Raw genomic sequence first — 57,671 nt, 5'->3', positions numbered from 1 at the left:
CTCAGCCGTTCTATTTATATGATTGATACTCATAAGCCCCATATTTCCTATAAGCTCATCTGTCTCGGAATCTACTATTGCGTAATTATGCTCTTTTGAAATCCTATCGATTATAATGCGCTCGGCTTCAAGGCTTATAATCGAAGAAGCAAAGTTAAGATATTCAGACACTTCCTGATCGTTTGCCCAGACAGCATATTTTTCCGCATCTTCAATCCTCATTGGGGCAAGATAACATTTTTTTCCGATAAGTTTTTTGATGTACATAACTTTCCTCGTGTTTTTTTATTGAGAAAAATTATATTTAAAAAAACGGGAATCGTCAAGAGCTTGTTTGATGCTTATTATTATGTTTACCGGTCTTATGAGTACTACAAGGAAAACGCACTATTAAAGATTGGCTGATTGATAAATAAACCGCAGAGAGAGTTGAGCTTCCGCACAACTTGGTAAATAGTGCAAAGAAATTTGAGGATGCCGTAGTATTATTATCTTTAAATTTCTCTTGTGCTCTTTGCGTCCGCCGCGGTTTATTTAATTGACATTTGAATTTGGTGTTTGACCTTTGCCTTATTTTATTCCGGAATTTTTAAAATGTTTTCCTAATATTTTGGAGCCTATAAGAACTCCTGCAAAGCCCAAGACAAATGTCACAATCAGGATAATGACTCCGAGGTATCCTGCGCTTGCTGCAATGCTTTGTTCCACCTGAGCTTCATTCATCTGCATTCTTTCAAAGCAGAATTTTTTATAATGCTCTACAAAGAAGAGGACCGGAATAACGCCTCCTGAAGCACTTCCCAAGCATATAAAGCCGCTTGCAATGGCTATCGTATACTTGTTCTTATACTTTGAGGTATTGGCTGCTATGTCGCCCAGCAAGGCTCCGATAAACATACCTATCAGCCATGGAAGATATCCCATTCCCAAAATCAAAACAATCATAATGAGTAAAAGCTGGCTGATCGTAAAGACACCGAATTTGGGAACCTTGATAGCCAAAAACAAATAAATTGTTCCGACGACAAGCCCGGTGATAGCAGGCGAAAAGGCATGTAAAAAGGGATTTATTGCCGCAGTAACAAAACCTATGACCATAAAGACCGCAATATAAACTACGGTCATTATTCCGATAAAAACAAAATCCTTTGTTTTAAATTTGTTTGACTTTTCCATAAAGTCCTCCATAATTTATAAATATGTGGAAAAAATACTTTCCAGTTTTTTATCGTTTTTTTCAAGCCTTGAATCTAAGGCTATTTTTTTATTCTTTAGAAGAATTAACCTGTTGCATATCTTCGAGATAAATTCAAAATCATGAGTTATTATAAGCACTGCCGAAGTCTCGGCTATCTCTTCGATAAGTTCTCCCACCCTGACCATGTTTCCGTAATCCAAGCCGCTTGTCGGTTCATCAAGAATTGTAAGCGGGCAGCCTCTAACATAGGTCGCAGCAATTATAAGCCTCTGTTTTTGTCCCATCGAAAGAGAAAAGGGATGCTCATCTTTATAATCGTAAAGGTTGAGCTTCTTTAAAGCTTTTTCTATTTTTTCGTTTACGTTTTCAAGCTGTTTGTTTCCTATCAAAAGCTCTGAAAAAACATCGGCACCGAAAAGCTGATATTCAACATCTTGAAGAACAAAATTTGTGCGGCTCACTCTTTCCTTTTCGTTTAAAATTTTTTCTTCGAATTTAATGCTTCCGGCAGATTGGCGGTAAATACCCGATATGATTTTTGCGAGAGTTGTTTTTCCCGCTCCGTTTTTTCCGGTAAGGGCGGCAATGTCGTTTTTGTAAAGGTCTAAGTTAACCGAGTTTAAAATTTCGGTTCCGTCTTTAAACGAAAACGAAATATCCGAAAGGCTGCATATTTTTTCGGCTTCCGTATCGGAGTTAAATTTATTAGGTTCATGGCCGATGGGTTCCGCTTCATTTTCATTTGTAAAAAGATGTAAACTTCTTAAGCCTTTAGAATTTAACTCCGTATTTGTAAGGGCTAAAAATTCATCTCGGCTATATTCGCTTTGTATACTTCCTTCATTTATATAGATAACTCTGTCAAAAAGATCCTTTAGATAATGAAGGCGGTGCTCCGCTATGATTATGGTAAAGCCTCTTTGTTTTAAAATTTTTAAAATATCGGACAGGATAAGGATAGAGTTAAAATCCAGATTGGACGAGGGTTCATCAAGGACTATAATCTTAGGCCTTAAGGTTAAAATCGAGGCAATAGCTATTTTTTGTTTTTGCCCGTTCGAGAGACTCTCAAGTTTTTCGGTTAAAAGATTTTCGATATGTAAAATGGAACAAACTTCGGCAATCCTTTCTATAATTTCATCGCGGGAAATTCCGTAGTTTTCGCAAGGAAAACTGAGCTCCGAAATTACGTCATCTGTAAAAAACTGACTCTTAGGAGACTGAAAAACCGAGCCTATATCTTTTGAAATTTCATCTATGCTGAAATTCGAAATATCTTTTTCATTGATAAAAACGGAACCTGAAAATTCTCCTTCGTAAAACCGAGGAATAAGGCCGTTGATGCATTTTGTCAGCGTAGATTTTCCGCAGCCGCTTATGCCCGTAACAAGTAAGAATTCTCCTTTTTTGATATTAAGAGAAGTCTTTTTTAAATTTGCTCTTCCGTCTTTTGAGGATTCATATATAAAAGAAACATCTTTTAATTCTACTGCCGTATTCATTTTATCGTCCTTTAAAAGAGCCTCATAAATACGGAATCGAAGTCGAATATGATTGCGGCACCGACAACAAAAATGGATGATAGGGCAAAGACATAATCGATTATTCCGAATTTGATTTTAAAAAGCTCTGCTGAAGTTTTTGGGGATTCGGCTCCTTTTACGAGGGCTGCAGCAGTCATGTCGTCTGCAAGCGAGGTTGCTCTAAAAAGAACCGGAACGAGGGCGTACTCCAGACTTTGGATCGGATGAAAAAAGATATTTTTTGTTCCTATTTCGATTCCTCTCATTTTCATGCTGTTTGTGATTATGGTCATCTCTTTTTTTATGGTAGGCAAAAAACGTACAGCAACCGTAAAGCCGAGCATTATTCCCTTTGGGAGCTTCATTTTGTTTAGAGAGCTTACGAGGCTTTTTGTATCCACCTTGTTAAAAATTACCATTGCCGCCATAAGGAAGGGTAAAAATTTTTGCACACCCATGGCAATAAGAGAAACGGAGTTAATCAAAAACTGTATGGGAAAGCCGGACAGGGCTTTTATCGCAAAAGGAAGAGCGAGCGCTAAAAAGAATATGAAGATATATTTTACTGCCTTTTTGTACATCTTAAAAAGGCATACAATGCCCAAAGACACCAAAAAAATAAAAATATTTGCAGAAATAGACGAAGAAATCGTAGTTATGAGTGAAAGCATAATGTTCAAAAACACTATTGTTCTCGGATCCAAGATAGTCCGTTTTTTTGAAGTGTAGACTCTTATTTGCTCTGCCAGAGCTGTAAACTCGTTTGATTTTTCGGTATAAAAGATTCCGCTTTTTATTTCCGAATTTAAGCATATCATATTGTTAGACATGGGCGACATATTAACCGAAAATTACAACTTTGTCAATATAGTTTTTCGTCGTCCTAGCCTTGACTATTTTTTTTATTTTCGATATAATGAACCCTAAATTTTATTATATCGCACCGATAGGAAAGGGTGCAGAAGGAGAATCGTTGGCTGAAGTAAAAGGTTTGCGGATAAATGATCAAATCCGCGTGAGAGAGGTTAGGTTAATCGGGGTTAATGGAGAACAAGCGGGTATTGTTCCCACTATTGAGGCTGTAAAAATGGCCGCAGAAGCCGGACTTGACCTTGTTGAAGTTGCACCTACCGCGAAGCCTCCGGTTTGCAAAATAATAGATTACGGTAAATATCGATTTCAAATGGAGAAAAAGCTCCGTGACTCCAAGAAAAATCAAAAGCAGCAGATGATGAGAGAAATCAGAATGCAGCCTAAGATACACGACCATGATCTTGAGTTTAAATCCTCGCATATTAAAAAATTTCTTGACGGCGGCGATAAAGTAAAGGTAACCGTGCGTTTTTGGGGACGCGAACTTGCTCATACTGAGCTCGGTTATGAAGTTTTAAACAAGGTTTTGGAAAAACTGGGGGGTGAAGAAGCCTGTACCCTCGAGAAAAAACCTGCTATGGAAGGACGGACAATGTCTATGACATTGAGTCCAAAACAAAAAAAATAAGCTTATAATAAATTTTGGAGGTACTTATGCCTAAGATGAAGAGTAAAAGAGCTGCTAAAAAAAGATTTTCTCTTACTGCAAGCGGTAAGGTAAAATACAAGCAGATGAACAAGGGTCATATTATGACTAAAAAATCTCAAAAACGGGTACGCCGTCTTAAGAAATCGGCCATTCTTTCAGAGGCTGACAGCATGAAGATGCGCAAGCAGCTATTACCCTACGGTTAATTTATTTGAAATAGAAGTCAGGAGTTTATAATGTCAAGATCAACAAGTAGTGATAGAAGAATTACAAGAAGAAAAGCTATATTAAAGCAAGCCAAGGGCTTTAGAGGCCGCCGCGGTACCAATTTTAAGGCTGCCCGCGATGCAGTTCGAAAGGCCTTGCTTCACAGCTATGTAGGACGAAAAGATAAAAAAAGCGATATGAGGCAGATATGGATTACCCGTATCAATGCAGCCGTTAGAGCTGAGGGTATTACCTATTCTCGCTTTATTGCCGGAATGAACAAGGCCGGAATCCAATTAAACAGAAAGGCCCTTTCAAACATGGCTATCGAAGATCCTACCGCTTTTAAGGCTGTTGTGGAAGCTTCAAAAAAGGCCTTAGGAGTCTGATATGCTCAATCTCGATCAGGTAAGGCTCCTTGAAAACAAGGTAGAAAGAGCTGTACAGATGATAAAAAGCCTTCATACCGAAAAAGATGCTCTAAAAAAGGAAATTGAAGCTAGAGATAGACGAATTTCCGAATTGGAGAAGCTTATAATAGTTTTTAAGGATGACCAATCTAAGATCGAGGAAGGAATAATCAACGCACTTAACCAATTAAGTGCGTTTGAAGATGCCTCTTATACAAAAAAACATGAAACGAGGCCTTCGGCCTCTGAATTTGAAACCGCAGCCCCTGTTTCAGCCGGATCTAAACCGGAGCCTTTTTCTACGCCTTCTCCTAAAACCTCTTCACAACAAGCTCCCGCTGCAGATCCTGTTTCGGAAGAACCCGTTTCCGGTAATCTTCAAAAAGACCTTGATGATGTACTGGGACAATCCTCCGATGCAAGTAAACAGATGGATATATTTTAGGTAAAATGAGCAAAGGACAATTAAATATCGACGTATTGGGAACTTCCTTTGCCATTCAAGCCAATGAAACCGATGAATACCTAAGCCGAATTTACAATCACTATCTAAATGTTTTAGACCAAGTGAAGCAAACTTCTAAGGTTTCCGACCCTTTAAAACTTGCCATTCTTACAGGTATTTTGGTTACCGATGAGCTGTACAAGGAAGAATTTTCAGGGCAAAATTCACAAGAGCTTATCCAAAAGGCCTGTGACATGGAAAAATCCGCTATGAGGATGATCGAAAAAATCAATGAGGTAATATGAAAATCTGGGTAGATGCCGATTCATGCCCTGTAAGAATAAGACAAATTACGGCTAAGGCCGGAGAACGTCTAAAGCTGCCCGTAATCTTTGCGGCAAACAGGGAAATACCCATACCTAAGGGTGCAAGCATGGTTGTTACCGAAAACACCGAGCAGGCTGCCGACCTCTACATAACCGAAAACTCGGTTGAGGGCGATTTGGCTATAACGAGGGATATTCCCTTGGCGAAGCTTTTGGTAGATAAGGGGCTTTATGTGATAAATGACAGGGGGACGATTTTTACCCGCGACAACATAAATACCTATCTATCTGCACGGAATTTTATGTATGAGCTGCAGGCCAACGGCCTTGCTCCCGAAAAAACAAACTCTTTCGGAAAAAAAGAGATTCAAAAATTTTCAAATCTTTTGGACAGCCTTTTAGCTAAGGCCTTAAAACAAAGACCTCTTGATACAAGGTTTTAAGTCCTTATTGTACTTTTAGGGAGAAAATGATATTATAAGCAAATGAAAAATAAATTTATTTTGATGTTTATGCTTTGTCTTATTTTTATAAGCTGTAAACAAGATCCTGATCTTTACTTATATGATGACATGGATAACTTAAAAGACGAGCAAAAAACTCTTATTGAAGTATTAAAAAAGACGGAAAGCAAGGAAATGAGCTTTGCCGTTAAGGATAGAATAGCAAAAAATCTCAAGGTTAAAAAGAAAAATAAACTTTTGATTGTCTTTTTAAGTTCTCTTGTAGAAAACGATCCTGATGACACTTATAAAGGTTATTGGCTTTTAATGCTGGCAAACGAATATATGGAACAAAAAATGAATGAACCGGCTGCCTATTTTTTTGAAAGAGTTATAAAACTTGATAAGGATATGGAAATTTCGGGAAAGTCGATTCAATATTTAAGTTTAAAAAATTTGATAAATATAACGAATGATCCTAAACGCCTTGTAGAGTACTATTCTCTTTTGCTTTCCAACTTTTATGACAGCATTGATCCTGCTTATTCCTATTTTATGCTTGCACAAAATTACGAAAAGCTCGGAGAATGGAATTTGGCCATTCAAAGCTATTCAAAATTTATAGGCCTCGGCCGTTTTGATTTGATTATCCCGGGCATCCCGGATAATTACGGCTATGCCCGAAAAATCGTAGACTACAGCTCTTCAACAAAGAGCTGGACAATGGAAAGTCTTGATGAGCTTTTGTCCGTTATTAAGTCGGCAATTCAGAGGAAGGACTATGATACCTTGGAGCGTTACCGTTCAAAGGTAAACTTTTTTTCTATGGCGTGGAAACAGGAACTTTCAGACATTTACGGTTCTCAAGATTTTTCTTTAAGAAATTTTATGTACGGAACTTATATAAAAATAGAGCCTGAAATTGATCCTTCTTCTACACCCCACGAGGCCTATCTTAAAACTTCGGGCTGGAATCAATATTCAAGAATATGGTACCTGTACTTTAGAAAAGTAAACTTCCCGGCAGATCCTGAAATTCACGGAAGATGGGAATGGGCAGGTATTTACTACGGAGAAAAAATTTAGTGAAGACTCGGATTTTTTTTATAGTCTTTGTTTTTTTAGGTTTTGATTTAATTCACGCAGCCTCTTTAAATTTTACAAAGGACGAATCCGTAAAACTTAGGCAGCTTAATAAATCGAATCTCTCTTATAACCGCCAAAAATCGCTTCACGGTACGGTTATTGTGTCTTCAAAATATCCTCTAATTGAAAAGTTTAGAAATCAGTATCTGAATGAAAACGGTTTAAGGTATTTGGAAGCGATTATGAAAAGGTCGAGCCCTTACCGCAATTTTATTATTGAAGAATTGCGCAGAGAAAATCTCCCTCCCGAACTATTATTTTTACCGGTTATAGAGTCGGGGTTTTCGCCTAAGGCTGTGTCAAAATCGGGGGCCGTAGGTATTTGGCAATTTATGCGGAACAGTATAGGCGGCTATGATATTCATATCGATGAATGGATTGATGAAAGGCGGGATCCATGGAAGACCAGCACTGCAGCCGTAAAAAAACTTAGATGGAATTATAATTATTATAATGACTGGTATTTAGCTCTTGCGGCTTATAATTGCGGGGTAGGGGCTTTGGATAAGGCTATAAAGAAGGCTGGAAGCCGAAACTATTGGTATCTGGCCGAAAAAAAATTCTTAAAGACGGAAACCTCTCTCTATGTTGCTAAATTTTTAGCTATTGCGGAAATTCTTATGAATAGCGAAAAATACGGTATTGATTGGGGAGATGCTCTTGATTATGAAGCCACAGAGATTATTCCGATAAAACGCTCTATTGATGTTATTTTGCTTGCCGAAAAAGTTAAGGCTGATACGGACCTTTTTTCGGCTCTTAATCCTTCTTTGAAATTTAATATTACTCCGCCCAATCTAAAATATAATTTGCGCATTCCCTTGGAATATAAAGAGGCTGTTCAAGATTTGCTTGAAAAAAACACCCTTCTTATAAAATATTACAGTTATAAGATAAGATCCGGCGATACTCTTTATGCCTTGTCAAAACACTATGGCGTAAGCATCAAGTCGATTATGAACTATAATCCCGGCATTAATGCTTCTGCTCTTAAGATAGGGCAGGTACTTAAAATACCGGCTTTAAAAACCGTAAATTCGTATAGGCGTAAAAATGACGATCAAAATCTAGAATTTAAGGATACATATGTAATTAAAAAGGGTGACACCTTGTGGTCCATAGCCTTAAAATATGATGTCCAAGTTGAAACCCTCGCCGAAAAAAACGGCATAGAGGTAAATTCGGTGCTTTCCTTAGGTCAAAAACTAAAGGTGCCGATAATAAACTGATAAGCGGAGATAAAGCAAATGAATAAATTTTTAAATAAAAACACGGTTTTAAAAAATGCCAAAGGCTTAAGCAGCTTTTTTTTGTTTTTTTTTCTTTTTAGTTTTGCCTTAAATGCCTATGAGCCTGTCCTTCAATCCTCTTCCGTTCAAAATTGGGAAAAGGGCACAATCGAATCCTTAATAAAACTTGATATGAATAAAAGCGGTTTTTATCTTCCAAGTGATAGGGATGCGGCTTTTAACACAATAGAAAAATACATGCCTTCCCTTTTAAAGGATATTTATCTTTCCGTTATAGTTGACTCTTCCCACCGCTTGGGAAACTATCTTGCTGAAGAAAAAGTAAACTTAAACACCATAAATAAGATAATTGAAAAAGGGAATTATAAAAATCCTCATTTTTCAAATGATATGTCCAATGCCTTGATAAAAACAAGTACTGAACTGCATGAAATTGCAAAGCTGTTTATCAAGCACAATACGCCCTATGTTCCATCGATTCCTCCAAGCACGACTGTCAGCAAGGTGTATACGGGGATTTTAATAGATGCCAGAGGTTTGCTGCCTGTGCACGGAGAATATACAAAGGAAAAACTTCAGCCCTGTATTTTTCCGAAAGTTTGGAACACCGATATGTCTACCATATATGAAAAGAACATGGTAGATCCTAAAATAGCAAAAAAACTGGGGATAGTGTTATATTCTTCAAGCCTTAATGAAGCGCTGTATAGGGAATATGTAGGTACCGAGCCCTTGCGTATAATAGCGAGAGGCGTTTTCGGCCAAAACAGAACCGATCCGATTATTTCGATGGAGGATAGCAGCCGTATTTTGTCAAAGCCTGAAAATTTAAAACTTTTACAGGAAGGGCGGGTAGTCATAATCTGCGATGAAGATATGCTCCATGTTACCGAGCCCTTTACTCCGCCCGATGAAAACTATTACTTTGCATATCATGATATTGAACTCTTGCTTGAAAAGCATAAAGAAAAAGGAATTGAACTATCCAATCCCAAAAACATAGTTAAAATAATAATGTATGATATACGGTTTGTTGCGGATATGCCCGATGTTCTTCCTGAAGAGATGGGTAAAATAGACGTAATTGCCGAAGCTCTTTTGAAGCTTGGACCTTATACAAAATTTTTAATTGAAGGCCACACGGCTGACCTTAATAGGCCTGAGGACGAAAAAATTCTTTCGGTACAAAGGGCGGAAAGAATCGCAGACGAAATTTCAAAACGGGGAATTGACCGCTCAAGGATAATGACAGCCGGCTATGGAAGCACAAGGCCCGCGGCCCCCAGTAATAATGAGACAAATATGGCAAAAAACCGCCGTGTTGAGATTACGGTAATCCGTGAATAAACGCTTGCAGCAAGTTCATTTTAAATGATGATACTTTTTTTAATATTGTTTGTTTAGAATGTATTAAAAATACGGTTTAAATAAAATTTGGAGAATAAAATGACAAAAAAAATTAAGACAAAATCCTATGGCTTTAATTTACTAATTTTAACGGCTGCAATTTCTTTGTTTTTTTCTTGTTCCAGTCTTCCGACTGATGAAACTGTTCCTGCAAATCTTACCCCCATTGAATTAAACCAAAGGGCTCAAGCAGAACTTGATAACGGCTCTTTAAGAAATGCCCTTGAATATTATAAAATAGTAATAAAAAGATACGGAACTGACGCCTCTACCAGAACAGCTGCGGAATATGAGATAGCTCATATCTATATAAGTCAAAAAAAATGGCTTGAAGCCGATGATATGCTTAAAGCCATTATAGATAGATACGAGATGGCCGGAGGGGCGGGGCTTGCACCCAAGTATTTGGTTCTTGCAAGGAAGGACTATAAAAGGACTCAAGAGTACATTCAAAAACATAATTTGCGAAAAACAAAGGCAAAATCTGAAGAACAAGTTTAATCGGGCTTATATTATAGCCTTTTTTCTATCCATTCAAAGATATCGGCCTTAACTTCTTCCTTATTGGTTTCGTTTAAGATTTCATGGCGGGCTCCTTCATAGAGCTTTAAGTTAAGGTCGCTTATACCATTGGCCTTGTAAATATCATATAGCTTTTTTACGCTCTTACCTAGGTTTGAAACAGGATCCCTATCGCCTGAAGTAATGAGGATGGGGAGCTCATTTGGAATCTTTACCATTTCGGTACTCGTGTGTGTTTGTTTTAATCCTTTAATCAGGTCTTGGTAAAAACCTACAGTACACGTAAAGCCGCAAAATTCATCATCAATATATTTTTTAACCTCTTTTTCATCTCTTGAAAGCCAGTCAAAATTTGTTTTGGGGGAATCAACCGTCTTATTATAGGCTCCAAAACTCAGTTTATCCATAAATTTGGATGGCTTTTTTCTCCCTGAAAAGAGTTTATTTAAGCCGGCTGCAATACCTGCGATTTTCAGCATAGGGTTTGGGCCTGCACTTCCTACTAAGATAGCAGCTTTTACGGTTTTTCCGTAGTTTTCTATATAGTTTTGAGTTATAAAAGACCCGAATGAATGGCCGAGTATTATAATCGGAATATCCTGATAAATTTTTTGAATTTCATCATTGATTTCTTTTTGATCTTCTACTACCCGTCTAAAGCCGTCTTTATCTGCAAGATAACCTTTAAGCATTATTTTTCCGCAAGTTTTACCGTGACCTCGATGGTCCGATGCAAACACCGTAAACCCCCTTGTGCAAGCCTCTTCGGCAAAGTCTGCATATCTTAAAGCGTGCTCAGCCATTCCGTGAACTATATGAATTACAGCCTTAGGCTTTTTTTTAGGAAGCCATTGATGAACCGCAACAGCCGATCCGTCGCTCATTGTTTGATAAATTGTCTGCATAAATTCTCCCCCATAAAAATAGTATAATCCATAAAAATAAAATTTTCAATCGAAAAAAAGATACAAAGTTAAGAATTTGAAATTTCTTTTATTTTTAAAATCTATTTTATTGATTTTTTTGCTCTAATATGGTATAAAACATCTTATAAATTTTTATTTATGGGGAATGTATGGGGTGTATAAAGAATATCTTCAAGGCTATTAAAAATCCTAAAACTTATAAAAATGAAAATTTCTTTTATTTTTTATTTTCAGTTATTTTGATAGGCGGAATTTTATTTACGACCAGACGGAAGGTTGTAAATTATCCTTATGATTCAATCGAAAATTTTAAAACAATGATCACCGTCATTGAAAAACCTGTAATTATCGAAGGCGAAGGTTCGGAAGGTTTTTTTACCTCCGGAAGAAAAGTTACTTTAAGCCCTTATAAGATCGGAAAGTATGAAGTTTCCTATTCATTTTGGAATGAGGTCTATGAGTGGATTATCAAAGAAAGCGGGCATGAATATCAGTTCCAATCTTTAGGCCAGCCGGGTATTTATATGGGACATTCGGCAGATCCTGACGAAATGTATGAAATTAAAGAGTTGAAGGAAAAGGCAGAAGAAATGGGAAAGCCTTATAATACGGTAAAGGCAGGCGTCTATCCTGTAACAAAAATGTCGTGGAGCGATGCTATTATTTGGTGTAATGCTTTAAGCGAAAAAGAAGGCTTGGATCCGGTTTATTACTATGACGGTAAGGTTTTACGCAATGCTTTAGATGTTACAAAGAGCGAAAATCCCGATGTTCGTATGAAAAATAACGGCTATCGTTTGCCGACTGAGGCTGAATGGGAATTTGCTGCCAGAGGCGGAGATGTAGAGGCCGCTGATTGGAATTTCGGATTTGCAGGAACCGATGACATTGAAAATGCCGGAGAATATGTTTGGTATAGAGATAATAGCTCTCTATTTAATGTAGGTTCATCAGGCGAAATTATAGATATTCATCCCATAGGGCAAAAAAAGCCCAATAGGTTAGGGCTCTATGATATGTCCGGGAATTGCTGGGAGTGGTGTTTTGATCGGTATAATCAAAGAAAAACCGGTCAGTTTATTGACCCTATCAATAAAGAAGGAGCCAGATATAGAATTATAAAAAGCGGTTCTGTAAAGCATGGTCTTAGTTTTTCCCGTGTAAAATCTTGGGGTTATGCTATTCCGGTAAATCCGGGTTATATTCTGGGTTTTAGATTGGCCCAAACAATTGACAATAATAATTAAATCGGTTGACATAATTTTATTGAATGGATAACATAGTAAATCCGTTTATTTTTTAATATGGAGAAAGGATATGAGTTTAGATAACGCAAAAAAAGAAAAATATGTTCAAATTCTAAGAGAAGAATTGGTTCCGGCCCTTGGATGCACGGAGCCTATTGCTATTGCCTACACAGCTGCCAATTTACGAAAAATCATGGGCGGTATTCCCGATGAGATTTTAATTGAAAGCAGCGGTAATATCATTAAAAATGCAAAGTCGGTTATTGTACCTAATACCGGCGGAATGAAGGGAATGGAAGCTTCTGCCCTGATAGGTCTTATCGGTGGAAATGCAGATAAGGGTTTGGAAGTATTGGCCGATGTTACCGAAGAGCATGTAAAGCTGGCTCATGAGTATTTAGCCAAGTCATGCACCAAGCTTAAACTAATGGATACGCCTGCAAGCCTTCACATAAGAATTACAGGCAAATTAAACGGAGATACCGGAGTTGCCGAGCTCATTCACCAGCATACAAATATCGTACTTTTAAAAAAGAATGACGAAATTATTTTTGAAAAGCCTTTTAGCCTGGAGTCTGCCGCAGGTGCTTTAACCGATAGAACTTGTTTAAACGTAAAAGATATTTTGGAATTTGCAGATACTGTCCCTGTTGATGAGGTTTCTCCAATCATTATGAGGCAGGTTGAATATAATATGAGAGTTTCAGAGGACGGTTTAAAAACTTCCTACGGTATTGAAACGGGGAAAAATATTTTAAAGTATAACCAGAAGAAGGGTGATGATTTTTCTGTTAAGGTTCAAGCGGAAGGTGAAGTCGCAGCAGCCTCCGATGCCCGTATGTGCGGCTGTTCTTATCCGGTTATTACCAATTCGGGAAGCGGAAATCAGGGCTTAGCCGTTTCGGTGCCCGTAGTTGTATATGCCCGCGAAAATAAGTTAAGCGAAGAAAAACTGATCCGCTGTTTGATTGTAAGTAATCTTTTAGCCATTCACCAAAAGACTGGAATAGGCAGACTTTCTGCTTATTGCGGTGCGGTAACTGCCGGAGCTGCCTGTGCTGCTGCAATTACCTATATGAAGGGCGGCTCTTATGAACAGGTATGCGGAACAATAGTAAATACTCTGGGTACCGTATCGGGAATCCTTTGTGACGGAGCCAAGCAGTCCTGTGCCGCCAAAATAGCCTCCGCCTTGGACTCGGCTCTTTTTTCTCACGAGCTTGCTATGGATGGAAACTTCTTTGCAGGAGGTGACGGCATAGTCAAGGATGACATCGAAAAAACCATAGCCGGCATCGGTGTTGTTGCCGCCCAAGGTATGCACAAAACCGACGAAGTTGTGTTACAGGTTATGCTTAAAGACTAATTTTCATTTAGAACATAAAAAATTCTTTTACGGGTATTTCCCCTGTTGTCCGTAAGGGTCAGCTCATGTCTGCCCCTTAGGGCCGCCCTTAAGGGCGCCCCTAAGGGCTGAATCTTCATTTGATGATAGGATTTTGTACTTCCTAAATATTCTCCGTCCAAATCCCAGTAGATGACTGCATCGGGATTTTTATGGGCGGCTTCTGCAACCAAGGCTCCAAAAGAGCCGTCAAGTTCTGTCGGAATATAAACCGAGGTTCCGTCTTCGGGAAATAAAATTTCAAACTCGCCTGCATTTGATGCCGTACTTTCGGGAAGCCATTGGGGGAGGCTCTTATACTCCGGATGGCCCTGTTTATAAAAATATTCTGCAGCAGCAGGAAGAACAAACCTGTTTTCTATTTTAGGTAATTCGTTTATGTCGTTTGCCTTAACTTGAAACTTGCCGTCGGGGCTTAAAGATACCTTTTTACAATAAGGGCATGTATTTTGGGTATGGCTATTTATGGGTTTTAAAACAGCCTTTGCAGTTTTACAAAATTCTCCTGCGGGGTAACCTGAGTCTGCACAAGCTTTTATAAATTCAAAATCCTTTAATTCTTTTTCGGGCCAGTCCGATTTCGGCAAGATATTAAAAATTTCAAAGAGGATTGGAGCGGCCAGTTTTGTGCTTGTAATTTCAGGCCTTCCTTCTCCCGAAGCGTTCCCGCACCAAACGCCTACGGAATATGTAGGCGTAATCCCTATAGTCCAAGCATCCTTGTTCCCGTAACTTGTTCCGGTCTTCCATGCAATTTTTTGATTTTGTGCATAAAGCTGCCATATAGCTTCTTCTTCGGGCCTGTTCCCTTCGGTCAGCACATCCATTGTTATTCTGCAAGCTCCCGGCGAAAAAGGAAATTTTTCGTCAAGTTTGTTTTGAGCTCTCAGCATCATCTTTCGATAAGTGTTTGTAATTTCGTAAAGACTTATTTCTCCTCCTCCTAAAATCAGGGGAAGACCGTACTCATCGGCCGAACGGTTAAAGGTTGTAAAGCCCGACCTTTTTAAGATATCCAAAAAGGCGGGTGTTGTAAATTCACGCAAAGCTCTTATAAACGGAATGTTTAAAGAATAGGAAAGGGCCTTGCGGGCAGGAATCGCTCCCGAATATGTGTAGTTACTGTTTTGAGGTGTGTAGCCTGCTATCTTTGTCGGAATATCTATGAGGAGTTGATCCGGTAAAATCATTCCCGCATCCAGCATTGCTGCAAACAAAAATGGTTTTAGTAAGCTACCCGAACTCCGCCTTGCATGAACCATATCGACATGCTCGTTTTTTGCATTCGGACTTTGAAGACCTGTGTTTCCTATATAGGCTAAAGTTTTTCCCGTTTCGGTATCTAAAATTAAAACGGCTGTATTGTAAACACCGCTTAAGAAATTTCTTTTAAAATGATGATCGGCAATTTCAAAAACTATTTCCTGTAAAGAATAATCCAGGCTGCTTATGTTTTTTTGATTGGAGCTTTTTGTTTTTAAAAACTCAAGGTAATGATAAGCCTTTTGAGGAATGGCCTTAGGTTTATCGGGAACGGGTTCTGTAACGGAAAGAGCATAGGTTTCCTTATCGATTTTTTTTTGTAAAAAAAGATTGTACAAGAGCCTGTCCCTCTTTTCTTTTAAGATTTCGGATTCTTTTCCCGGGCGAACCAAAGAGGGCTGATTGGGAAGGACTGCAAGGCAGGCGGCTTCCGCCCATGTTAAATCTTCAGGCCCCCTTCCGAAATACCGCCATGAAGCGGCTTCGAGGCCTACAACATTTCCGCCGTAGGGTGCATGGGAGGCGTAAATATTCAATATGTCTTTCTTGGAATAAGAAAGCTCCATAAAAAGAGATAAAAAACTTTCTCTTAGTTTTTGCTTAAAACTTCTTACCGGATTTTTTTCGGAAAGGCGGGAGGTCTGCATCGTAATTGTAGAGGCTCCGGAAACTATTTTTCCTTTTAAAATATTTTCAACTGCCGCCCTAAAAACCGAAAGAGGATCTATCCCAAAATGAAAATAAAAATTTTTATCTTCATAGCTTAGAAGGGCTTCCCTGTACTTTTCAGGCAGCTTTGAAGTTTGAGGAAATCTCCATTGCCCGTCACTCGCAGCAGATGCACCTAAAAGTTTTCCGTCGGAGCTATAAAGAGTAAAAGAATAATCGACTTGAAAGCCGGGTGTAAAAAAAAGTATTAAAGCTAAAACAATTAAGGAAGAAATAAAGGCCGGTATCGAGGCTCTTAAAATTTTTTTTATCGGCAATTTTTTCGGAAAATCCATTTTTAAGTCTCCGAGCGCCATTATAGCATAAGGTGAGGTTAAGGACAAGCATAACAGCGCTTTGATTATCTACCTGTAGACATAATTTTTTTTATCTTTATAATGTATGTTAAAGTATACAAGTTACGAATATACTTACAAAAATTTAGGAGAAATAAATTGAAACAATCCGATTTTGAAAAACCGCCTGTTGCGGAAATAAAAGAAACACGTTTTGAAAAGTTTGGGAAAACAAGAATCGATAATTATTATTGGCTAAAAGACAAGACCGATAAAAAAGTTATCGATTACTTAAATGCCGAAAATGCTTATACGGATAAGATAACGGCTTCTTCAAAGGATCTGCAAAAATCTATTTATGACGAAATTGTAGGCCGCATAAAAGAAGATGATGAAACCTATCCTGTTTTTGAAAACGGCTATTATTATTATAACCGTGTCGAAAAGGGAAAGCAATACAGAACCTATTGCAGAAAAAAAGCCTCTCTTGATGCAGCTGAAGAAATCATCTTCGATGTAAACAAAATGGCCGAAGGAAAGCAGGCTTTTATTTTCAGCGATTACGTGGTAAGCCCCGACAATAAAAAGGCTTGCTATTTTTATAACGAAACAGGCTCCTTTGCGGAATTTATTTTAAAGATACGCGATTTGGAAACCGGAAAAGATATGGGCTTCAGCTATGACGGAGCCGTTACCGCAGCTTGGGCATCCGACAGTAAAACTCTTTTTTATAGTGCAATCGACAGTACCCTGCGTTCAAGCAAGGTCTTCCGCCAAAAACTTGATGAAGAAAAAGGCACTCTTGTCTACGAAGAAAAGGATGTAAAATATTCTTGCTATGTGCATGAAACAAAGACAAAGGAATTTATTTTTATTTCAAGTTCAAGTTCTACTACCTCCGAAGAGCGTTTTATTTATGCCGATAAGCCTGAAGAAGAATTTAAAATCTTCCTTCCCCGCGTTAAGGATACCGAATACTCCGTTTACCCGCACAAGGAAAAGTTTTTTATCCGTTACAAGGACAAGCAAAACTTAAACGGCAAAATCTATTCCGCTCCTCGTTCTTCCTATTCCGATAAATCTACATGGAAGGAAGAAAGAGCTCATGACGAAAATGTACGCATTGAGGATGTGTCCGTATTTGAATCCTACCTTGTATTGGAGCTTCGTAAAAACGGCCTCATCGAGATTGAAATTAAATCGCTTAAAAACGGCGAGGTAAAAAATATTTCCTTCCCCGAACCGGTTTATACGGCTTATTTGGGCGCAAACCCGGAATATGTTTCCGATAAGGTCCGCTATATTTACACATCCTTAAACCGCCCGAGCAGCGTGTACGATTACGATATACTTACGGGAAAATCGGTCTTGTTAAAACAGCAGGAAGTTCCATCAGGTTTTAATCCCGATGATTACACTGTAGAAAGGTTTTGGGCAAAAGCTCAGGACGGAGTGAAGGTGCCTATGGCTGCCGTTTACAAAAAAGGTTTGGTAAAGGACGGCTCCGCACCTGCTCTTCTTTATTCTTACGGAAGCTACGGCTCCAGCTCCGATGTTTATTTTAGTGCAAGTGTTTACAGCCTCGTCGAGAGGGGCTTTGTTTATATTGTTGCGCAAATCAGGGGCGGAAGCGACATGGGAGAAAAGTGGTATGAGGACGGGAAGCTTTTAAAAAAGAAAAATACATTTACCGATTTTATAGCCTGTGCCGAGCACCTGATTTCTCAAAAATACACTTCTTCCGATAAGCTCGCAATCATGGGCGGAAGTGCGGGCGGTCTTCTTATGGGTGCCGTTACAAATATGAGGCCGGATCTTTTCCATTCGGTTGTTGCTGCCGTTCCCTTTATAGATGTCGTTACCACCATGCTCGACGATTCATTACCCCTTACAACGGGCGAATATGAGGAGTGGGGAAACCCGAACGAAGAAGAGTATTATAACTACATGCTTTCATATTCTCCCTACGATAATATCGAAGCAAAAAATTACCCGCACATTCTTGTAACCGGAGGCTTAAACGATTCGCAAGTTCTTTTCCATGAGCCTGCAAAATATACGGCAAAGCTACGTGCAAAGAAAACCGGAGATAATATTCTAATCCTCCACATGAATATGGAGTCCGGCCACGGCGGAGCCACAGGCCGCTATGACATGATTAAAGACACAGCTTTCGAATATGCCTTTATTCTTAACATGGTAGGAATCAATAAGTAACGATATTAGGGGGGAGAAAACACCCCGTTCCCTTACGGGCTTTTCAAGTCAGAGCAGGTTTTAGCCTTGAAGCTCTGCTGGCTGTACTCTCCCCCTATAACCCCCTCTTTTGACCTCGAAGCTACGCTGGTTGTACCCGCGCTGCCAAAATGAGTGTCGAGTAACTTTTAATCAGTAAACTCAAACAAAACGCCGTATGTTTTTTATAAAAGTTTTAGTTCCCTGTATACTTCGTCATTTTTGGCCAAAAGAGCATAATCTTTTATTGTCATGCCGTCCTGTTCTCCGCCTGTAACTTTTTCGTCTATACAGGCACCCTTTGAGATTACATAGTCAAGCATTTTTTTGTCGCCGCCTAAACCGACGGCGTGAACTATCGAAAAATTATAATCCGCTTTAATTAAGACATCTGCTCCTTTTTCGATTAAAAACCAAAATAAATCCTTATAGCCGAATTCGGCTGCTTCCATAACAGCCGTAAAGCCGTCCTTGTCTTGAGTATTAATATCAAAGCCCTTTTGTAAATAAGTTTTTATAAGCTCAATATCATTCTTTTTTGCAGCTTTTATAAATTCGGCTATATTCATACTAATCAAACGCCTTTATTCTTGTGCCTGGGAGGACGGCTCTGTAAGCATAATCGTACATAGCCTCGACAAAGATTGCCGGTATATAGTATTCTCCTCCGTATGTTACGGTTCCGGTAAACTCAAAGTTCTTTGTGCCGTAACCGTCCAAGGCAAAGTGAGTGTAAATATGAGTATCCTTTAAATCTTGAAAGTCATATAATTGCCTTGTGTTGCGCTCGTCTTCCGAATCCGTATCATCATCGCCTCCGAGCCTTGTGTTTGTAATTTCCCAGCCTGTCGGAATGGGGATTGAAAGGGTAAGGTTTTCAAGGGCGCCTTGAGTCTTATTGTCGACTCTTACCCTCATCTTAAACCTCTGTCCCTTTTTTAAGGTCTCGGGCGAAACTTCTTGATCATCCTCGTTTTGATATACAACCGAAAGTTTTAAGTTTTCTTCGATACGGGTTTCGCTTCCCGGGTTAAGTTTTCCTGCCGTGTTTATAGCAGCGAAGATAGGTGTATTTCCCGTATTCTTAATTTCCATCTTTTTTGCCGTTTCGGTATTTACAGGAATATTATGGAGTTTAGATGTATTGTTTAATTTGTCCTTGATTACATTTCCTTCGGTTACAATCTCATAGTTTGCACTCTTATTTTTGTCGAAGGCGTAGTGAGGTGCCAGGGCTAAAAGAATCCAAGCTGTTTCCTGCGTCGAAAGCCAATCGTTGCTTGACGAAATTTTAGCAAGCTTTGAAATAATGTTCGTAGTCCTTGCAGTTTCGCCGACCGTGGTGTAAGCATTTAAGATTAAAGCCAAGTCCCTGATATTGGACGAATAGTTTCCGCCCGTGCTCCTATAAACTGTGGTCGGCTCATAGAGCTTTTCGAGCATTGCCTTGGCCGTACTGCTGTGGCCTGCAAGACTATAAGCATTTGCGAGGAAGGCCTTTGATACGGAGTTGAGGTTTTGCTCCATATTTTTTAAGCGGTTCATAGCTCCTATTTCGGGTTTACCTGCAAGGGCAAGGGTGTATAAGCGGTAGGCCTGAGTTTCCATGCTGTCCGCATAGGTACCTGCCCAATTTTTTGCCATGTCGATTTGGTGAGAAAGCCAGCTTTGATAGATGCTGTCGTTTACTTCATAGCCGGCCTTTTTTGCTTCGACCATAAAGTGACCTGCATAGTTTGTAGCCCACGAAGTTTCATATCCGCCGCCCGGCCAATAGCTGAATCCTCCCGACCTAAGCTGATAGTTTATATAGCGGTTTAGAACCGAGTTTACATTGCTCTTTGCCTTATCGATTTCCGTTTGGTCTAAGGCCGTTATCGTGTTTAGGTATAATTGGGGGAAGGCCTTGGATGTTATCTGCTCGATACAGCCATAAGGATAACCTAAAAGATAGGCCAGGCGGTTTTCAAGTCCCAAGGCCGGCATTTGAGAAATTTCTACGCTTAAACTCTTTGTTCCGTTTTCGCCTTTTAGAGGAACGGTTTTAGCAAATGTTTTTCCGGCTTCAATATTTATAAGCTCGACTGTAGAGTAGGGTATTCCTCTGGAAAGCACATCTATTTCGGTAAAGGCCTTTGCCGTTTTTGAAATGCCTGAGGCCGAGGCTTCCGCCGTGAATTTGGCGATGCCTCCCTTATCCGTTTTTACCTTAAAGAAAACGGAAGAGTCGGAATTTGCAGGGATACTTACCTCTTTTGTTTCGCTTATATTTATAGCTCCTTCGCTTTTTAAAACTACCTTTGCTTTTTTTTCGGAAGAAGTTCCGTTAAAGACTGTTACGGGAACCTCGATTGTTTCTCCTATGCCCATGGTGCGGGGAAGGGTAGGCATTACGATAAGATCGCTTTTTACCTTTACGGTTTCTTCTTTTATTCCGTAGGCTCCGTCCTTTCCTGCAACTGCCATAATGCGCAAGGCTCCGATATACTGAGGAAGATCGAATTCGATTGTTTTCTTTTCTTTTGCCTTGATTTCAAAGGGGCCGAAAAAGTAAACAATGGGTTTAAAACGCTCCGCATTCTTTGAGGTCTTGTTATCTATAAAGCCTCCTCCTCCGACCGAGAGAATCGATTCTATATTGCCGCTGTAGGCTCCGATTACATATTTATAAACATCCCAAGAGGTAATTTGCGAGGACTCTTTTTTATAAAAGCTGTCCCAAGGATTGCCTGTATGGAAGGCTGTAAGACCCAAGAGTCCCTCGTCTACAACGGCAACCGTAAAGGTCATAGGTCTTCCCTTTTCTTCGCTTACCGTAAACGAAACCTTGCTATTGGGTTCATAGCTCTGTTCCGCTTGTATCACGGGGCTTAGTCTTGATAATTTGTTTTCAATCATTACAGGGGTTATTCCGTACATTCTTATGGGCAGACTGTTTTTTGTCTGGCTGTGTTCCTGTATTAAACTTACATGGGCGTAGATGTTCGGAGCCATCGAAGGATCAAGTTTTAGTTTGTACGAGAAAATCTTTCCCTTGGATTTTATCCATTCTTGTTTTAGAACCCTGCCGTTTTTTTCGAGCGTTATGAGGGCTTTTGCACCCTCGTATCCGGGGAAGGTAATTTCGGCGGTATCATCGGCGTAGTATTTTGCTTTATCGGTTGTGAGCATGATGATTGAATCGCTTGACTCATCGCTTGTTTTTCGGCTGGCCCATCCTTCCCAGTCAAAGTATACTACCTGAGCCGAGCTGTGCCCTCCGTTCGGATCTGAAACCGTAATCAAATACCTGCCCCAATCTCCATTTGAAACCTTCATATTAAGCTCGGCCTTTCCGCCCTTTGCCGAAATATTCCAGTTTTTTATATGTTGAGTGTACCTTGAATTTGTATAGTTGGCACTTTCTTCATCTGCTTCCCACCACCAATACCATTCCAGCTTATAAAGGTTTACGCTTAAGTTTACGCCTTCTTTTACGGGATTTCCCTCAGGATCCAAAACCGCAAAATATAGGGTTTGGTCCTTATTGGTGTAAAGCATATCCCTATACTCATCATCGCTTTTAGGAATCTGCATTCCGACATAGCGTGAATAGGGCGAATAATCAAAGACCTTGTTTTCCGTAGAAAAGGCTCCTGAAGGCTCGTATATTCTTGTTTCAAAAATCGCCTTTAGTTTTCCGGGGGCTTTTGCTTCGGATGAAAGATAAAGGTTTATATCGGCTTTTCCCGCATCATTTAGGGTACCTTCCCAAATTTTGTTTGAGTCTTGTTGTACGCTAAGTTCGGGATTTATAAAATTATAGTTTTTATAATTTTCAAAAGGAGTCCGGTTTAAAACATAGCGGGCTGAAATTTCGGCTTTTAAGCCGGAAGCCTTTGCCCCATGGAGCCACTCGCCTCCCAGCACTGCCTGATTGTAGCCTTCGGAAAAATATTTTGCCTTAGGATCAAGGTTTACAAAAAGACGGTTGGGTACAATGGACTCAACCTTTATGCTCTTAGACCAAGACTTTCCTCCGGCTGTAACTATTGCATACCATGTGCCGGTTTTGTCTTGAGCATTGGTTTTTGTATCTATCCTATAAAAACCGTCTACCGAAGAAGTAAAAACCTTAGTATCCGTTTTTTTGCCTAATGGGTCTTCAAGATAGAATTTAACAGGGTAATCTTTTGGGAGATTTTTTTCCAAATCCTGTAAAATAAATACAAGATGAATATCATCTCCGGGCCGCCAAACTCCGCGTTCTCCATAAATATAACCCTTAACCCCTTTTTTTGAAGACTCTCCTTCTACCTGAAAATGACTTGTAGAAAGCACTTCGGAATTAAGGGGAAGCCAGTTTACGTCTCCGCTTTTTTCGGCTCTTATAAGGAAGGCATCATTTTCATTTTTGAGCATTAGAAGCCCGTCGCCGTCGGTTTTGCCCGATTCAAATTCTTTTTGAGCAAAGTTAAATAAACTTATATTTACACCGCTCATAGGCTCGGCCGTCAATAGGTCGGCGGCACTGATGTAAAGTTTTCCTTCCCTGTCTTTTTTTGCCGATAAGCCAATGTTTGAAACCAAAATTCTTTTTATTGCCATACAGTAATTGCTGTATGACGGAAGATAAAAGGCCGGATGATTCGGGTTTTCCCTGTTTGACCAAAATTTATAACGATCTTCATCCTCTATATCGGAATTATTCCAATAATCGGTTTCGATGTTTTTAAAGTTTTCTATTTCGCTTATATCCTTGGGGAAGGGAAGGTGTGAAAACTCGTTGGATTTGGAAGGCGATTCATACATGCTGTGCTTTTTTGTAAAACTTGCACGAAGCTCGAACATACCGCCGGGGAATTTCTTTATCAGCTTGCTGAGGTCGAGGGAGTGTTGAACCGTTTTATTTTTCATCGAGCTGTTCCATTCAAGGTCAAAGCTCTGCCGCCAGACGGGTTCTCCTACGCGGTTTAGCTCATAATCTCCGTCTATAGTATTTATCTGGAGAAATTGCGTCATATTTTTATCGTAGATCTGAAAGGCTTCGAGCATAAGTCCGCTGATATTTTTTGTAGAAACAAGGACGGACATTTCCTTTGCAGGAATTATGTTTCCGGCCTTTGTAAAGCGTATTGAGGGTTTTTCCCAAGCAACCGTTATGGAAAAATCGGCTTGGGTTTCAAGTTTTTTTCCTCTTGAGTTTTTTATGCCGGGCAGTACCGATAAGCGTGTATTATCGGGGAAAAGCCCGTTTTGTGAAAAGATTTTAAGCTTATATCCGTCAATGCTGTATCTAAAAGGCATTTCGGGAGACGATTCAAGTTTTATAAAGCCCCTTAAATCTTGTGAAGAGTCCAGCATATCCGAAAAGTTTACCTGTATTTCGCTTCCCGTTTCTTGAGAAAAAGAAGTTACCTGAAAAACCGATAGGGCAGCTACATTAAAGCTTGAAGAATTTGAGCCCTCTCCGCCGAGAGCTTCCAAATTCCATGATAGATTCAATTCTTGAACTTGTTCTTTTCTGCTTATTTCTTTTATGCTGATTTTGTATTGATTGGAGGCGGCTCCTTGGCTAACCTTTATAGCAGGGTTTGACTTTGAATTTCCCATTTTTAAATCGGCCGTAAGCATTTTTTCTATTGAGGCAAGAGTTTCAGGTATATCGGTTTCGCCGATACCTTCAAATCTAAAAATATTTTCTTTTTTTTCGTCGGGGATTAGTTCTCCCGATATAAGTTTAAACTCAGGATGAGCTATGTTGAATGTGAGGTTGATTCCCTTTTTCTTTTCTGTGTTTTCGAGGAGAAGTCCTACATCCAATTCCAGGTTAAGATCGGTTTTAAAGCTGTAGGCTGATGAAGGGGTAAAGGTAATTTGATTTTTACCCATTATCTTCCATTCTCCGGAAGGCTTAGGCGTTAAAACACAGGCCTTTTCAAGGTTTTCGGGATGCTTTATTTCTTCTTTAAAAATCACATTGATAGGCTCAAGCCGCTTTAAGGCTCCGTAGCTTATGCTTTCAATGTCATCCATTGCATTTTGCAAGGCTTGGTCATTTTTTTTACAACCGGCCATAAAAACCGATGCCGACAAAACAAGAACTAGAGCTGCTAAAAGCTGCTTTGATAATGAGTTTAAATTTTTCATAGAATAATAATAGCACAGAGTCTGAAAATTTTCAATTGAGGACGAAGTTATAATTTATTAGGGGAGGAAGGACAACCCGACAGAACAGGTTTGCCTTGAAGTTGCGCCGGCTGTACCTTTTCTCCCCTAAAACCCCTCCTTCCTTTTCCGTCTGCCAAAGGGGATACCCCTTTGGAAACCCCGGACTGTTATTAAAAAAATTCTTTGCGGTCTTTGTGTCTGCTGCGGTTAAATAAAAAAAATTACCATTTCCCAAATTTCTTTTTTCAAAATTTTACTATTTATTGCAAACTCTTCATACAATAGTTATGAAAGGGGGAAAATTTTTCTCTTTTAAATAATTTTTATGGAGTTTGATATGAAAAAACTATTTAAAATCACCCTCCGCAACGACTACGCTTTTAAAAGAGTATTCGGAGTGGAAGAAGGTTCAATACAAGCTCCTAAAATAAGCGTCGCTTGTATTGAACTTAAAGTTTTGCCATAGGCAAAACTTTTGATATTTTAAGCGCTTTTTCATTTTATTACAAAAGTGTTAAAAAAATAATGCTCAGGATTTGAAAATCCTTGTGCTTATTTTTTTATAGGAAAACAAAGATGTCTTACAGGACTTGCTGGAATGTATTTTAGACATTCCGCCTGAAACAATCGCAGACTTGGAACTTCTGGATAAGGAGTTTCATAAGGATTCTATAAGCGATAAAACCGGTTCATATACCCGAAAAAGGGTCTTAGCCTTGAAGCTTCGCTGGCTGTACGCCTCGAAGTTTCGCTGGCTGTACTTCCCCTAATTTACAGTTCCTCAATTTCAGTTTCTGGAAGTCCCGTTATTTCTTTAATTAAAGCTATATCAAAGTTTTTTTGTTTCATAAGTTTTGCTGTCTCCCGCTTAACACTATCCTTAATATCCATCTCAAAAGTTGACATTAATCTATATTCTTGTCTTGCTTGTTCGTTTTGTTTTATTGTTTGTATCATAGCCTCTATCTCCCTTGTAAATTCGCTTTTTGCTTTACCTGTTTTAAGGTATTCTAAAAACTCTTTTAATTCTTTGTCTTCGGTATTTTCAAAAGCCTCTGAGTTTATTATAACCTTTTTTGTTCCGTCTTGTAAAGATATATTTTTATCTTCAATGCAGATGTTTTCAAAGATATAAATAGGTCTATTTTTACCGATAGCATCAAAAGTGCAGATAAAAATTATAAAGCTGTCGTTTAAATTATTATAGGAATTGCCCTTATCCAAGAACGAAATATCGATGGCTGCTTGGTAAAACCTCATTCTTTTGGGGGTATTCTTCTCATTACTTACCTGCATTTCAATATCATAAAATTTACCGTTCTCTGTCTGTACTAAAACATCAAATCTCACTGACTTTGCCTGTTCATAGTTTTTAATATTATGCTGTATCGAAATATATGTAATTTTACCTATTGTATCGGATAGTATCATTTCGATTAGTCTTTTGCATAAATCCGGATTTTGCATAACTTTACAAAACATAAAATCGTCTTGTAAAGTCAAATCTTCAAATCTTTTTATCATTTGTGTTCTCCTAATTTTTTCACATTCTCCCTCCTCATTATATTTATAGAAAATATTTAAAAAAAATAGTAAAATATAAAAAGGTTTTTATAAATTGGATTAAATTGTGAAAATCGGACTCAGGATGTACATTCCCCAGCCGCCATGGACGGAGGCGTTTTCCAAATTTCGAGAGTTTTAGACGCAAGTCTAAAACTCTAAGATTAAAAATGTACAAGGATGTACATTTTTAATCGCCCCCCCCTTGTCTTTCTCCTCTAAAAGTGCTATAAAATAGGAACTCAAGTCAGGTTATACGATTATGGAAAGCTTAAAAAAAGCACCTCACATAACTTTATATATTCTTTTCTTTTTTTTATTCTATCTTTCGAGCGTTAAGCACATAGAAGTTTTGATATTCTGGGTTTTTATAGTTATGTCCGTGATTTTGATTTTTTCGCCTGAAAGAATTAAGAACCTAAAATCGGTTCTGGGCGTTTTGCCCTTTGTGATAATGATTCTGCTTCCCTTCGTAATAAGGGGCTTTTACAATGTTCCTATAGAACAAAGATATTTTTCTGCAAAGCTCATTTTGCGGCTAATGTGTGCGATGATGACGATTTCCTTTATTTCTTCAAAATATTCTTACCTTTACTTGGTTGAAGGCGTTATGAAGCTCGGCCTTCCCAATTTTTTAAATCAAATTATTTCCCTTACCTTTAGATATTTTTTTATGGTAAGAACGGATCTTGACAAGACTGCAAAGGCTATGAGTGCCCGCTGTTTTGACAATGCCCGCACCTTTGCCAAAGTTTCAACCTACGGCGAAATGATAGGCGGCTTTTTTTTGAAGGCAGCGGATCACGGCGACAAGGTTTATAATGCGATGAGGGCTCGGGGCTTTACCTCCGAAACCAAATTTAAACCCGAAAAAATTGCCTCGCCCTTTTACATAGGCCTCCTTGTCTTTTTCGTTTTGCTTTTTATAGGCCTCACAATAATAGAAAGATTTATGGAGATTCCATGGCTGTTTTAATAGAAAATTTATCCTACACTTATCCCGATGGAAGGAATGCAATCAAGAATATAAATGCTCATTTTGAAAAAGGAAAGAAGACGGCCGTAGTCGGTCTAAACGGCTCCGGAAAGTCGACCCTCCTTTATCATCTTAACGGAACAATTTTGCCTCAAACGGGAAGGGTGAATATTTTGGGTGAAGAGGTTTCTAAAAAGACCTTAAATTCCGTAAGAAAAAAATCGGGCTTCCTCTTCGATTATCCCGACCATCAGCTTTTTTTGACAAGCGTTTACGAAGACATCGGCTTCGGACTAAAGAATTTGGGTATGGGTAGGGGAGAAATAGAAGCTGCCGTTGACCGTATCTTAAAAAAACTGAATATCGAGCACCTAAAGGATTATTCTCCCTATCAGCTTAGTTTGGGGCAAAAGAAGATTTGTGCCATAGCCGGTGTCCTTGTTATGGAGCCTGAAATCATCGTATGCGATGAGCCTTTTTCGGGCCTTGACAGCAAGGTAAAGGCTGCCTTTAAAGCTATCTTGGACGATTTTTCCAAAGAAGGCAAGACGATTATTTTTTCGACCCATGATCAGGATTTTTGTTATGAGTGGGCCGATAATGTTTATGTGATGAACGAGGGAGAATTGATTGCAGGAGGAGATGCCGTGAGCATTTTTAATAATGCGGAAGTGCTGCAAAGAGCTGGTATTGTTATGCCTAAACTTGCAAGGCTTTTCGGTCATAAAAATCCCGCACCCCGTTCTGTTGAAGATGCCCTAAATTTATTGTAAATAAAAGGAGAGGAATTTATGCATATATCCGATGGAGGATTATCGACGGCGGTTTGTGCCGTAGGTTATGCGGCAAGTGCGGTAGGAATTGCCTTTGCCGTCAAAGGAACAAAAGAAGAGGATATCCCGAAAATAAGTCTTATGGCGGGAACTTTTTTTGCTATTTCATTGATTATGATTCCGATACCGCCGAGCTCGGTTCATCCGCTCATGTGCGGACTGATAGGAATTATTGTCGGGCGTAGGGCGCCCCTTGCATTTTTTCCCGCACTGCTGCTGCAAGCCCTTTTGTTCCAGCACGGCGGGATTACAACCCTCGGAGCCAACACTCTGATGCTTTCTATTTCTTCAATATTATCGGCAATTATTTTTTATAATTGGAAAAGCGATAATGTGCTTTTAAAGGGAATGGTTGTCGGAGCCTTGTCTGTTATCTTTGTAGTTTTGGTTTTATCGGTTCTTCTTATGACGGGCGGAAGTTTTGCAAAAGAAACATTTATAGCTATCTTTGTTTCTCATTCCGTAGTTATGGCGGTCGAGGCTGTAATTACCGGCTTTGCTGTCAAGCTTATGATGAAGGCGAGGCCCGATTGGTTTAAACGGAATTTATAAGAAAATCAATTGTTTTTTAGAAGGTAAAATTATGAAAAAATATGCTTTAACATTATTGTTTTTGTTTGCTGTAAGCTTTGCAGCTTTTTCTCATGCAATGTTTTTGGAACTCGTCGAACCGGGAGTTTTTCAGGTTGAGTACGATGGCGGCGGTTTTACCCCCGGAACAAAGGTAATTCTTTATTCCGATGGAGGCTTTGATGTAATTCAAGAAGGCGAGGTAGACGATAAGGGATTTTACCGCTTTGATCCCTCTCTTAAAGTAATGTCGGCCGAAGCTTCGGATGGTGCAGGCCATGTAGCCTATTGGGAAGCAAGCGAAGAAGAAAGCTCGGATGAAGGCGGCTCTACCGAATCCGCTTCCGGCGATTCTTCCGCAAAATCTAAAAAAATCGGAAAAACAAAGAGGCCTAGTAAGCTCCCCACAATTTTAACCGTTTTAAATACCTGTGCCATTATTTTTCTCTTTTTTGAATTTAGAACATTTAAAAAAAAGGTCTTAGATAAAAAAGCTTAAAACAAGTGCCTAAAATATCGCCGCTCATTTTAACTTGAGTTTTGCTTATATGGGCGGCAAATTCTATATTTCACATTTTAAAAAAATTGTTATAAAACATAAAATGCCGCCGGCAAAAAGAAAGACGGGATAAAAAATGCCTATTGCAGCGATACTGCTGCCGATAAGCATTCCTATCGGAGAAGATATTTGAATCAGCACGGTATTAAAGGCAAAAAATCTTCCTGAAAATTCGGGTTGTACTTTTTTTTGGTAAAGGCTTGTTACATAGACATTAAAAACTCCCATACTGAAACCTGCAAGCAGGGCGGATGAGCTGATAATACCGCCGAGTAAGATTATATTAAATAAAAAGTTGTTTTCTTTTAAAAACCAAAAGTAAAAACCTAAAATCAAAAAAGAAAAGGCCGGCAAAACCAAAGCAAAAAATTTTATATTTTTACCGGAAACTTTTCGAGAAGCAAGGCTGCCCAGTATGTTCCCTATTCCTAAACCGAAAAAAACAATTGTTGAAAGAAGAGTTAAAAAAGATTTTTCATCTTTTAAAAATTTATTTATTACAGAAAAAGCCGACAGCCAATTAAACATAAAAACCGTCTTAAACTGATAGGTCAGTATGTTCGAAAAAATGGGTGTACAAAAAAAGTTTAAACATGAAGCCAATAATGCAAATCTTAAAAGTTCTTTTTCGCTTAAAACATAGCGGTACCCGTCAAAGATTTTTTTTAACTTTGACTCCGCTTTTTTTTGCTCATCTTTATTTTTAAAATCGTAACGAATAAAAATCTCGGATAGGGCGGATATAAAAAAAGTTATGGCATTTATTAAAATACAGACCTCACAGCCTAAGAGCATCACAAGCCCCGCAGCAAAGATTACGGCCAGCATCGAAATTAAGCTCTTACTCATTTCCAAAACCGAATTAGCTTTTTTTAAATTTTCTTTATTTATTATTTCGGGCAAAATCGCCCTGCTCGACGGTTTAAAGATGGACAGGCAAAAACCTTGCAAAACACTTATAAGGCAAAACAAAAATACCTTTAACTTAAAATCCAAATTTAAAAGAATCAAAAATAGAATAAAAATATTTAAAACTAATTGAGCCGAGTCGCTTAAATATAAAATCTTCTTTTTGTTAAAGCTGTCTACGATTGAACCCGAAAAAAGAGAAAAAACAATTCTTGAAAATTTGGCTGCAGAATAAACAAGGGCAAAATTTATAGGATTATCTGTTTGAAGGGCGACCCAGATAGAAATAGCTACGCTTCCTATCTCATCGCCTATCAGCGAAGTTATTGTACCGAAATAAATTAAAAATAAATTACGCTTTTCCGTTCTTTTTTGAATTTGCATACAAACATTCTAACCTTTGAGGACTCACTCTTCAACCCAATTTTCGAGTTTAAGAGTTTTTATCCTTTTAAATTCTTTTGTATTATTCGTTACCAAGGTTCCGTTATTATATAGAACTATTGATGCTATAAGTAAGTCATTAGGCCCGATAAGGGTTCCGCTTTTTTCCAGCTTTGAACGGATATCTGCATAGGTGTATGCCGTCTGATCCGAAAATGGCTCTACTTCAAATTCTTTAAAAAATACTTCAAGCCATTTTAGGTTTTCTTTCTTTTTGCTGCTCTTATATGCGCCCAATAAAAGCTCTGCCTTTACAATTGAAGGAAGTCTTATCTTAGAAGGCGGAATAGATAAAATTTTATTTTTGAGGGATTGATACTTTCCGTTTATAAAATAAATACAGATATTTGTGTCCAAATAATACATTATAGGAACTCCCTAGGACTGTCATCTTCCCATTTCGGCTGTTCCGGTCTTTTAAAGGTTTTATCATCTACCGATCCGAAAAGATTTATAAATTCTTTGGAGTAGGAAGGTTCAATTTGAGGAAGAATTTTTTCCAGAACCCAGCCTGAAATGGATTTGTTTGCATTTTTGGCAGCTTTTTCAATTTTTTCAAAATGACTTTCTTTTACATATAAAGATATTTGCGGCATCGCTCCATCCTCCTATAATGAGTATAAAGCTTTTTTATTTATCCGTCAAGTATACTTGCAAGTATTCTTGTTATATAAAAATCAGAAATTCAAAATCCCCAGATACCTGCTTCTCAGCATCTTAAAGCCGCCGAAGCGTTTTATGTTTTCGGAAGGGATTTGGGCATCTATTAAAATGCCCTTCTTGTTTTCAAAGAAGTCTTGGGCAAAGAGGGCAAAGGCTGTTTTGGAGGCTCCGCTTATCTCGCTGAACATGGATTCGCCTATAAAGACCTCGTTTATATAAAGGCCGTAAAAGCCTCCGGCCAATTCGCCGCCTTTCCATGCTTCGACAGAGTGAGCAAAGCCCAGCTTATGAAGAAGCCTATAAGCTTGAAGCATGTCATCCGTGATCCAAGTTCCTTTTTGCCCCTCTCGTTTGATTAGGGCACAGTTTTCTATAACCTGATCAAAGGCTTCATTTTGACTTATCCTAAAATCCATTTTTTTTATTTCTCTTTTTAGGCGGGACGGAATATGAAAAGAAGCCTTGTCGATTACAAACCGCAGAGATGGAGAAAACCAGATTATCGGGTCTTCTTCGGAAAACCAAGGAAAAAAAGAATGTTTATAGGCCGAAAGAATCATGCCCGGCGAAAGGTTTCCTCCCGATATGACCTCATCATCTTGGGATTTTTGAATATAATCTTCTTCTCCCAAGGCCTTATTAAAATCAAAAAAATCTTCGCTCTCAAGCCAAGGAAAATCCTTTTGACTTCTTTTTAAGAGTATCTTTTTTTCCGTAGAACTTAAAAGCGATAATGAAGAAAAATCGGTCTGCATTTGTTTTTACTAAAAAGCCGCACCTTTTTATTTTATGTTTAACACCAAATAGGGCTTTTTAAGTTTGTCCCCGATTCGGCATTTTACGGAGCTTCCTTTTTTTGTTTCCCCAAAAAGAATCATATCCGTTAAGGGGGTTACAAATTCGTCTTCGACAAGGCGGGCCGCATTGCGGGCTCCAAATTCTTCCGAATATCCTTTTTCGGCTAAAAGAGGAATAACGTCTTCGTCAAGCTCAAGGGAAATTTCTTTTTCGGCAAGCTGGGAGCGTATTTTTTCTACTTCCTTTTTGATGATAAGGCTCATAACCTGCATCGTAAGGGGGCCGAATTTTATGATTGCATCAAGCCTGTTTCTGAATTCCGGAGTAAAAGTTTTTTCGACAGCCTCATCGACAGCCGATTCCGAAATACGCTCTCCTCCGAAACCGATTAAGGGCTTTCCTATATTGGAAGAGCCTGCATTGCTTGTCATAATAAGAATTATATTGTTAAAGGCCGCCTTTCTGCCCTGATTATCGGTAAGGGTAGCATAGTCCATAATCTGTAAAAGAATATTATAGATGTCGGCATGAGCCTTTTCTATCTCGTCCAATAGAAGAACCGCATTAGGGCTTTTTTGCACGGCAGAGGTTAAAAGCCCGCCTTCTTCAAAACCTACATAACCGGGGGGTGAGCCTATGAGGCGGCTTACCGTGTGCTTTTCCTGATATTCGCTCATATCGAAGCGGAGGAGGGGGATACCCAGCTCTTCTGCAAGGGTCTTAGCAAGTTCGGTTTTGCCTACGCCCGTGGGGCCGACAAACAAAAAGTTTGCAACCGGCTTATCCTTGGAGCGGAAGCCGGCTCGGGAGCGTTTTACAGCCTTGGTAACGCCCTCGATGGCGGTATCTTGCCCGAAGATTTTTTTTGAAAGGATTTCTTCAAAGTGCCGCAGTTTTTCCGTTTCGTTTACCGAAACCCTTTGTTCCGGAATCTTGGCTGTTTTTGCAACTATCTTATCTATGTCGGAAAGACTTACCTCCGGCAAGGCTGTTTCTTCAAGGTCTTTTTTATCAGCTTCATTTTCGTTCTTTTCTTTATCGGCTCTTATCTTAATCAGGGCACCGGCCTCGTCTATAAGGTCTATGGCCTTGTCGGGCAAAAACCTGTCCCTGATATGAATGGCCGAAAGATGGACTGCCGACTCCAAAACCTCATCACTGTAATGCACCTTATGAAAATTCTCGTAACTTTCGCGAAGGCCTTTTAATATTTTAACGGCTTCTTCTTCATTCGGCTCTTCAATATCTATTTTTTGGAAACGCCTTGCAAGGGCTGCGTCCTTTGTAAAATGCTTATTGTATTCTTCAAAGGTTGTAGCTCCGATACAGCGAACCTTTCCGTTCGCCAAAATCGGTTTTAAAAGATCAGGTGCTTCAATTCCGCCTCCGCCCGAGTTTGCATTTACAATGGTGTGGATTTCATCTATAAAAAGAATAGCATTTTTTTCTCGTGAAATTTCGGATACAATCCGTTTAAGCCTCTCTTCAAAGTCGCCTCTAAATTTTGCTCCGGCCAGCAGGTCCGATAGGCTTAAGCTGTATATATTTGCGTTTTTTAAAAAGCCGGGAACCTTATTTGCCGTAATTCTTTGGGCAAGCCCCTCGGTGATAGCCGTTTTTCCGACTCCGGCTCCTCCAACATGAATGGGATTGTTTTTTTGCTTGCGGCATAAAATCTGAATAGTTCTTTCTATTTCTTCTTCCCTTCCGATGATGGGAGAAAGCCGGCCCTTGCGGGCTTTTTCGGTTAAATTTACCGTAAACCTTTCAAGATAAGTTTTTTGTGCCTTGCTTTTGTCCGTGTTTTTTTCTTCGGCAGTATGGGCGGCAGAGTCTTCTTTTAAGCCCTGAGCTTCCCGAACATCTTCGGCTTCTTCATAGGCACTTCGGTTTTTGCCGTCATCATAGAAGTCGGGGCTGCTTACCAGCTGGAGGAGCCTTAGGCGGTCTATTCCGCTTTGCTTCATAAAAAAAGAACAATGATTTTTTTCCTCATCCATAAGGCTTACTATTATGTCGTTAATCCCGATAACGGGCTTTTCGGCAGCGTTGCAGTTTAAAATTGCCCTTTCAAAAACATTTTGCAGGCCTACTGTTTGAATAGGTTCTGCCTGATTGTCTTTTGTCCTTACCGGAACCTTGTTTTCAAGGTAGGTGTTTAGGTTATCGTGGATGTAACCCAAATCCGAACCTGAAAGGGTAAAAAGCTCCAAGGCCTTGGGATTGAACATAATAGCCCACAGGAGGTGCTCCGGAGTAACAAATTCATGATTTCTTTTTTTAGCGTCTTCAACAGCATCTTGAAAAATGCGTCTGACAGTTAGACTTACCGTAAAATTCATACTTTTTCAACCTTGCATTGCAGCGGAAAATTATTATTTTTTGCTGCCGTTAATACTTGAAAGCATTTTGTTGTTGCTATGTCATATACATAGATACCGACAGAGGCTTGTCCCGTTTTATGAACCTTAAACATCAAAGTTTCGGCCTCTTCCTGCGACTTATTAAATATGGAAATAAGGACGGCCACAACAAAATCCATTGGGGTAAAGTCATCGTTAAGAAGAATGACCCTATAATTTTCCGGTTCTATAAATTTTTCAGATATAATAGTCCCCTTTTGGGCTTGCTTTTTTAGTTCCATACATATAAAGTACTGTAAAAATCCGTATTTTACAAGCAAATTCTTATTTTTTTAATAATATTCTTTGATAAAGGTAAGAATTTTGATGAAAAATTTGATATATTTGTAAAAAAAGAAAAAAGAAACTTGATATTTTGACGTAATGTGCTATACTATAATGCGATGAGCTCTAGTAATTCTGAAACAAAAAAAATAAAACCTATCAGTATCGGCAGAAAAAATGCGGTAATGGAAAGGATTTTTGAACTTATATATGAAAAATCATCATTTTTGCTTTTAGGGCATAAGCACGCCGATGAGGATTGCATATCCTCGGTTGTTGCTTTCGGCTTATTGTTGCGTAAATTCGGGAAAACCGTAAATATTTTTTTAGAAGATAATGTTCCGGATAATCTTTCTTTTTTTGCGGATATTTGCAGATACAATTTTATCTCTTTGTTTGTTAATGATGTGACTGAGGTCATAAATCCCGATGTTTTAGTTATTTTGGATACACCCAAGCCTGATATGATAGCCTCAAATGATGCTATTGAAGTTTTTTTAAAGGATAAAACGCTTCCTAAGGTTGAGATAGATCATCACTTTGCCGCAGATGCAGATTATTCGGGAGATGAGGATTATAGACTTACCTTGAGGGCGTCAAGTACCTGCGAGATAATAGGGCAAATGTGCTTAAAACTTGAAAAACGCCCTGAGATTCTTAAAAAATACGGTATACATGAGTTATATTCACGCAACATAGTTCTTGCTATGCTCACAGGCATGATTGGAGATGCAAAGATGGGAAACTATCTTTTTAAGCAGCGTGATAAGGCTTTTTATAATTATTTTTCAAAAAAGTTTAATTCTATTCTTCATGAAAAATTTAACGAAGGTTCTCAAAACATAAGTTCCGTAAACGAAATTGTGGATGTAATGGAAAAACTTTCAGATGAAGATGCAAGAATTTATGAATCGGTAATGAAAAATGCGTCTTATGATGGACGTGTCGGTATTATAATCTTAGATGAAAAACAGTCCGATGCTTTAAGTTCGGGGATTGATTATAATCAGTTTTTGGGAGTCATAAAGCGTGCTACAGACAATATAGCCGAAAAAGTTCATGGAGTGGGTATCTCGGCATATTTTGATCCTGTGGAAATCTCCGATAAAATTCAGCTTAGAATAAGGGCTTCCGGAGATGTAAAGGGGATTGATGTAAGACCTATTTTAAGTGAATTTAGTATTGCAGACGGAGGCGGTCATCCGGGGGCCATAGGCTTTAGGTTCCCCAGAACGGAAATCAAGGATCTTCCGGCCTATGTAGAAAAAATTTCCAAAAAAGTTAAAACCCTTATTCCGAAATGATGCCTCAAAAAATAAACTATGACAGACTGATGCAGGAGACGATAAAAAATTTAGGTTCAAATGATAAGACCTTATTGCTCCATTCCTGCTGTGCGCCTTGCAGCTCTTCCGTTATCTTAAAGCTTGCTCCTTTTTTTAAGCTTACTGTTTTCTATTATAATCCCAATATAGACACGGATGAGGAGTACTCAAAAAGGGCCGAGGAACAAAAACATCTTATTTCCATATATAATGAAGAGAACATCTCATCTCACAAGATAGAAATAATCAAAGAGGTCTATGATCCGCAAGAATTCTCTGAGATTTCTCAAGGTTTGGAAGATTGTCCCGAAGGAGGGGAGCGCTGTATGCGCTGTTACCTTTTGCGGCTAAAAAAAACTGCCGAAAGAGCTAAAAAGGACGGTTTTGACTTTTTTACTTCAACTCTTTCGGTAAGTCCCCTAAAAAATGCGGAAAAACTTAATACTATCGGCCTTTCTCTTGAAAGTGAAGGCTGCAAATGGCTGCCGAGCGATTTTAAAAAAAGGAACGGCTATCTTGATTCTATAAATTTAAGCAAAAAATACGGTCTTTACAGACAGGATTACTGCGGCTGCAAATACTCGAAACGATAAAATTTTACTCATTTTATATTCATAAATTCAAATTTTAGAATTGACTATATACTTAATTCCTGCTATAATAGTAACCAAAGTAATCAATCTATTGACTAAAAATAATAGGAGGTCAAAAGTGAAACTTGAATTAGGTATTATACCCATTAACGACATGAAATTTGGAAACAAAACTGCCGTTAACGGAACATGCCTTGAAGTAAACAAAGCTGAACTTGAGGCTCTTATCAAGGAAGATCCGCTTGTAACCGGCGTTGAATTGCACATTGCAAAGCCCGGCGACAATACCCGAATTATCCCTGTAAAAGATGTTCTTGAACCCCGATGCAAGGTAGAAGGCAGCGGCGTTTGCTTCCCCGGTTTCTTTACCGGTGAAGAGGCTGTTGTTGGAGCAGGTAAAACCCACGTATTGAAGGGTGCTGCTGTAGTTACAACCGGAACCGTTGTTGGTTTCCAGGAAGGTATCATCGACATGAGCGGTCCGGGTGCTGAATATACACCCTTCTCAAAAACCGTAAACCTCGTTGTTGATTGCAAAATCCAAGACGATGTTACCCGTGCTATTAAAGAGAAGGCCTTACGCCTTATGGGCTTAAAAACAGCCCGATACCTCGGAGAAGCTGCTAAAAACGTAAAACCCGCTTCTGTAGAAACCTACGAAACACTTCCCTTCGTAGAGCAGGCTAAACAATATCCCAACCTTCCCAAGGTAGGTTATGTTTACATGCTCCAGAGTCAGGGACTTTTACATGATACCTACTACTATGGTGTCGACGTAAAGCAGATTCTTCCCACCATGATGTACCCCACAGAAGTTATGGACGGTGCAATCGTAAGCGGTAACTGCGTTTCTGCATGCGATAAAAACCCGACCTATGTTCACCAGAACAGCCCCATTATCCATGAACTCTATAAGAGACACGGAAAAGACATCAACTTCATGGGTGTAATTGTTACAAACGAAAACGTTACTCTTGCAGACAAGGAAAGATCTTCCAACCTTTCAGCAAAGTTGGCTCAGATGCTCGGCTGCGATGCAGTTATCGTTTCTGAAGAAGGTTTCGGAAACCCCGATGCTGACTTGATCATGAACTGCCGCAAGATCGAAGAAATGGGTATCAAGACCGTTCTCGTAACCGACGAATATGCCGGTCAAGACGGTGCAAGTCAGTCTCTTGCTGACTCGAACCCCTTAGGAAATGCTGTAGTTTCTAACGGAAACGCAAACGCTGTTGTAAAACTTCCCCCGATGAAGACCATCATCGGAGATGTAAAACAGGCAAATGTTATTGCAGGTGCTTGGGACGGAAGTTTACATGCCGACGGAACAATCGAAGCTGAAATTCAGGTTATTACCGGTGCTACAAACGAGCTCGGATTCTGGAATCTTAGCGCAAGAGGACTATAAGGAGTTAAGCTATGAGTAAAGTAATTGTTCATTATATCAATCAGTTCTTTGCCGGAAAGGGCGGAGAAGACATGGCTGACTACAAACCGGAGGTTATTGACGGAACAGCAGGTCCCGGTACCGGAATTCAAGGTGCCTTAGGAGATGCAGGAAAGATCGTCAAGACCATTATCTGCGGTGATAACTTTTTTAACGAGCACGAAGAAGAAGCTATTGCATTCGTCAAAAAAGTTCTTACAGATACAAAAGCAGACCTTCTTATTGCCGGTCCCGGATTTAACGCCGGACGATACGGTATGGCTTGCGGTAACGCAGCAAAGGTTGCCTTTGAGCTTGGAATCCCCGCTATTTCTGGTCTCTATGAAGAAAACCCCGGTTATGATGTATTCAAAGCCTTTATGTACACAATCAAAACAGGCAACTCTGCTGTAAGCATGAGAGAAGCTGTTCCTGCTATCGGAGCTTTGGCTAAAAAACTTTTAAAGGGCGAAAAAATTTGCTGCCCCGAAAAAGAAGGTCTCTTACCCAGAGGCGTACGCCAAAACTATTTTGCAGAAGAAAGAGGTGCAAAGAGAGCTGTTGACATGCTCATCAAGAAGATTAAGGGTGAAGAATTCGTAACCGAATATCCGATGCCCGTATTCGACAGAGTCCCTCCTCAGCCTCCCGTTAAGGATATCACCAAGGCAAAGATTGCATTGGTAACCTCAGGCGGTGTTGTGCCCAAGGGTAACCCCGACCACATTGAAGCTTCAAACGCTTCACACTACGGCGAATATTCAATCGCAGGTATGGCCGCTCTTTCATCAAAAGACAGCGAAACAGCTCACGGCGGATATGACCCGACCTATTGTAACGCAAACCCCAACCGAGTTCTTCCGGTAGACGTTTTGCGCGACATGGAAAAAGAGGGAAAGATCGGAAAGCTTCATGACAAGTACTATACAACGGTAGGAAACGGTACCGCTGTAAAGCGTGCAAAGAAATTTGCCGAAGAAATTGTTCAAAAACTTGTGAACGATGGAGTGCAGGCTGTAATTCTTACCTCCACGTGAGGCACATGTACTCGTTGCGGTGCAACGATGGTTAAAGAAATCGAGAGATTCCTCCCGGTAGTACATATTGCAACTGTTGTTCCTATCTCAAAGACTGTTGGTGCTAACAGAATTGTGCCGGCCGTAGCTATTCCTCACCCGCTCGGTGATCCTAAAATGAACGACGCAGATGAGAAAAAACTCCGCCGATCACTTGTTGAAAAAGCATTAAAAGCTCTTGAAACACCTATTTCAGAGCAAACCGTTTTTTAATTTAGCTTTTTAAACTAAAGCCCCCAAGCCTCTAAGGCAAGGGGGCTTTTTTTATTTAAATTAGTTTATGCCGGCTAATTTAATATATTTTCCCTGACTCGATTTTAAGAAGGCGGGTAAAAAAATCGTCTTCATCCTCGGTGTGGGCAATTTCAAAGACTATCTTTGCTTTAGGATTGCCTAAAAGCCTGTTTCTTCCTGGTTTGTAGACAGCATTTATTAAAAAAATAATAGATTTATTAAAAAATATATTGACTTATTTATAAATATGTTGTATGGTTCAGTAACTACATAATAATTTTTATACGGAGGAATATTATGAAGAAAAATGGCATGATTTTATGTGCTATGTTACTTGGATGTACCCTATTCGCTATGGGAAAGGGTGAAACGCCAACGAATGAAAATGTTATTACAATTGGAACTTCGGCTTCGTACAAGCCGTGGGCTTATCAAGAAAAAGATGTTGTAAAAGGCTTTGAAATCGACGTATGGAATGAAATTGCAAAAAGAAACGGTTTAAAGCTTGAAATGAAATTAGGTAAATTTTCAGGATTAGTAGGGATGTTAGATGCAGGCGAAATAGATTCCGTTGCACATCAAATGTCCATTACACCTGCGCGTTTAGAAAAATATTTGTTTTCAAGTCCTTATGCTTACAGTTATTATGACTTTTTTGTAAAAAAAGGATCGGACATTAAAACCTTAGATGATTTAAAACAAAAGAGGGTAGGCTGCTGGCTTGGCGGAAATGGAGAGAAAACATTAAGAGAAATTAATGAAAAATATCACTTAAACCTTGATATCGTCACGTATGACGGAGCTCCTATGGAACGCGAAGTTTTGTTGGGAAGAATAGACGCTTTCTGGCAAGGTGAAGTAAAAACTCTTACAGTAGTAAAAGATGAAAATCTGGATTTAACTCAATTGCATCAAAGGCTTACTTATGAAGTAAACGCTTATCCTTTTAGAAAAGATGCACGAGGTGAAAAATTATCTGCTATGGCAAAAAAAACAATAGATGAAATGCGAAAAGACGGAACATTAAAAAAGCTGTCGGAAAAATGGTTCTCAATTGATGTAACTCAAGAAGCAAAAAAATAAAACGTGTGAATAATACTATATATTTTGACGTAAGGTTTGCGCTGCAGCTTGTTCCGGGAATGTTAAAGTATGCAGGCGTAACCTTACGGCTTTCGATGTTAGCAATAGTATGCGGTCTTGCCTTAGCTTTTTTGATTGCATTTATAATTGATGCAAAAGTGCCTTTATTAAGCGCTTTTTTTAGACTGTATGTTTCGTTTTTTAGAGGCACCCCGTTGATGGCACAGCTGTTTTGTTTCTATTTTGGAGTCTTGCCTTTAATGGGAAGTATGGTGCAGCGAGTTTCATCTTTTTCGGCTGCATTGATAGTACTTTCTTTAGCCAGTTCCGCTTATATGTCTGAATCGTTACGAGCTGCTTTTTCTTCCATTGAAAAAGGGCAAATGGAAGCTGCCTATTCGGTCGGTATGACATATATGCAAGCAATGCGTTTTATCATTTTGCCGCAAGCAATAAGGGTTGCCTTACCTACTTTATTTAGCAGCTTTATCAACATTATTAAAGATACATCTTTGGTTTTTGCAATAGGAGTTAAAGAAATGATGGCGCAGGCTCAACTGGAAGGCTCATCCGGTTATAGATACTTGGAAGCTTACGTTTGCGTTTTATTTGTTTATTGGGCAATTACTGCAATTTTGGGTAAAGTCCAAAAGCGGCTTGAAAAAAAATTTAGTAAAGGAGTTGGTCTTGACGGATAATAACGCCGGAAGAAAACTTCTAAAAAATCGGCAGGAGTTTTTTGGGAGAGTCTTAAAAGACATAATAAGAATATAATGCTAAAGATAAAAAACTTGACGGTAGTATTTAACGGTAAAGCGGTTTTAAATGATTTTAACTTAGAAGTAAAAAAAGGCGAAACGGTTGTTATAATCGGCCCTTCAGGTACCGGGAAATCTACTTTATTACGATGTATAAACTATTTAGAAAAACCCCAAAAAGGAACGATAGAGCTTGGCGGTGTTTATGCAGATTTTTCTAAAATAAATAAAAAAACGATAGTTACATTAAGAAAACATTCATCCATGGTTTTTCAGTCTTTTAATCTTTTTAATAATTTAACCGTAAAAATGAATATCGTAAAACCTCTTACGGTTGTTTACGGATTTGAAAAAGAAAGAGCGGAAACTGTGGCTCTTCAGTTATTAAAAAAAGTTGGCCTTCTTGAAAAAGCTGATGATTATCCTACTACATTATCCGGCGGACAAAAGCAAAGAGTAGGTATTGTTCGAGCTGTTGCCATCAATCCAAACATCATTTTATTTGATGAACCCACTTCCGCTCTCGATCCCGAGTTATCCGGAGAAGTGCTGAATGTAATAAGAGATCTTTCAAAAGAGAATATGACATTATTGATCGTTACACACGAAATGAAATTTGCCGGGGAAATTGCAGATAAAATCATTTTTATGGAAGACGGTTGCATTGTTGAAGAAGGGACTCCTGAAAAAATATTTACAAATCCCGACAATCTCAGAACGAAAGAATTCGTTACAGGAAAATTTTAGCTTTTTTCATACTCTTTTTCTATGTAAAAAGATATTACAAAATTGATTTCGATGCGGTGTTTTCCACTCGTGTAGACAAATTTCAGCTTTTAGTGTATCATCTTAAAATACTTTTTTTTTGAGGAAAAAGATGGATTATATTGAAAGTCTTTTTAATAAGAATTTTTTGGAATATGCAAGTTATGTTATCCGCGACAGGGCCATACCCGACCTTGAAGACGGTTTAAAGCCCGTTCAAAGGAGAATTCTACATTCTCTTTTTGAGATGGATGACGGCAAATTTCACAAGGTAGCAAACGTTATCGGGCACTGTATGAAATACCATCCTCACGGAGACGCTTCAATAGGAAACGCCCTCGTGGTTCTTGCTTCAAAAGAGCTTTTTATAGATACGCAAGGAAACTTCGGGAATATTTTTACCGGAGATGAAGCTTCCGCTCCCCGATACATAGAGTGCAGGGTAAACGAATTTGCAAAAACCATCTTTTATAATCCTCACATAACCGATTATACCGTTTCTTATGACGGAAGAAACAAGGAGCCCCTGGCTTTTAGGGCCAAGCTTCCCGTAATCCTCGCTATAGGGGCAGAGGGAATTGCCGTAGGTATGTCTACAAAGATTTTGCCCCATAATATCCTCGAGATAATTGAGGCCGAAAAAGCCTTTTTAAGCGGAAAATCCTTTGCTCTTTTCCCGGACTTTCCTACGGGAGGATTGATAGATGTTTCTGAATATGAAGACGGCTTAGGCAAAGTCTTAGTCAGGGCTAAGCTCGACACCTCCGACGAAAAGAGGATAGTAATAAGGGAGCTCCCCTTCGGAAGCACGACCGAAAGTATGATTAACTCTATCGAGGCCGCTTCAAAGGCCGGAAAGGTTAAGATTTCGGAAATAAGCGACTATACGGGCGAAAATGTCGAGATTGAGTTAAAGCTTCCCAGAGGAGTCTATTCGGCCGATGTGGTAGATGCCCTCTATGCCTTTACCGAATGCGAGCAGTCGATTCCCTGCAATCTTTTGGTTATAAAGGACAATCTTCCGGTTCAAATTACCGTAACCGATATAATAAAATACCACGCCAAGCAGCTGATGCAGATTTTAAAGGACGAGCTCGAATACGAAAGATCCATGCTTACCGAGCGCCTCCACCTGCGCACCCTTGAGCGTATTTTTATCGAAGAACGCATATACAAAAAGATAGAAACTATGAAGACGGCAGAGGGCGTAATCAATGCAGTTATCAAGGGTTTTGTTCCCTTTAAAAAGGAATTAATCCGCGATGTAACCGAAGATGATGTCGATAAATTGCTTAAAATCCCCATCCGCCGCATATCTCTTTACGATATAAATAAAAACCGTGAAGAGGTCAGGGAGATAAATAACCGCTTAAAGGAAATTGCAAAGCTCTTAAAGAATTTAAAGGGCTATGCTATTTCGGTTTTGGACGGAATTGCGGCAAAGCTTCCGGCAGAGGAATTTAAGCGCAAGACCGAGATTACGGGCTTTACAAAGGTTGACGTAAAAGAGGCCGTAACAAGGGATACAGCCCTCCGCTATGATGAAGAAACGGGCTATCTCGGCACCTCCGTTACCACAGGAAAGGAGATTTTACGGGTCAGCCCCTATGACCGCATCTTTGTCTTGAGGAAGAGCGGAGTCTACACCGTAATGGATGTGCCCGACCGAGTCTTTGTCGATACGGGAATGTGGTATTGCGGCTTTGCCGAAAAAGAAGAGCTTTCTAAGGTGCTTTTTACCGTAATTTACCGCGACTCCAAGACAAAGTATGCCTATATAAAGAGGGCAAGGGTAGAAGGCTACATTCTAAACAGGGATTACCTTTTTGCTCCCGACAACACCGAGGTGCTTTTTGCAAGTACTAAGCTTAAATTTTCTTTTAAGCTGAACTACGCACCTAAACCGAGAGTAAAAAAGATAGAAGAAGAATTTAAGGCCGATTCCTTTGCCGAGAAGGGCTTAAAGGCTCAAGGCGTACGCCTTTCGGTACGGGAGGCTCTTTCTGCCGAAGAACTGTCTGAAAAAAAATCCTTGATTAAAAAGGCCGAAACAAAAAAGACGGTTAAAAAGGAAGCTCCTATAAAGGAAAAAAAAGAAGCTGTAAAGAAGGCTAAGCCTGAAAAAACGTCCAAGACCGTCAAAAAAGAGATGACTTCCGGGGCTCAAAAGACTTCAAAGACAGGAAAGAAAAAAGTATCCGATAAATGATAAATAAGGATTCTTTTAATCGAGGAACAAGATTTTCTTTACTTCTTCTAAGAGCCGGAGCTGCTGTTCGGCTCTGGCTATGCCTTCTATTGCAGGGTCATAGCGTTTGTCTATAGTTAAAATTTCTTTCCAAAGTTCTATAGCCTTTTCGTAGTTTTTATTATTGTACTCTTTTAAGGCCTGAACATATAGCTTTTTTACGGTGTTAAGTTTTTCATCTCTTTTATCCTGTCCTAAAAGAAGTTTTACTCCGATGCTGATTCGGCTGATATTTGTAACCTGACTGGATAGATCCAAAGTATAATTTGCGGAAATTTGAACGTCCGAGAGGTTTACTTCTCCACCCAAGGTAAATCGTGGATTTCCTCCCTTAATGCCGAAACCTGTTAGAAGATTAAAATATTTTGTGATTGAAAACATAAATCCTAAACTCCCATAAGGCAGCCCGGAATTTTTTATATTTACAATATTTATTCCCTGATTTACATCTATTCCGAATAAAAAGAAATCTACCGGTCTATATGCAAAGCCTAGAGAAATATATGAAGGAGGAATGTCTCCTCTTATGGGGGGACCGAAGTTCTTTAAACTAAGCCCGAAATAAAAATTAGGCTCATCACTGTAAAAAATTTTTGTAACATTGGCCCTTATCATAATTCCAAAATCGCCAAGAACAGCATATCCGTTTTGTTGTGAAGCATTTTTATACTGGTTTTCGGGATGATCAAAATCTGCTGCTTCTCCATTTCCGAAAAAAGGAGGTGTAGCCCTGATTCCTGCTTTTAGGCTCCCCCCAATACTTATTCCTTTAAAATCGTATCCTGCAAGAAAATTATAGGCTATATTTGCGGTTAAAAAGGTTTCGCTGTAGTAGCCTGATGCTTTTTTTTGCCCCAAGGGGCCGTATTCCGTAAAGGGAATGTAGAAGCACCTTAAAGATGTTCCCCAGCCAAGATGATTTTTCCTTTGGGTATAGCCTACCGTTTCGAGCTTGGAATCCGCTATCCAGCTGTTATGCAGAACATTTAGCTCGGTTTCTTTTAAAAGGGCACTCGCAGCAGGATTTGCATCGAAAAAACTTATATCGTTTGAAAGAGCCGTAAAAGTACCTCCAAGACCTTCAAAGCGGCCTCCTGAGGGAATCAAAAGGGAGCGAAAAGCTGTTTCTCCTTCAAATCTTTGTGTAAATATATCAAAAATTGATGATACTCCCGAGTAAAAATTGGAAATATCTGCACAAAAAAGGCCTGTTTTTGAAAAAATGAGAAAAATACTTATGCAAACGGCTTGAAAAATTCTCTTCATATTTATACTATTATATATGAATTTCGGCTTTTTTTTAAGCAGTTTTTAGAGATTTTTATTAAAAAAAAGTATAAAAAGCCGAAAATTGATATAGGAGTTTTTTATATAGATGACTTTTTTAAGTGCATCGAATTAAGGTTTGGTAAGTTGGATAAAAAACGGTTTTTTATAAGTCTTTTTATATGTTTTCTCTCTATTTCTGCCTTTTCAAAAGGGTCTGCCGAAGAAGATTATGCAACGGCTAGAAGTCTTTTGGAAGAGTCAAAAAATACTGCAGCCTTGCAAGATATAGTTAATGTTATTGAAAACAAACCTGAATCCATGGAGAGCGGAATAAGTCTGGCCAGAAAAACAATGAAAAATCAGGCCGAATTTCAACAAACCTTCCATGAACTTATAGAACTTTTAAGAGTAGACCCCGGCAATAACTTAAAAAGAATTGCGATAATAAACAAGATGGAAATTTTGGAATCCGATATGGATCCGGATCTTAGGGCTTTTTTAGACAAGGTAAAGACATCTTCATTCTATGCTATTTACCGTATAAAGTTTAATGACTTGATGGATGAAGGTATTCAACTTATAAAGGAAAAAAAATATAATGATGCCTCCAAGACTTTTATTCAAGGTTTTTCAATGTATGACGGGGAGGAAATGGATGAAGATAAAAATGCCCAAATAAGCAGTGTTTTAAAAAACGTACTTGATTCGGTTAAATCCGATACAAAAAAATATGAAGATGCTTATGCCGAATTTATTTCGGATGTGAATAAATATAGGGCTAAAGCTTTTTCATCATCCTTATCTTCTCTTGAAAACGAATTAAATGCTTTGAAGAATTCTTCTTCTCGGCTTAGAAGTCTTACCGGTTTATTAATAGGATCGGGTGCTTCGTTAAAACAGATTTATTTAAATGAAAGGAAAAAAAATGTTGAGACCGAAGAAAGCATATTGCCCTTTGCTTACCGTTTAACTATCGGACGGGATTCGGCAAAAGAATATGAAGGTGTTGAAGGAGCTATGGAAGCGGGAGTGCATGAGCCGCTTTATTCTTTGGCAGACAGTCATTGGCAGGAAATTAAAAAACTGTGGTTTGAATCTTGCAATACATTCGATTTTGAAAGCGACATATCTATCGATAAAAATATCTCTCTAATTGATTTTCATTTAAAAAGCTTGACTGGAATTTATTCCTTTATTAATACACGTTCCGGGTCAAGATTTGGAAAGACGGTTGATTCTCAAGATAAAAAAAGAAACTCTTTAGCCGAACTTAATAAAATCATGGATTCCGCAAAAAAATATTACAGCCGCTTTTTGGCTATAAGAGAAAAAATACAGCCTATTTCATCTTCTTATACCGGCAGTTCTGATGAGTTGCGTAATTCCGGAAATCCTAAAGTTAAAACCTTAAAGGCTGAAATTCAAGAATTGGAATCTATGATAGTTTCCGTAAAAAAATTATCTGAATCTTCAATACCTCACATTGCAAACGATCTCGGCAAAGAACAGGAAGCTTTAGAATCCAAAAACAGTTTATTGTCAAGTAACATGGATAAGGCCCGTCTTTTGTGCTATGAAGAGCTTGCAATCATAAATAATAGATCCGGTAAAGAAGCTTTTGCCGAAACAAAACAAAGATATGACCGCTTTACGAATAATAGACAAAAGACCGATAAGACATCTCCGGCAGAAACCAGACAAGAACTTTTAAACTTAAAAGAGATTGTAAAAGTAGATTTAAGTATTTTGAGTAATTTTATTAAAGATACCGATCTTTCCGTATCCGAATCGAGCAAGGTGTTTGCAGAAAATAAAAACGGTATTGAAACAACAATTACATCTCTTAAAGAGCTTTCAGGTATTATAGACTCGGATTTGGCATTGACGGAATCTGCTATTTTAAAAATACGGTTAGCAAAAAATGAAGCCGACTTAAGGTTTGAAGAAGCAAAGAGAAATTTAGCATCCGGTAATTTTTCTGCAGCAAGGCGAAGCATAGAACTTTCACGAACAAGAACTAATGATGCCTTACAGCTTGAAGAAGATGCAGAATACAGAAGCCTTACCGATAAAAGACTCGGAGATCTCGGTAAAGAAATTAATGATGCGGAAAACGCTGTAGTTGTTAAGGACGTCCGTGCATATTTGGAAAAGGCAAAAAAGGAGTATTTTAATACCGAGTTTATAAAAGCTGAAGAAACTTTGAATACGGCACGCAGCCGTTGGGCTGTAACCAATGTTGAACCGAACGAAGAGGTTGAAAACTGGCTGGCAATTGTAAATACCGCAGGAACCTTAAAAACAGGAAGATCCATTCCGGCTTCGGCTCCCCTATATCCCCAAATGATACAGCTTTTAAATAATGCCAATCAGCTTTATTTGGATGCGGAGCAAAAAATAAATGCGGGTCAGAGGAGTGCTGCTTTAAATAATTTAAATCAAGCTAAGGATAATATACGGCAGGTATTATTGATATTCCCGTATAACGAAATTGCGGGGCAATTAAATTTAAAAATAGATAAGCTGATAGATCCTGCAAACTTTAACGAGCAATTTAAGCGGAAAGTTCAAACTATAAGAGCAGAGTACAAGCGTAATTCTCAAAAATCGTATAGCGAATTATTGGATTTGTATAGCATAGATAAAAACTTTTCGGGACTTGCAGCTTTAAAAGATGAAATTGAAATTTACTTAGGCCTTAAACAGCCTCCTCCCAATCTTAAAGCAATCGCCGAGTCTGCTAATCTTACTAAGGCGGCTCAGGCAATATATACAGCCGGTGATAGAGCTTCATTCCCGATTGCTTTGCAGCAATTGGATGCGGCTATTAAACTTAATCCGCAAAACACTGATGCGATGCAATTAAAGGACTCAATTCAAATGGCTATGGGAGGTGCTGCGGTTATTGTACTTTCTGCTGCCGATGAAGCAAAGTATCAGCAAGCCGTTTCCGAATTACAAAAAGGAAATAAGGTTATAGCAGCTGCATTGGTTGAACAGCTTATGCAAAGTCCTAATGCAAAAAACTCTGCAAAGGTTAGAGAATTAAAAAAGAGGATAGATGCATTATTATGATTAACGGAAAAAAACATATGAAAAAAATCTTGATTATATTTTTAATGTTCTTATTTTTTGTAAGTTTTTTATCGGCAAAAGAATTTTATTGGGAAAATCCTTCCGTTATAAGCGGCCGAAACGGATACTTTTTAAAGTCCGCTTCAAATGCAAAAATCTCCGCCTCTGTCTGGGAAGAAGCCGTTAGGTCCTCCGATACTGAAGGATTGATATATATTTCGACAGGCGTATATGTAAATAACAAATGGACAATAAATGAAAGAATAATTCCGCCTATTCCTTATACTGCCGATATTCCGTCAATTGCTTCTATCGCTGTTGGAAATGATGACAGTATTTTAATCGCATTGGTAAAAAACCGTAATACTATTACGATTTTAAAAAGTACCGATTACGGTAAAACATATACGGTTAAAAATATTTCCACAGAAATATACGATTTGCTTTCTCCTCAACTATCCGTTGCTTCAAACGGTAAGTATCTTATGTTTGTTTCTCACGGTGCAGATGAAAAGTTTTCTATATTTTATTCTTTATCTGAAGACGGTCTTAATTGGCCGGCTTTTTCGGAGTTTAATTTTGCAAAAAAAATGGATAGGATTTTTCTTCCTGCACATACGGCTTCCGCAAAAAACGATGTTTTGGTTTTTCAAGCCTTGGACAAGAGCGGAGACAGACGTACTTATCAGCTTTTTTCTTCATTTTCCTCCGATGGATGTTCCTCTTGGTCGGAACCTGTAAGGATAACCGATGATTTTGATTCTAATAATCAAAGACCGAATCTCTTATATATTAATTCGCAAAAATCTGTTTTTATTGTTTGGGAACAATCATCTTACCGCAGCGAAAAGAATTCTCCCGCCTATGCAGTTTTAGATAGCAAAGGAAAACTTGCTTCTTCAATTGAAATACTGCCGTCCGGAAATGGAACGATATTTAGTCCCAGAATCATAGCTTATAATAATAAACCTCTTATTGCTTGGTCAGAAACTTATGACGGTAAATCATCGATTTTGATTGCAAGAAAAGAGGATGCAAATTGGAAAACAGACTCTGTTGCATCTATCACCGGCCCCTTGCTTTTTGTAAATCCCTTTTTTGTAAATGGCAATCTTCATATAGTTTGGCAGGAAGGAGTCCGCTCGGCAAAAATAATGCATGCCGAACCTGATCATGAAGTCGCAAAGGCTCAGCTTCAACCTTTGGATTTTGATTCAAAGACTTCAGAGGGAAGACAAAAAATTACAATGAAGATTAAATTTCCCAACGACTCATCAGGTATAGCCGGTTATTCGTATGAGTGGTCAAAAGATGTGCCTCCCAAATCTGTAGAACCTGTAATTAAAAAATTACAAGACGAAACCGTTTTGGTGTATGAGCCTGAAGAAGACGGCTTATGGTATTTGGGCGTTAGAGTTTGCGACTATGCCGGGAATTGGTCGGAGATGACTACTGTTTCTTATGAAAGAGATATAGTTCCTCCTGCAGCTCCTATATTTGATTTATTGGCCTTAGATAAAAAAGGTTTTGTAACATCGAATACATTTGATATTCAATGGAGTCCTCCCGATTTGGATATAGACGGAAAACCTGAAACGGCTATAAACGGTTATATATGGAATCTTTCATATTTAGGTACAGTAGATAAGTTTCTTTTGTACCTAAAAAAAATCGATACCGATTTTATAGATGATGATGTCGTGCAAAAAGTTTTGTCCGATAATTTAAATCTTGAATTAAATACATCAAAAATAAGTTCCGTTTCAAATAAAAGAGAATTTAAAAATTATGAAAACGGTCTTTATGCTTTAACCGTTTCTGCCGTAGATGCTTTTGGAAATATCGGTGCTCCGGCAGTAAAGTATTTTGCTTTAAATAAATACATTCCGTATACTTATGTTGCAGATGTAAATGCAATGCAAGCTTTGGACGGATCTATCTCTCTTTCTCTGGTAGGTAAGGGCTTTGCTGCCGGAGGCGAAGTAACCTCGATCTATGTTGATGCTGACGGCCTTCCTCCTTATGATATGACTATAGAAAAAAAAGATTTTTCTGTTCTTAGTGATAAACTTATATCGAATATAAAAATAAACTATCTGGATCCCGGAAAATACTATGTGGGATTAATGCACTCAGCTCGAGGAGTTTACTTTGCCCAAAAAAACATATCTTTTGATGATATAGGAAATATTAAGCTGGGTGATTATGGAAAGGTCTATAAATATAATTGGCTTCTTTCGGCTATGGATTACGATTTTTCGGATTATTTTTTAATTATTTGCTTTACCGTATTCATTTTACTTATTATGACTCTTTCAATAACGGGAGTTATTTATTCCGTAAAAGAAGCTATAAAAATAAAGTATGAGGTAACTGTTTTATTGCGAGGAGGTGCTATGTCATTTGGAAAAGAAAAAAAACTGTCTGCATTAAAAGTTAGAGGCGGCGGATTAAGGTTAAAGTTTATGATGTTTACAACTACTTTGATAATATCGGTTATTTTAACCTTGGCTCTTCCTTTGGGTTTTCGATTTTCGGAAACACAGGAAAGACTTTTGGCTGAAGGCTTAGCTTCAAATACTCAGGTTTTGCTTGAAAGTTTGAGTTCCGGTGCCAAAGCTTATCTTCCTTCAAAAAATGTATTGGAGCTGGGTTTTTTGCCTTCACAAGTCTCCGCACTTAAAGAAGCAACCTCTGCAACGATAACCGGTGTTCACATTGATAATAAAAAATTAGGCTATAATTTTGTTTGGGCTTCCAATGATGAAGATATTCTTTCTAAAATAGATACTCCCGATTTTGTTGTAGGTAAATCCGAATTGTCATTGCCTCAATTGGAAGATGTATATAAAAAACTTGATGAAATTGATAAGGAAGCAAGAGATAGCGTAGGCAAAATTTCAGATGAAATTCAATCTTTGACAAACACAGCGATTGGAATTGCTTTGAGTACCGATAAAAAATCTGTGGAACGCAGAAACGAAATTCAGGCGGCTATTAATCAAATGGAAACAAAACTTAGTTCCGAACTTAACGGATTGAGTATAAAGGGATCCGGTTCTTATCCCGAATTTAATTCAAAAAAACTTTCAAGGGATATTACAAGCTATCTCTTTTATAAGCCTATTCTGTACAGGGATACAGGAGGAGAATATAATTTTGTTCAAGGTATGGTTTATATTCAGGTTTCTACACAGGGCTTGCTTGAACAGATTGATGAAGCAACAGCTGCACTGCATAAAGTTATATTATTAATTTCATTGGGTGCTCTTTCAGCAGGTTTAGTCGGTGCCTATATTTTGTCTTCGATTATTACGGCTCCTATAAAAAAGCTTGTAGAGCATGTTGCAATGATTGCCGCTACCGAAGACAAGGAGCTCCTTGCAGGTAAAGATGTTAAACTTAAAACAAAGGATGAGATAGGTGTTTTAGGAACAACCATAAACGAAATGGCAAACGGTCTTGTTGAGGCGGCCGCAGCTTCAAAGGATTTGACAATGGGTAAAGAAATTCAAAAAATGTTTTTACCCCTCGATTTAGATGAAGCAGGAAGAAAACTTACATCAGGAAAGACTGTAGACGATAATGTAGAATTCTTCGGTTATTATGAAGGTGCCCGCGGTGTATCGGGAGACTATTTTGATTATATAAAATTGGACGATAGATACTATGCAATTATAAAGTGCGACGTTGCAGGTAAGGGAGTTCCTGCCGCTCTTATAATGGTCGAGGTCGCAACTCTTTTCTTGGACTATTTTAGAGACTGGAGCTATAAAAAGCAGGGACTAAAAATAGATCAGGTTGTATCACGAATAAACGATCTACTGGAATCCAGAGGCTTTAAGGGACGTTTTGCAGCCTTTACCCTTTGTATTATGGATTCGATAAGCGGTAATGTTCATTTTTGTAATGCAGGTGATAATGTTATCAATATTTATGATGCCGCCTTAAAGAAAATGAAAGAAGTTATCTTGACCGAAGTTTCTGCAGCAGGAGTTTTCCCGACTTTTATGATAGATATGAAAGGCGGCTTTAAGGTTGAAACCGTTAAATTAAATTCCGGAGATGTTCTGTTCCTCTACACTGACGGTATTGAAGAAGCCAAACGCTTGTTTAGGAATTCCAAACTGGAGCCTGTTTTATGTGAAGAACCCGGGCTTGAAAAAGATGCCGAACATGAAACTCATAGTGTCGGTCAGGACGGAGAAGAGTTGGGTAAGCCCCGCGTATGCAAGATTATCGAAAGTATCTTTGCCCGAAGTTCTTTTAGCTTAAAAAAATGGCATAACCCGATTGAAAATGAACAATTCGATTTTGATTTTACAAACCTTGAGGGAACAATTGAGGATGCGGTTATAGGCCTTGTTTCAGTCGAAAAAATATTCCGAATGTATCAGGATCCTAAAGCAACCGAAAGAGATATGGTTCAGGTAGATAAAAAAATAGATTTATTTTTAAATAAACATTTTAGGCAATATCAAACTTATTGCGGAAACCGTGTACCCAACACGAGTTATAACGAGTATCTTTATTATACAAATGTACGTGAAGATCAGCAATATGACGATTTAACTATTTTGGGAATTAAGAAGAAATAAGACTATGCTCAAGGTACAAAACTTAAGTAAATATTACGGAAGCAAAAAAACTCAGATCGTAGGCTGTAAAAATATTTCGTTTGAACTAAAAACGGGAGAGATAACGTCGCTTTTAGGCTTAAACGGTGCGGGTAAAAGCAGTATCATAAACTGTATTTCAGGTTATTATACACCGGATGAAGGAGATGCTTTTATAGATTCATATTCAGTATTAGATAACGGCATTGAAGCAAAAAAACTTCTAGGTATTCTATATGAACAAAATCCTCTTTATTCGAATATGACGGTTCATGATTTTTTATATTTCGCCGGTCAAATGCACGGAATAGAAAAAGATAAATTGGATGCTGCTTTAAATGAGGTAATCGATTTTTGCGAAATAGATGAAGTAAAAAATCATTTAATTAAAAGTTTGTCCAAGGGGTTTAAGCAACGTGTAGGACTGGCTCAAGCTGTTTTACATAATCCTCCGTTAATTATTTTGGATGAACCCGCTTCAGGTTTTGATTCGGTACAGGTAAAAGATTTTGAAAAAAAAATATTGCATATTGCAAAAGAAAAAACAATTTTAATATGTACACATGATTTAAGACAGGCTGCAGAGCTTTGCTCCAATCATATTTTGCTTAATAAGGGAGAAATAATAGCCGCTGGTAATCTTTTAGAAATAAAAGAGCAGTTGCAGGCAGAGGGCTGTGAGTTTGATTCGGAAATAAATTATACCGTATTGGAAAAAGCCTTTGAATTTTTTGCAGGGATAAACAAAAATGAATTTAGAAAAAACGAATAAAAATCTTATTTTTTTTATTGCAAAAAAAGAATTTAGGATGATGTATAAAAGTTCGTCTTTTTATGCTGCCTCTCTTTTTTTTCTGGCCGGTGCGGCTATTGCCTTTATCGGTTCCGATTCGTGGTTTAATGCAGGTTTGTCTGACCTAAAAAACTTTTTTTTAAATATACCTCTTTTATTTTGTGTTGTAATTCCGATGCTGACGATGAGTTCGTGGAGTGATGAAAAAAAACAATTTACCGATAAGTTTTTGTTTTCTCTGCCTGTTTCTATCCGATATATCGTGCTGGGAAAATATTTAAGCCTTATTTTAATATGGTCCATTATGCTCATGCTAAGCTTGGTAATACCGCTTTCAGTTTTTTCGTTAGCTTATTTCGATTCCGGCTCTTTTTTTGTTTCTTACTTTTCTATTTTTTTATTCGGTGCGGGTATTATTTCGATTTCTCTTGGACTTTCGGCAGTAAGCGGTAAACCTGAAATTAATTTTTTGCTTTCGTTTTTGACGGTTTTATTTTTTACAATTATTTATCCTTTGACAAAAAATTTAAATCTTCCGGTATTGCCGAATAAGATTATCGCTTATCTTTCTTTTAGTTCTCATTTTGAATCGGCTGCGCGAGGGCTTTTTGATTCCCGCGACCTTATCTTCTATTTAATTTTAGTTGTCTTAGGAATTGAATTGGATGTTTTTATTTTAACACAACAAAGGAATGTAAGATGAAAAAAGAATATAAGTTTCAATTTTTGCTTTTTGTTTTGATGCTTATTTTAATTTCTCTTGTTTCTTCAAAAATATATTTTAGACTTGATACTACAAAAGAAAAAAATTACACCCTGTCAAATTATACAAAAGAATTATTGACGAATCTTGAAAGCTCCGTAAAGGTAACTTGGTTTAAAAGTTCAAATGTAGATAGTTTTTTTCCTTCATTAAAATATTTAAACGATATGCTTTCGGAATATAAATTATATTCCAAGGGAAATTTTGATGTTGTAATAAAAGATACTGCAAGCCTTTCATCGGATGCTATAAGCAAGATAGGGCTGATTCCCCGTGAAATAGAAGCTCAAGACAATTCTGTAAAGATAATCCATAAGCTGTACTCCGGTCTTATGATAGAATATATGGGGCAAACAAGAATTATACCCTTTATTGATGATATTGATACCGTAGAGTATGACCTTGCAAGATTTATTTTAAGTATGAGGTCTGATGCTTTAGGGAATACCCAAGCAAGTACTGTTTTTCTTATTGCGGATCCTGCCTTGCTTGAAACAGATCATTCTTATGTCATTCCTTGGCTTGAATATGCAGGTTTTAATGTTTTACCTTTGGAATTGCCTGTCAGCAATATACCTGCTGAATTCCCTCTTTTGGTTATAGGTTCGGATTATATCGATTATTCTTCCGCTGCTGCGATAGATATGTTTTTACAAAAAGAGGGCAGGGCTGTTTTTTTTGTTTCAGGGAATAAGGTCGATGTAAAAGGTTCTTGGAAAGCGAAGCCTAAGGTAAAAGATTTTTTATTGGATGTGCTTTCTCATCACGGCTTTTATATAAATGCCGATATGGCCTTGGATTTAATAAATAACTTCCGCATTACGATGGCTCAAGTTGATAATAAAGGTACAAAACTAATTAATTATCCTTTTTGGATTCAGTTTCCTCTAAGCGGTATTAACCGGGACCATCCGATATTTGCAGCTTACCGGCCTTTGATTTCTTTTTGGCCTTCTTCAATCGATTTGGATTTAAATAAAAACACCGAGCTTGTTCCCTATGTACTTACAGGTCAAAACTCCTTGACGGTTTTCGATTCTTACAGCACCGATCCTCTTGAAAATCATTTTAAAAAATTTGAAGATGCATCTTTTAAGCCTTCGGTAATTGCTGCAGGACAAACAAAGCCTTCCCGTATCTTGGTTATAAGCGATGAGTATATGATAAGCAGGGCAATCGATTACACCGGCTCCACATACAATATGGATTTTATGGTAAACTGTGTAGAATATATTTCTTTAAAAGATAATCTTCTTTTGTTAAAAAATAAAAAACATTCTCCTCCTCCATTTAAGCAATTTGAAGATAGAGAAAAAATGACAAGCCTTGTATTTAGGGCAAGATTAATTTCTATTATACTTCTTCCTCTTTCTGTTTTTATTCTGGGCCTTTATATGTTTATAAAACAAAGGAGATCAAGGTGAAAAGCTTTTTTAAGTTAAAAAAATATACTCAAGCTTTGATTTTTGCAAATATTTTTTTTCTCCTAAGTTTGATTTTTGTAAGTATTCCAAAAAATGAAGCAAATGTTTTTAACACCTCTCTCGTTTTAAAACAAAATATAGAAAACATAGATGAAATTGTTTTTACTATTCCGGATAATTCCCTTCCTCCGCGTTTTAACGAATTAAGGCTTATCAAAAAAAAGGATAAGTTTGTTTTGAGTACTCAATCTGGAGAATATAAGGTTCAATCGGCCTTGATAGAAAGACTTTTTTCCGTTTTAAGTACTAAACAAAATTTTAGGTTTGTAAGCGATGACATAAAACAATATATTAATTTTGGTCTGGATGAAGGTCATGCTGCCCGTCTACAGCTATTGCGTTCCGATAAAACCATAATGGGCGATTTCGTTTTCGGAAAAAACGATACGCTTGGGATAAACCGCTATGTCCGAATAGACGCCCGAACAAAGATTTTTATTATGCCCGATGTCTTATCTTCTTTTTTAACCTTAAAATCTAACTTTTGGCTCGACCTGCAAATTTATAAATACAAATTTGAAAATAATTCAATTCAGCTTATCGAAAAAAACAAACAGCTTATCACCCGTTCGGATAAACATAAAGAAAAATTCGGCGAGTTGGAAACATTGTTAAAACAATTTTCATGTATAGATATTTTTCCTGCATTTCCGATTACCAATTCGGAAACTCAAGAGCTTAATTTAATTTTAGGTACGGGAGAAAAAATAAATATTTTTCTTACACCGATGGAAAGCGGCGATTTTATTTTGTTTGATTCGGCTTCTAATAATTCTTATGTCATAAGCGGATACACAAAACGCCGCATAGATTCCATCTTAGATTCTATTTTTGAAGATTCTAAAAATTGATGTTGTTGATTGCCGTCTCGTTTAAAAGTTTTTCGATATTGTTTATACAAAGCTCCAAATAGTTTTCAGGCACAGGTGCTTTTTTCCAAGGATGGGTCAAGGCACTGGAGCTGTTTATTCTTATGAGGGCTAAATCGCAGCCGGAATTTTTAAGAACTTCCATTACCGTTTTAGCATCTCCTCCTTGGGAGCCGACTCCCGGAATCAGCATGGGAACCTCTCCCGCTTGGGCGTAAATACTTGAAATTATTTTTAGCTCTTCCATTCCCGTAGCACCGACAACGGCTCCCGTTCCCGGAAATTCCTTCGCATAAAAAGCAATCTTTTTTGCAACCTCGATATAAAGCTCCGGATTATTTTTACCGTCATAATCGGTTTTAAGATTTTGAAAATCCTTTGCTCCGGGATTGCTGGTCCGGTTTAAAATATAAGCCCCCTTATCCAAATACTTTTCCGAAATAAAGGGAAGAATAGAATCGCTTCCCATGTAGGGACTGACCGTTACCGCATCCGCCTTCCAGCCGTCAAAGGCCTCGATAGCATAGTTAAGACTGGAGCGGGCAATGTCTCCCCGCTTTGAATCGAGGATTACAGGAATACCGGGAAAGTGTTTTTCGATTAGGAATAAAATTTCTGCAAGGCTTTCGGAGCCCGAAAAATCTTTTTCCCTGGGCTTATCAA

General features: G+C 38.4%; 49 protein-coding genes and 1 pseudogene (2 of these 50 only partly in view). 33 read left to right on the top strand and 17 right to left on the bottom strand.

The genetic code is table 11. The annotated features are described in order from the left end of the window. The 4 genes from HGJ18_RS07405 to HGJ18_RS07390 form a co-directional block, all read right to left on the bottom strand. Positions 1-267: the 5' portion of a GNAT family N-acetyltransferase gene (locus HGJ18_RS07405; protein ID WP_253695361.1), read on the bottom strand. Its footprint begins 288 nt before the window's first position; 267 of the gene's 555 nt are visible here — the first part of the coding sequence; the start codon lies at positions 265-267; its stop codon lies off the left edge, out of view. A 303-nt stretch (positions 268-570) separates the two neighbouring features. Beyond that, positions 571-1,176 carry an MptD family putative ECF transporter S component gene (locus HGJ18_RS07400; RefSeq protein ID WP_010689908.1) on the bottom strand — a complete coding sequence of 202 codons (606 nt, stop codon included), beginning with the start codon at positions 1,174-1,176 and terminating at the stop codon, positions 571-573. Between the two features lie 15 nt (positions 1,177-1,191). Beyond that, positions 1,192-2,700 (bottom strand): ABC transporter ATP-binding protein, encoded by a 1,509-nt coding sequence (locus HGJ18_RS07395; protein ID WP_253695360.1) that lies wholly within the window; start codon positions 2,698-2,700, stop codon positions 1,192-1,194. 11 nt (positions 2,701-2,711) lie between these two features. Further along, complete coding sequence (locus HGJ18_RS07390) at positions 2,712-3,560, bottom strand: energy-coupling factor transporter transmembrane component T (RefSeq protein ID WP_366792897.1); 849 nt, start codon at positions 3,558-3,560, stop codon at positions 2,712-2,714. 77 nt (positions 3,561-3,637) lie between these two features. On the opposite strand from HGJ18_RS07390, the gene infC reads away from it, so the two are divergent. The 10 genes from infC to HGJ18_RS07340 all read left to right on the top strand — a co-directional run bounded on the left by infC (position 3,638) and on the right by HGJ18_RS07340 (position 10,378). Further along, entirely contained in the window at positions 3,638-4,222 is a 585-nt protein-coding gene (gene infC, locus HGJ18_RS07385) for a translation initiation factor IF-3 (protein ID WP_002668127.1), read from the top strand. Positions 4,223-4,248: 26 nt separating this feature from the next. Next, entirely contained in the window at positions 4,249-4,449 is a 201-nt protein-coding gene (rpmI, locus tag HGJ18_RS07380; RefSeq protein ID WP_002668131.1) for a 50S ribosomal protein L35, read from the top strand. Between the two features lie 30 nt (positions 4,450-4,479). Then, on the top strand, positions 4,480-4,839 hold the full coding sequence (rplT, locus tag HGJ18_RS07375) for a 50S ribosomal protein L20 (protein ID WP_002668132.1): 360 nt from the start codon (positions 4,480-4,482) through the stop codon (positions 4,837-4,839). Between the two features lies 1 nt (position 4,840). Further along, a complete protein-coding gene (locus HGJ18_RS07370) occupies positions 4,841-5,305 on the top strand; it encodes a hypothetical protein (RefSeq protein ID WP_253695358.1) in 465 nt (154 codons plus the stop codon). 5 nt (positions 5,306-5,310) lie between these two features. Continuing rightward, positions 5,311-5,610, top strand: a complete 300-nt coding sequence (gene zapA / locus HGJ18_RS07365; protein ID WP_002668137.1) for a cell division protein ZapA — start codon at positions 5,311-5,313, stop codon at positions 5,608-5,610. Then, positions 5,607-6,074 carry a YaiI/YqxD family protein gene (locus tag HGJ18_RS07360; protein ID WP_002668141.1) on the top strand — a complete coding sequence of 156 codons (468 nt, stop codon included), beginning with the start codon at positions 5,607-5,609 and terminating at the stop codon, positions 6,072-6,074. Before zapA ends, HGJ18_RS07360 begins: the two co-directional genes overlap by 4 nt. A gap of 42 nt (positions 6,075-6,116) precedes the next feature. After that, positions 6,117-7,160, top strand: a complete 1,044-nt coding sequence (locus HGJ18_RS07355) for a tetratricopeptide repeat protein (protein ID WP_253695357.1) — start codon at positions 6,117-6,119, stop codon at positions 7,158-7,160. Continuing rightward, positions 7,160-8,449 (top strand): transglycosylase SLT domain-containing protein, encoded by a 1,290-nt coding sequence (locus HGJ18_RS07350; protein WP_002688578.1) that lies wholly within the window; start codon positions 7,160-7,162, stop codon positions 8,447-8,449. The genes HGJ18_RS07355 and HGJ18_RS07350 overlap by 1 nt, the downstream gene beginning before the upstream one ends. Positions 8,450-8,467: 18 nt before the next feature. Then, complete coding sequence (locus HGJ18_RS07345; RefSeq protein ID WP_253695356.1) at positions 8,468-9,817, top strand: OmpA family protein; 1,350 nt, start codon at positions 8,468-8,470, stop codon at positions 9,815-9,817. A 99-nt stretch (positions 9,818-9,916) separates the two neighbouring features. Beyond that, positions 9,917-10,378 (top strand): outer membrane protein assembly factor BamD, encoded by a 462-nt coding sequence (locus HGJ18_RS07340; protein ID WP_253695355.1) that lies wholly within the window; start codon positions 9,917-9,919, stop codon positions 10,376-10,378. Between the two features lie 11 nt (positions 10,379-10,389). Here HGJ18_RS07340 and HGJ18_RS07335 read toward each other — a convergent pair whose 3' ends face one another. Further along, positions 10,390-11,304 (bottom strand): alpha/beta hydrolase, encoded by a 915-nt coding sequence (locus HGJ18_RS07335; RefSeq protein WP_253695354.1) that lies wholly within the window; start codon positions 11,302-11,304, stop codon positions 10,390-10,392. A gap of 170 nt (positions 11,305-11,474) precedes the next feature. Between HGJ18_RS07335 and HGJ18_RS07330 the strand changes: the two genes are divergently transcribed. Beyond that, a complete protein-coding gene (locus HGJ18_RS07330; protein WP_253695353.1) occupies positions 11,475-12,572 on the top strand; it encodes a formylglycine-generating enzyme family protein in 1,098 nt (365 codons plus the stop codon). Positions 12,573-12,642: 70 nt separating this feature from the next. Continuing rightward, a complete protein-coding gene (locus tag HGJ18_RS07325; protein WP_253695352.1) occupies positions 12,643-13,938 on the top strand; it encodes an L-cysteine desulfidase family protein in 1,296 nt (431 codons plus the stop codon). Here HGJ18_RS07325 and pbpC read toward each other — a convergent pair. Beyond that, a complete protein-coding gene (gene pbpC, locus HGJ18_RS07320; RefSeq protein ID WP_253695351.1) occupies positions 13,935-16,244 on the bottom strand; it encodes a penicillin-binding protein 1C in 2,310 nt (769 codons plus the stop codon). The two genes, HGJ18_RS07325 and pbpC, sit on opposite strands and share 4 nt — an antisense overlap. Positions 16,245-16,403: 159 nt before the next feature. Here pbpC and HGJ18_RS07315 point away from each other — a divergent pair, with 159 nt between their 5' ends. Continuing rightward, positions 16,404-18,461, top strand: coding sequence for a S9 family peptidase (locus HGJ18_RS07315; protein WP_253695350.1), 2,058 nt, complete (start codon positions 16,404-16,406; stop codon positions 18,459-18,461). Between the two features lie 203 nt (positions 18,462-18,664). Here the strand turns inward: HGJ18_RS07315 and HGJ18_RS07310 are convergent, their stop codons facing one another. Together HGJ18_RS07310 and HGJ18_RS07305 are read right to left on the bottom strand one after the other, a co-directional pair. Further along, positions 18,665-19,048 carry an ankyrin repeat domain-containing protein gene (locus HGJ18_RS07310; protein WP_253695349.1) on the bottom strand — a complete coding sequence of 128 codons (384 nt, stop codon included), beginning with the start codon at positions 19,046-19,048 and terminating at the stop codon, positions 18,665-18,667. A 1-nt stretch (position 19,049) separates the two neighbouring features. Further along, a complete protein-coding gene (locus HGJ18_RS07305) occupies positions 19,050-24,608 on the bottom strand; it encodes an alpha-2-macroglobulin family protein (protein WP_253695348.1) in 5,559 nt (1,852 codons plus the stop codon). Between the two features lie 358 nt (positions 24,609-24,966). Between HGJ18_RS07305 and HGJ18_RS07300 the strand changes: the two genes are divergently transcribed. Together HGJ18_RS07300 and HGJ18_RS07295 are read left to right on the top strand one after the other, a co-directional pair. Then, positions 24,967-25,095 (top strand): hypothetical protein, encoded by a 129-nt coding sequence (locus tag HGJ18_RS07300; protein ID WP_002690892.1) that lies wholly within the window; start codon positions 24,967-24,969, stop codon positions 25,093-25,095. Positions 25,096-25,195: 100 nt separating this feature from the next. Then, positions 25,196-25,357 (top strand): annotated as a pseudogene (locus tag HGJ18_RS07295) (PD-(D/E)XK nuclease family transposase); the annotation flags it as partial. A gap of 43 nt (positions 25,358-25,400) precedes the next feature. Here the strand turns inward: HGJ18_RS07295 and HGJ18_RS07290 are convergent. Next, positions 25,401-26,153 (bottom strand): Rpn family recombination-promoting nuclease/putative transposase, encoded by a 753-nt coding sequence (locus tag HGJ18_RS07290; RefSeq protein ID WP_002690889.1) that lies wholly within the window; start codon positions 26,151-26,153, stop codon positions 25,401-25,403. 301 nt (positions 26,154-26,454) lie between these two features. Between HGJ18_RS07290 and HGJ18_RS07285 the strand changes: the two genes are divergently transcribed. Genes HGJ18_RS07285 through HGJ18_RS07270 form a run of 4 tightly spaced genes read left to right on the top strand, consistent with a single transcriptional unit; the run spans position 26,455 to position 29,070 of the window. Continuing rightward, entirely contained in the window at positions 26,455-27,168 is a 714-nt protein-coding gene (locus tag HGJ18_RS07285) for an energy-coupling factor transporter transmembrane component T family protein (RefSeq protein ID WP_253695347.1), read from the top strand. Beyond that, positions 27,156-27,941, top strand: coding sequence for an energy-coupling factor ABC transporter ATP-binding protein (locus tag HGJ18_RS07280; protein WP_002675584.1), 786 nt, complete (start codon positions 27,156-27,158; stop codon positions 27,939-27,941). The genes HGJ18_RS07285 and HGJ18_RS07280 overlap by 13 nt, the downstream gene beginning before the upstream one ends. An 18-nt stretch (positions 27,942-27,959) precedes the next feature. After that, entirely contained in the window at positions 27,960-28,553 is a 594-nt protein-coding gene (locus HGJ18_RS07275) for a CbiM family transporter (RefSeq protein WP_002668179.1), read from the top strand. 31 nt (positions 28,554-28,584) lie between these two features. Next, a complete protein-coding gene (locus HGJ18_RS07270; RefSeq protein ID WP_253695346.1) occupies positions 28,585-29,070 on the top strand; it encodes a hypothetical protein in 486 nt (161 codons plus the stop codon). Positions 29,071-29,133: 63 nt separating this feature from the next. Here HGJ18_RS07270 and HGJ18_RS07265 read toward each other — a convergent pair whose 3' ends face one another. From HGJ18_RS07265 to HGJ18_RS07240, 6 genes are all read right to left on the bottom strand, one after another. After that, the gene (locus HGJ18_RS07265) at positions 29,134-30,423 is read right to left on the bottom strand and encodes an MFS transporter (protein ID WP_253695345.1); all 1,290 of its coding nucleotides are present in this window, start codon (positions 30,421-30,423) and stop codon (positions 29,134-29,136) included. Positions 30,424-30,447: 24 nt separating this feature from the next. Beyond that, the gene (gene vapC / locus HGJ18_RS07260) at positions 30,448-30,849 is read right to left on the bottom strand and encodes a type II toxin-antitoxin system tRNA(fMet)-specific endonuclease VapC (RefSeq protein WP_253695344.1); all 402 of its coding nucleotides are present in this window, start codon (positions 30,847-30,849) and stop codon (positions 30,448-30,450) included. Next, positions 30,849-31,079, bottom strand: coding sequence for a hypothetical protein (locus HGJ18_RS07255; RefSeq protein ID WP_002668190.1), 231 nt, complete (start codon positions 31,077-31,079; stop codon positions 30,849-30,851). Before HGJ18_RS07255 ends, vapC begins: the two co-directional genes overlap by 1 nt. 81 nt (positions 31,080-31,160) lie before the next feature. After that, on the bottom strand, positions 31,161-31,901 hold the full coding sequence (gene aat, locus HGJ18_RS07250) for a leucyl/phenylalanyl-tRNA--protein transferase (protein WP_253695343.1): 741 nt from the start codon (positions 31,899-31,901) through the stop codon (positions 31,161-31,163). Positions 31,902-31,928: 27 nt separating this feature from the next. After that, the gene (gene clpA, locus HGJ18_RS07245) at positions 31,929-34,286 is read right to left on the bottom strand and encodes an ATP-dependent Clp protease ATP-binding subunit ClpA (protein WP_253695342.1); all 2,358 of its coding nucleotides are present in this window, start codon (positions 34,284-34,286) and stop codon (positions 31,929-31,931) included. Next, entirely contained in the window at positions 34,283-34,588 is a 306-nt protein-coding gene (locus HGJ18_RS07240; RefSeq protein WP_002668196.1) for an ATP-dependent Clp protease adaptor ClpS, read from the bottom strand. Before HGJ18_RS07240 ends, clpA begins: the two co-directional genes overlap by 4 nt. A 162-nt stretch (positions 34,589-34,750) precedes the next feature. On the opposite strand from HGJ18_RS07240, the gene HGJ18_RS07235 reads away from it, so the two are divergent. The 8 genes from HGJ18_RS07235 to HGJ18_RS07200 all read left to right on the top strand — a co-directional run bounded on the left by HGJ18_RS07235 (position 34,751) and on the right by HGJ18_RS07200 (position 44,100). After that, on the top strand, positions 34,751-35,935 hold the full coding sequence (locus HGJ18_RS07235; RefSeq protein WP_253695341.1) for a DHH family phosphoesterase: 1,185 nt from the start codon (positions 34,751-34,753) through the stop codon (positions 35,933-35,935). Next, positions 35,932-36,549: an epoxyqueuosine reductase QueH gene (locus HGJ18_RS07230; protein ID WP_253695340.1), complete on the top strand. Its 618-nt coding sequence runs from the start codon at positions 35,932-35,934 to the stop codon at positions 36,547-36,549. The genes HGJ18_RS07235 and HGJ18_RS07230 overlap by 4 nt, the downstream gene beginning before the upstream one ends. 118 nt (positions 36,550-36,667) lie before the next feature. After that, positions 36,668-37,957 (top strand): glycine/sarcosine/betaine reductase component B subunit, encoded by a 1,290-nt coding sequence (locus HGJ18_RS07225; protein WP_002674584.1) that lies wholly within the window; start codon positions 36,668-36,670, stop codon positions 37,955-37,957. Between the two features lie 11 nt (positions 37,958-37,968). After that, positions 37,969-39,264 (top strand): glycine reductase complex selenoprotein B, encoded by a 1,296-nt coding sequence (gene grdB / locus HGJ18_RS07220; protein WP_253695339.1) that lies wholly within the window; start codon positions 37,969-37,971, stop codon positions 39,262-39,264. A 318-nt stretch (positions 39,265-39,582) separates the two neighbouring features. Further along, the gene (locus tag HGJ18_RS07215) at positions 39,583-40,368 is read left to right on the top strand and encodes a transporter substrate-binding domain-containing protein (protein WP_002674594.1); all 786 of its coding nucleotides are present in this window, start codon (positions 39,583-39,585) and stop codon (positions 40,366-40,368) included. A 5-nt stretch (positions 40,369-40,373) separates the two neighbouring features. Continuing rightward, positions 40,374-41,066 (top strand): amino acid ABC transporter permease, encoded by a 693-nt coding sequence (locus HGJ18_RS07210; protein ID WP_253695338.1) that lies wholly within the window; start codon positions 40,374-40,376, stop codon positions 41,064-41,066. Positions 41,067-41,141: 75 nt separating this feature from the next. Further along, on the top strand, positions 41,142-41,873 hold the full coding sequence (locus HGJ18_RS07205; RefSeq protein ID WP_253695337.1) for an amino acid ABC transporter ATP-binding protein: 732 nt from the start codon (positions 41,142-41,144) through the stop codon (positions 41,871-41,873). A gap of 130 nt (positions 41,874-42,003) precedes the next feature. Beyond that, positions 42,004-44,100 (top strand): DNA topoisomerase IV subunit A, encoded by a 2,097-nt coding sequence (locus tag HGJ18_RS07200; protein WP_253695336.1) that lies wholly within the window; start codon positions 42,004-42,006, stop codon positions 44,098-44,100. A 15-nt stretch (positions 44,101-44,115) separates the two neighbouring features. Here HGJ18_RS07200 and HGJ18_RS07195 read toward each other — a convergent pair whose 3' ends face one another. Then, a complete protein-coding gene (locus HGJ18_RS07195) occupies positions 44,116-45,405 on the bottom strand; it encodes a UPF0164 family protein (protein WP_253695335.1) in 1,290 nt (429 codons plus the stop codon). Between the two features lie 147 nt (positions 45,406-45,552). Between HGJ18_RS07195 and HGJ18_RS07190 the strand changes: the two genes are divergently transcribed. Genes HGJ18_RS07190 through HGJ18_RS07165 form a run of 6 tightly spaced genes read left to right on the top strand, consistent with a single transcriptional unit; the run spans position 45,553 to position 56,990 of the window. Beyond that, positions 45,553-48,483 carry a hypothetical protein gene (locus HGJ18_RS07190; protein WP_253695334.1) on the top strand — a complete coding sequence of 977 codons (2,931 nt, stop codon included), beginning with the start codon at positions 45,553-45,555 and terminating at the stop codon, positions 48,481-48,483. After that, positions 48,480-53,081: a SpoIIE family protein phosphatase gene (locus HGJ18_RS07185; protein WP_366792885.1), complete on the top strand. Its 4,602-nt coding sequence runs from the start codon at positions 48,480-48,482 to the stop codon at positions 53,079-53,081. The genes HGJ18_RS07190 and HGJ18_RS07185 overlap by 4 nt, the downstream gene beginning before the upstream one ends. 4 nt (positions 53,082-53,085) lie before the next feature. Continuing rightward, the gene (locus HGJ18_RS07180) at positions 53,086-53,871 is read left to right on the top strand and encodes an ABC transporter ATP-binding protein (RefSeq protein ID WP_253695332.1); all 786 of its coding nucleotides are present in this window, start codon (positions 53,086-53,088) and stop codon (positions 53,869-53,871) included. Further along, positions 53,849-54,595 (top strand): ABC transporter permease, encoded by a 747-nt coding sequence (locus HGJ18_RS07175; protein WP_253695331.1) that lies wholly within the window; start codon positions 53,849-53,851, stop codon positions 54,593-54,595. Before HGJ18_RS07180 ends, HGJ18_RS07175 begins: the two co-directional genes overlap by 23 nt. Beyond that, on the top strand, positions 54,592-56,079 hold the full coding sequence (locus HGJ18_RS07170; protein ID WP_253695330.1) for a GldG family protein: 1,488 nt from the start codon (positions 54,592-54,594) through the stop codon (positions 56,077-56,079). Before HGJ18_RS07175 ends, HGJ18_RS07170 begins: the two co-directional genes overlap by 4 nt. Beyond that, complete coding sequence (locus HGJ18_RS07165; protein ID WP_253695329.1) at positions 56,076-56,990, top strand: DUF4340 domain-containing protein; 915 nt, start codon at positions 56,076-56,078, stop codon at positions 56,988-56,990. The genes HGJ18_RS07170 and HGJ18_RS07165 overlap by 4 nt, the downstream gene beginning before the upstream one ends. Here the strand turns inward: HGJ18_RS07165 and pyrF are convergent. Beyond that, positions 56,980-57,671, bottom strand: partial view of an orotidine-5'-phosphate decarboxylase gene (pyrF, locus tag HGJ18_RS07160; RefSeq protein WP_253695328.1) — the 3' portion only. It continues 211 nt past the right edge of the window; only the last 692 of its 903 coding nucleotides appear in the window; its start codon lies beyond the right edge, outside the window; the stop codon is at positions 56,980-56,982. The two genes, HGJ18_RS07165 and pyrF, sit on opposite strands and share 11 nt — an antisense overlap.

Origin of the sequence: Treponema denticola, assembly GCF_024181405.1 — a bacterium.
GTDB lineage: Bacteria > Spirochaetota > Spirochaetia > Treponematales > Treponemataceae > Treponema_B > Treponema_B denticola_D.
This window is presented reverse-complemented; position numbering and strand designations above follow the sequence as displayed.

Bases quoted from the DNA above. Each gene is read 5' to 3' on its own strand.
- zapA (WP_002668137.1), top strand. From the start codon at position 5,311: ATGAGCAAAGGACAATTAAATATCGACGTATTGGGAACTTCCTTTGCC.
- rpmI (WP_002668131.1), top strand. From the start codon at position 4,249: ATGCCTAAGATGAAGAGTAAAAGAGCTGCTAAAAAAAGATTTTCTCTT.
- HGJ18_RS07230 (WP_253695340.1), top strand. From the start codon at position 35,932: ATGATGCCTCAAAAAATAAACTATGACAGACTGATGCAGGAGACGATA.
- HGJ18_RS07310 (WP_253695349.1), bottom strand. From the start codon at position 19,048: ATGAATATAGCCGAATTTATAAAAGCTGCAAAAAAGAATGATATTGAG.
- HGJ18_RS07330 (WP_253695353.1), top strand. From the start codon at position 11,475: ATGGGGTGTATAAAGAATATCTTCAAGGCTATTAAAAATCCTAAAACT.
- HGJ18_RS07345 (WP_253695356.1), top strand. From the start codon at position 8,468: ATGAATAAATTTTTAAATAAAAACACGGTTTTAAAAAATGCCAAAGGC.
- HGJ18_RS07370 (WP_253695358.1), top strand. From the start codon at position 4,841: ATGCTCAATCTCGATCAGGTAAGGCTCCTTGAAAACAAGGTAGAAAGA.
- HGJ18_RS07265 (WP_253695345.1), bottom strand. From the start codon at position 30,423: ATGCAAATTCAAAAAAGAACGGAAAAGCGTAATTTATTTTTAATTTAT.
- HGJ18_RS07280 (WP_002675584.1), top strand. From the start codon at position 27,156: ATGGCTGTTTTAATAGAAAATTTATCCTACACTTATCCCGATGGAAGG.
- HGJ18_RS07325 (WP_253695352.1), top strand. From the start codon at position 12,643: ATGAGTTTAGATAACGCAAAAAAAGAAAAATATGTTCAAATTCTAAGA.
- HGJ18_RS07335 (WP_253695354.1), bottom strand. From the start codon at position 11,304: ATGCAGACAATTTATCAAACAATGAGCGACGGATCGGCTGTTGCGGTT.
- HGJ18_RS07340 (WP_253695355.1), top strand. From the start codon at position 9,917: ATGACAAAAAAAATTAAGACAAAATCCTATGGCTTTAATTTACTAATT.
- HGJ18_RS07285 (WP_253695347.1), top strand. From the start codon at position 26,455: ATGGAAAGCTTAAAAAAAGCACCTCACATAACTTTATATATTCTTTTC.
- HGJ18_RS07360 (WP_002668141.1), top strand. From the start codon at position 5,607: ATGAAAATCTGGGTAGATGCCGATTCATGCCCTGTAAGAATAAGACAA.
- HGJ18_RS07200 (WP_253695336.1), top strand. From the start codon at position 42,004: ATGGATTATATTGAAAGTCTTTTTAATAAGAATTTTTTGGAATATGCA.
- clpA (WP_253695342.1), bottom strand. From the start codon at position 34,286: ATGAATTTTACGGTAAGTCTAACTGTCAGACGCATTTTTCAAGATGCT.
- HGJ18_RS07175 (WP_253695331.1), top strand. From the start codon at position 53,849: ATGAATTTAGAAAAAACGAATAAAAATCTTATTTTTTTTATTGCAAAA.
- infC (WP_002668127.1), top strand. From the start codon at position 3,638: ATGAACCCTAAATTTTATTATATCGCACCGATAGGAAAGGGTGCAGAA.
- HGJ18_RS07205 (WP_253695337.1), top strand. From the start codon at position 41,142: ATGCTAAAGATAAAAAACTTGACGGTAGTATTTAACGGTAAAGCGGTT.
- HGJ18_RS07300 (WP_002690892.1), top strand. From the start codon at position 24,967: ATGAAAAAACTATTTAAAATCACCCTCCGCAACGACTACGCTTTTAAA.
- rplT (WP_002668132.1), top strand. From the start codon at position 4,480: ATGTCAAGATCAACAAGTAGTGATAGAAGAATTACAAGAAGAAAAGCT.
- HGJ18_RS07305 (WP_253695348.1), bottom strand. From the start codon at position 24,608: ATGAAAAATTTAAACTCATTATCAAAGCAGCTTTTAGCAGCTCTAGTT.
- HGJ18_RS07180 (WP_253695332.1), top strand. From the start codon at position 53,086: ATGCTCAAGGTACAAAACTTAAGTAAATATTACGGAAGCAAAAAAACT.
- HGJ18_RS07255 (WP_002668190.1), bottom strand. From the start codon at position 31,079: ATGCCGCAAATATCTTTATATGTAAAAGAAAGTCATTTTGAAAAAATT.
- HGJ18_RS07185 (WP_366792885.1), top strand. From the start codon at position 48,480: ATGATTAACGGAAAAAAACATATGAAAAAAATCTTGATTATATTTTTA.
- HGJ18_RS07235 (WP_253695341.1), top strand. From the start codon at position 34,751: ATGAGCTCTAGTAATTCTGAAACAAAAAAAATAAAACCTATCAGTATC.
- HGJ18_RS07290 (WP_002690889.1), bottom strand. From the start codon at position 26,153: ATGATAAAAAGATTTGAAGATTTGACTTTACAAGACGATTTTATGTTT.
- HGJ18_RS07395 (WP_253695360.1), bottom strand. From the start codon at position 2,700: ATGAATACGGCAGTAGAATTAAAAGATGTTTCTTTTATATATGAATCC.
- HGJ18_RS07215 (WP_002674594.1), top strand. From the start codon at position 39,583: ATGAAGAAAAATGGCATGATTTTATGTGCTATGTTACTTGGATGTACC.
- HGJ18_RS07270 (WP_253695346.1), top strand. From the start codon at position 28,585: ATGAAAAAATATGCTTTAACATTATTGTTTTTGTTTGCTGTAAGCTTT.
- HGJ18_RS07390 (WP_366792897.1), bottom strand. From the start codon at position 3,560: ATGTCGCCCATGTCTAACAATATGATATGCTTAAATTCGGAAATAAAA.
- HGJ18_RS07170 (WP_253695330.1), top strand. From the start codon at position 54,592: ATGAAAAAAGAATATAAGTTTCAATTTTTGCTTTTTGTTTTGATGCTT.
- HGJ18_RS07400 (WP_010689908.1), bottom strand. From the start codon at position 1,176: ATGGAAAAGTCAAACAAATTTAAAACAAAGGATTTTGTTTTTATCGGA.
- HGJ18_RS07240 (WP_002668196.1), bottom strand. From the start codon at position 34,588: ATGGAACTAAAAAAGCAAGCCCAAAAGGGGACTATTATATCTGAAAAA.
- aat (WP_253695343.1), bottom strand. From the start codon at position 31,901: ATGCAGACCGATTTTTCTTCATTATCGCTTTTAAGTTCTACGGAAAAA.
- HGJ18_RS07275 (WP_002668179.1), top strand. From the start codon at position 27,960: ATGCATATATCCGATGGAGGATTATCGACGGCGGTTTGTGCCGTAGGT.
- vapC (WP_253695344.1), bottom strand. From the start codon at position 30,849: ATGTATTATTTGGACACAAATATCTGTATTTATTTTATAAACGGAAAG.
- HGJ18_RS07195 (WP_253695335.1), bottom strand. From the start codon at position 45,405: ATGAAGAGAATTTTTCAAGCCGTTTGCATAAGTATTTTTCTCATTTTT.
- HGJ18_RS07355 (WP_253695357.1), top strand. From the start codon at position 6,117: ATGAAAAATAAATTTATTTTGATGTTTATGCTTTGTCTTATTTTTATA.
- pbpC (WP_253695351.1), bottom strand. From the start codon at position 16,244: ATGGATTTTCCGAAAAAATTGCCGATAAAAAAAATTTTAAGAGCCTCG.